38 protein-coding genes and 2 pseudogenes (1 of these 40 running past the window's edge) are annotated in these 57,671 nt (G+C 65.9%); 19 read left to right on the top strand and 21 right to left on the bottom strand.

Going from position 1 to position 57,671, the window contains the following annotated elements:
* Positions 1 to 1,330, bottom strand: the 5' portion of a protein-coding gene (locus tag EAH75_RS15940; protein ID WP_428993519.1) for an epoxide hydrolase family protein. The gene continues 35 nt to the left of window position 1, outside the view; 1,330 of the gene's 1,365 nt are visible here — the first part of the coding sequence; its start codon is at positions 1,328 to 1,330; its stop codon lies off the left edge, out of view.
* A gap of 231 nt (positions 1,331 to 1,561) precedes the next feature.
* Between EAH75_RS15940 and EAH75_RS15935 the strand changes: the two genes are divergently transcribed.
* The 3 genes from EAH75_RS15935 (at position 1,562) to EAH75_RS15925 (ending at position 5,584) form a co-directional block, all read left to right on the top strand.
* Positions 1,562 to 4,501 (top strand): PAS domain-containing protein, encoded by a 2,940-nt coding sequence (locus EAH75_RS15935; protein WP_205043240.1) that lies wholly within the window; start codon positions 1,562 to 1,564, stop codon positions 4,499 to 4,501.
* Complete coding sequence (locus tag EAH75_RS15930; protein ID WP_140653193.1) at positions 4,501 to 4,872, top strand: response regulator; 372 nt, start codon at positions 4,501 to 4,503, stop codon at positions 4,870 to 4,872. Before EAH75_RS15935 ends, EAH75_RS15930 begins: the two co-directional genes overlap by 1 nt.
* Positions 4,873 to 4,951: 79 nt before the next feature.
* Positions 4,952 to 5,584, top strand: coding sequence for a response regulator transcription factor (locus tag EAH75_RS15925; protein ID WP_140653191.1), 633 nt, complete (start codon positions 4,952 to 4,954; stop codon positions 5,582 to 5,584).
* Between the two features lie 24 nt (positions 5,585 to 5,608).
* Here the strand turns inward: EAH75_RS15925 and EAH75_RS15920 are convergent, their stop codons facing one another.
* From EAH75_RS15920 to EAH75_RS15900, 5 genes are all read right to left on the bottom strand, one after another.
* Positions 5,609 to 6,673, bottom strand: a complete 1,065-nt coding sequence (locus EAH75_RS15920) for a saccharopine dehydrogenase family protein (RefSeq protein ID WP_140806192.1) — start codon at positions 6,671 to 6,673, stop codon at positions 5,609 to 5,611.
* Positions 6,670 to 7,668 carry an alpha/beta fold hydrolase gene (locus EAH75_RS15915; protein WP_140806191.1) on the bottom strand — a complete coding sequence of 333 codons (999 nt, stop codon included), beginning with the start codon at positions 7,666 to 7,668 and terminating at the stop codon, positions 6,670 to 6,672. The genes EAH75_RS15920 and EAH75_RS15915 overlap by 4 nt, the downstream gene beginning before the upstream one ends.
* Before the next feature lie 220 nt (positions 7,669 to 7,888).
* A complete protein-coding gene (locus tag EAH75_RS15910) occupies positions 7,889 to 8,281 on the bottom strand; it encodes a DUF4440 domain-containing protein (RefSeq protein WP_140806190.1) in 393 nt (130 codons plus the stop codon).
* Between the two features lie 48 nt (positions 8,282 to 8,329).
* Positions 8,330 to 8,698 (bottom strand): VOC family protein, encoded by a 369-nt coding sequence (locus EAH75_RS15905; protein ID WP_140806188.1) that lies wholly within the window; start codon positions 8,696 to 8,698, stop codon positions 8,330 to 8,332.
* Between the two features lie 13 nt (positions 8,699 to 8,711).
* A complete protein-coding gene (locus EAH75_RS15900) occupies positions 8,712 to 10,670 on the bottom strand; it encodes an ATP-dependent DNA helicase (protein ID WP_140806187.1) in 1,959 nt (652 codons plus the stop codon).
* Positions 10,671 to 10,781: 111 nt separating this feature from the next.
* On the opposite strand from EAH75_RS15900, the gene EAH75_RS15895 reads away from it, so the two are divergent.
* Both EAH75_RS15895 and EAH75_RS15890 read left to right on the top strand, forming a co-directional pair.
* Complete coding sequence (locus EAH75_RS15895; RefSeq protein WP_140806186.1) at positions 10,782 to 11,330, top strand: redoxin domain-containing protein; 549 nt, start codon at positions 10,782 to 10,784, stop codon at positions 11,328 to 11,330.
* Between the two features lie 67 nt (positions 11,331 to 11,397).
* Positions 11,398 to 11,787, top strand: coding sequence for an MAPEG family protein (locus EAH75_RS15890; protein ID WP_140806184.1), 390 nt, complete (start codon positions 11,398 to 11,400; stop codon positions 11,785 to 11,787).
* A 130-nt stretch (positions 11,788 to 11,917) separates the two neighbouring features.
* On the opposite strand, the gene EAH75_RS15885 is transcribed toward EAH75_RS15890, so the two are convergent.
* The 6 genes from EAH75_RS15885 to hrpA all read right to left on the bottom strand — a co-directional run bounded on the left by EAH75_RS15885 (position 11,918) and on the right by hrpA (position 23,833).
* Positions 11,918 to 12,442 carry a tetratricopeptide repeat protein gene (locus EAH75_RS15885; protein ID WP_140806183.1) on the bottom strand — a complete coding sequence of 175 codons (525 nt, stop codon included), beginning with the start codon at positions 12,440 to 12,442 and terminating at the stop codon, positions 11,918 to 11,920.
* A gap of 2 nt (positions 12,443 to 12,444) precedes the next feature.
* Positions 12,445 to 14,787 carry a penicillin-binding protein 1B gene (mrcB, locus tag EAH75_RS15880; protein ID WP_140806181.1) on the bottom strand — a complete coding sequence of 781 codons (2,343 nt, stop codon included), beginning with the start codon at positions 14,785 to 14,787 and terminating at the stop codon, positions 12,445 to 12,447.
* 117 nt (positions 14,788 to 14,904) lie between these two features.
* Positions 14,905 to 15,744 carry an NAD(P)H-binding protein gene (locus tag EAH75_RS15875; protein WP_140806180.1) on the bottom strand — a complete coding sequence of 280 codons (840 nt, stop codon included), beginning with the start codon at positions 15,742 to 15,744 and terminating at the stop codon, positions 14,905 to 14,907.
* A 7-nt stretch (positions 15,745 to 15,751) separates the two neighbouring features.
* Positions 15,752 to 17,440: a tetratricopeptide repeat protein gene (locus tag EAH75_RS15870; RefSeq protein ID WP_140806179.1), complete on the bottom strand. Its 1,689-nt coding sequence runs from the start codon at positions 17,438 to 17,440 to the stop codon at positions 15,752 to 15,754.
* An 86-nt stretch (positions 17,441 to 17,526) separates the two neighbouring features.
* On the bottom strand, positions 17,527 to 19,644 hold the full coding sequence (locus EAH75_RS15865) for a RelA/SpoT family protein (protein WP_140806177.1): 2,118 nt from the start codon (positions 19,642 to 19,644) through the stop codon (positions 17,527 to 17,529).
* Between the two features lie 88 nt (positions 19,645 to 19,732).
* A complete protein-coding gene (gene hrpA, locus EAH75_RS15860; protein WP_241668968.1) occupies positions 19,733 to 23,833 on the bottom strand; it encodes an ATP-dependent RNA helicase HrpA in 4,101 nt (1,366 codons plus the stop codon).
* 157 nt (positions 23,834 to 23,990) lie between these two features.
* Between hrpA and EAH75_RS15855 the strand changes: the two genes are divergently transcribed.
* The 4 genes from EAH75_RS15855 to EAH75_RS15840 all read left to right on the top strand — a co-directional run bounded on the left by EAH75_RS15855 (position 23,991) and on the right by EAH75_RS15840 (position 33,051).
* Entirely contained in the window at positions 23,991 to 24,458 is a 468-nt protein-coding gene (locus EAH75_RS15855; RefSeq protein WP_140653163.1) for a Dps family protein, read from the top strand.
* A 241-nt stretch (positions 24,459 to 24,699) separates the two neighbouring features.
* Entirely contained in the window at positions 24,700 to 27,327 is a 2,628-nt protein-coding gene (locus EAH75_RS15850; protein ID WP_140806175.1) for a glycosyltransferase, read from the top strand.
* 143 nt (positions 27,328 to 27,470) lie between these two features.
* Complete coding sequence (locus EAH75_RS15845; protein ID WP_140806173.1) at positions 27,471 to 29,246, top strand: autotransporter assembly complex protein TamA; 1,776 nt, start codon at positions 27,471 to 27,473, stop codon at positions 29,244 to 29,246.
* A gap of 1 nt (position 29,247) precedes the next feature.
* Entirely contained in the window at positions 29,248 to 33,051 is a 3,804-nt protein-coding gene (locus EAH75_RS15840) for a translocation/assembly module TamB domain-containing protein (RefSeq protein ID WP_140806172.1), read from the top strand.
* Between the two features lie 6 nt (positions 33,052 to 33,057).
* Here the strand turns inward: EAH75_RS15840 and EAH75_RS15835 are convergent, their stop codons facing one another.
* From EAH75_RS15835 to EAH75_RS15825, 3 genes are all read right to left on the bottom strand, one after another.
* Entirely contained in the window at positions 33,058 to 33,756 is a 699-nt protein-coding gene (locus EAH75_RS15835) for an SDR family oxidoreductase (RefSeq protein ID WP_140653155.1), read from the bottom strand.
* Between the two features lie 40 nt (positions 33,757 to 33,796).
* A complete protein-coding gene (locus tag EAH75_RS15830; RefSeq protein ID WP_140653153.1) occupies positions 33,797 to 34,942 on the bottom strand; it encodes an HlyD family secretion protein in 1,146 nt (381 codons plus the stop codon).
* Positions 34,943 to 35,030: 88 nt separating this feature from the next.
* Complete coding sequence (locus EAH75_RS15825; RefSeq protein WP_140653151.1) at positions 35,031 to 35,618, bottom strand: TetR/AcrR family transcriptional regulator; 588 nt, start codon at positions 35,616 to 35,618, stop codon at positions 35,031 to 35,033.
* A 65-nt stretch (positions 35,619 to 35,683) separates the two neighbouring features.
* Between EAH75_RS15825 and EAH75_RS15820 the strand changes: the two genes are divergently transcribed.
* Together EAH75_RS15820 and EAH75_RS15815 are read left to right on the top strand one after the other, a co-directional pair.
* A complete protein-coding gene (locus EAH75_RS15820) occupies positions 35,684 to 37,282 on the top strand; it encodes a DHA2 family efflux MFS transporter permease subunit (protein ID WP_241668967.1) in 1,599 nt (532 codons plus the stop codon).
* A gap of 116 nt (positions 37,283 to 37,398) precedes the next feature.
* Complete coding sequence (locus EAH75_RS15815; RefSeq protein ID WP_140806169.1) at positions 37,399 to 39,471, top strand: M13 family metallopeptidase; 2,073 nt, start codon at positions 37,399 to 37,401, stop codon at positions 39,469 to 39,471.
* 65 nt (positions 39,472 to 39,536) lie between these two features.
* Here the strand turns inward: EAH75_RS15815 and murD are convergent, their stop codons facing one another.
* The 4 genes from murD to EAH75_RS15795 form a co-directional block, all read right to left on the bottom strand.
* The gene (gene murD / locus EAH75_RS15810; protein WP_140806168.1) at positions 39,537 to 40,895 is read right to left on the bottom strand and encodes a UDP-N-acetylmuramoyl-L-alanine--D-glutamate ligase; all 1,359 of its coding nucleotides are present in this window, start codon (positions 40,893 to 40,895) and stop codon (positions 39,537 to 39,539) included.
* Positions 40,895 to 42,265 (bottom strand): UDP-N-acetyl-alpha-D-muramoyl-L-alanyl-L-glutamate epimerase, encoded by a 1,371-nt coding sequence (murL, locus tag EAH75_RS15805; protein ID WP_140806167.1) that lies wholly within the window; start codon positions 42,263 to 42,265, stop codon positions 40,895 to 40,897. Before murL ends, murD begins: the two co-directional genes overlap by 1 nt.
* 153 nt (positions 42,266 to 42,418) lie before the next feature.
* Positions 42,419 to 45,034 carry a bifunctional aspartate kinase/diaminopimelate decarboxylase gene (locus EAH75_RS15800; RefSeq protein ID WP_277752548.1) on the bottom strand — a complete coding sequence of 872 codons (2,616 nt, stop codon included), beginning with the start codon at positions 45,032 to 45,034 and terminating at the stop codon, positions 42,419 to 42,421.
* Between the two features lie 191 nt (positions 45,035 to 45,225).
* Positions 45,226 to 46,740 (bottom strand): fumarate hydratase, encoded by a 1,515-nt coding sequence (locus EAH75_RS15795; protein ID WP_140653141.1) that lies wholly within the window; start codon positions 46,738 to 46,740, stop codon positions 45,226 to 45,228.
* 425 nt (positions 46,741 to 47,165) lie between these two features.
* On the opposite strand from EAH75_RS15795, the gene EAH75_RS15790 reads away from it, so the two are divergent.
* The 6 genes from EAH75_RS15790 to EAH75_RS19655 all read left to right on the top strand — a co-directional run bounded on the left by EAH75_RS15790 (position 47,166) and on the right by EAH75_RS19655 (position 54,675).
* Positions 47,166 to 49,073, top strand: a complete 1,908-nt coding sequence (locus tag EAH75_RS15790; RefSeq protein WP_140806165.1) for a S53 family peptidase — start codon at positions 47,166 to 47,168, stop codon at positions 49,071 to 49,073.
* Between the two features lie 179 nt (positions 49,074 to 49,252).
* The gene (locus tag EAH75_RS15785) at positions 49,253 to 50,146 is read left to right on the top strand and encodes a PhzF family phenazine biosynthesis protein (RefSeq protein ID WP_140806162.1); all 894 of its coding nucleotides are present in this window, start codon (positions 49,253 to 49,255) and stop codon (positions 50,144 to 50,146) included.
* A gap of 36 nt (positions 50,147 to 50,182) precedes the next feature.
* Complete coding sequence (locus tag EAH75_RS15780) at positions 50,183 to 51,535, top strand: APC family permease (protein WP_241668966.1); 1,353 nt, start codon at positions 50,183 to 50,185, stop codon at positions 51,533 to 51,535.
* Between the two features lie 51 nt (positions 51,536 to 51,586).
* Entirely contained in the window at positions 51,587 to 52,123 is a 537-nt protein-coding gene (locus EAH75_RS15775) for a (2Fe-2S)-binding protein (RefSeq protein ID WP_140653135.1), read from the top strand.
* Entirely contained in the window at positions 52,120 to 54,408 is a 2,289-nt protein-coding gene (locus EAH75_RS15770) for a xanthine dehydrogenase family protein molybdopterin-binding subunit (protein WP_140806159.1), read from the top strand. Before EAH75_RS15775 ends, EAH75_RS15770 begins: the two co-directional genes overlap by 4 nt.
* A gap of 21 nt (positions 54,409 to 54,429) precedes the next feature.
* Positions 54,430 to 54,675 (top strand): hypothetical protein, encoded by a 246-nt coding sequence (locus EAH75_RS19655; RefSeq protein ID WP_161596312.1) that lies wholly within the window; start codon positions 54,430 to 54,432, stop codon positions 54,673 to 54,675.
* Positions 54,676 to 55,596: 921 nt separating this feature from the next.
* On the opposite strand, the gene EAH75_RS15755 is transcribed toward EAH75_RS19655, so the two are convergent.
* Both EAH75_RS15755 and EAH75_RS20175 read right to left on the bottom strand, forming a co-directional pair.
* Entirely contained in the window at positions 55,597 to 56,151 is a 555-nt protein-coding gene (locus tag EAH75_RS15755; RefSeq protein ID WP_161596311.1) for a DUF1579 family protein, read from the bottom strand.
* Between the two features lie 124 nt (positions 56,152 to 56,275).
* A pseudogene (locus EAH75_RS20175) lies at positions 56,276 to 56,563 on the bottom strand (ribonuclease E inhibitor RraB); the annotation flags it as partial.
* Between the two features lie 64 nt (positions 56,564 to 56,627).
* Between EAH75_RS20175 and EAH75_RS19970 the strand changes: the two are divergent.
* Both EAH75_RS19970 and EAH75_RS15735 read left to right on the top strand, forming a co-directional pair.
* Positions 56,628 to 57,370 (top strand): annotated as a pseudogene (locus tag EAH75_RS19970) (IS3 family transposase); the annotation flags it as partial.
* A 56-nt stretch (positions 57,371 to 57,426) separates the two neighbouring features.
* A partial coding sequence (locus EAH75_RS15735) for a DUF1153 domain-containing protein (RefSeq protein ID WP_140651931.1) occupies positions 57,427 to 57,671 on the top strand: 245 nt, incomplete at its 3' end.

The following is a 57,671-nucleotide window of genomic DNA, read 5'->3' as shown; positions in this document are numbered from 1 at the left end:
GGAAAGCTTCACGCAGTTCTTCGCTGAACAGTTGCGGCTGTTCCCAGGCGGCGAAGTGGCCGCCCTTGCTGGCTTCATGGAAGTAATAGAGGCTGGGATACGCCTGCGCGGTCCAGCTCTTCGGTGCGCGATAGATCTCGCCGGGGAACACCGTCACCGCCACCGGCACCTTGATCGTGGCGGTCTTCTGCGCCGCGGCGCTGAAGTTGTTGTTGTTGTTTTCCCAGTAGAAGCGCGAGGACGATGCGCCGGTGTTGGTCACCCAGTACAGGGTGAGGTCGTCCAGGATCTGGTCGCGGCTGAGCACCCGCTCGGGGTGGCCATCGCTGTCGGTCCACTCGGCGATCTTCTCGTACGTCCACGCCGCCAGCCCGGCGGGGGAATCGGCGAGCGAGTAGCCGATGGTTTGCGGGCGGGTCACCATCATCGCGCCGTAGGCGGCGTTCCTGCCGAAGAAGGTGCGCAGCTGGTTGTACGCGCGCCGTTCGTCAGCCGACAGACTGGACGGCGCCGGATCACCGCTGTTGATGCCCTTCACCAGGTTCGCGGGAATCGTGGCCGGCATGTTGAGGTGGATGCCGAGCAGGCCCTTCGGTGCCCAGCGTGCCAGCGCATCGGAAATCACCGAGCCGTGGTCGCCACCCTGCGATACGTATTCGGTGCAACCCAGGCGCTTCATCAACACATCCCAGGCCTTCGCCACGCGGTCGGGATTCCAGCCCGGCTCGGTCGGCTTGCCCGAGAAGCCATAGCCGGGAATGGCCGGGATCACCACGTCGAAGGCATCTTCGGCGCGACCGCCGTAGGCGACCGGATCTGTCAGCGGCCCGATCGTCTTGATGAATTCCAGCGGCGAACCCGGCCAGCCGTGGGTGAGGATCAGCGGCATCGCGTTCGGCTCGCGCGAACGCACGTGGATGAACTGGATGTCCACGCCGTCGATGGTGGTGACGAACTCCGGCAGCGCGTTCAAGGTCTTTTCCACCTTGCGCCAGTCGTAGCCGTCGCCCCAGTACTTCACCAGCGACTGCAGGGTCACCAACTTCACGCCCTGCGACGTATCGGCAACGGGTTCCTTGTCCGGCCAGCGTGTGGCCGCGATGCGCTTTTGCAAATCCATCAGTTCCGCCTGCGGCACGTGGATGTGGAACGGACGAATGCTGGTGTCGTCCTTGGCGACTGCCTGATCTGCTCTTGCAGCAGGAGCCGCCTGGACGCGGCTGGTGAGTGCGAAGAGGGAAAGGCCGCAAGCCATCGCGATGGCGGCGATCGCCAGTGAGCGGTTTTGGGAAGCGGGAGAAGCTGAAGACATCATCGATCTCCTGGGAATGGGAACGCCGTGGTGCCGACGGATGCGGCACGCGGCGGGCAGGAGCGATCACACCAGAAGCATCGGTGCCGGACGATTGCACGATGGTGTCGGTCGATACCTTGGTATCAGGCGACGACTCAGGAGTTCACGAGCCACGTTGGAAATCGGTGCAGATGGTCGCGAAATCAAAGGCGCCCTCTCCCAGCCTCCCCCTGTCTTGAGGGGCAGGAGCCGCGCGCCGATTGCACGATGGTGTCGACCGTCCACACCCACAAACCGACACCAAAGTATGATGGGCTGGCGTGCATGAATAGCGCATTCTCGTCTGACGGCGACTGCCGAGAGAGGACCGGTATGGAGAATGAACTCAGCCGCGTCGTCGATGTGCTGCCCGGACTGGTCTGGACCGCACTTCCGGATGGGCGTGTCGACTTCGTCAACCGGGCATGGTGCGATTACACCGGTGGAAGCCTCGCTCAAGCCGGCGGCCAGGGATGGATGGCCGCCATCCATCCCGACGACCTTGCCGAACTGCTCGATCGCTGGCAGGCCATTCTGGCATCGCATCAACCGCAGGACATCGTCGCGCGCGTGCGCCGTTGCGATGGCACGTGGCGCTGGTTCTTGCTGCGAGTCCGGGCACTGACCGACGAAGCCGGCGTCATCCTTGGCTGGTGCGGCATGCTCGTGGACATCGAGGATCACCGGCAGGCGGATCGCGACAGCCACGGCATGGTCAGCGATTTTTCCGCGATTGCCGATGCGATTCCCGCCTCCGTGCTGCTGATGACGCCGGAGGGAGACATCGAATATTCCAATCGCCAGTCGCAAGAGTTCCGCGGCGCAACGCTGGAACAGCAGCGAGAATGGAAATCGGCAGACCTGATCCACCCTGATGAACTGCCCGCGGCAATCGCCGAGTGGGAGCGATGCGTCCGGACCGGCGAGCTCTTCGAGATGGAATTTCGCGCGCGCCGCGCCGATGGCGTCTACCGCTGGTTCCACGTGCGCAGCCGACCCATGAAGGATGCCGAAGGACGCATTGCGCGCTGGTGCACGCTGGACGTGGATATCGACGACCGCAAGCGCAGCGAGGCTTTGCTGGCCAGCACGCTGGCAGAACTGGCTGCCTCCGAAGATCGCCTGCGCGCCATCATCGATACCGTCCCGGGCTTCGTATGGCGTGCGGCGCCGGACGGCGGCGTGGAGTTCCTCAACCAGCGCTGGTGCGATTTCACCGGCATCAGCCTGGAGGATTCGCTGGGCATCGGCTGGACGTCAAGCATCCATCCCGACGATGCCGCGCCACTCGCAACGTACTGGCAGGCGCTGCTGGAAGCCGGCCAGCCGGGCAGCTTCGAAGCCAGGCTGCGCCGCTTCGACGGCACGTATCGCTGGTTCCTGATCCGCGCCGTGCCGCTGCTCGACGAAGCCGGCCGCGTGGTGAAGTGGTACGGACAGAACACCGACATCGACGATCGCAAGCGAGCCGAAATGCTGCTCGCCGGCGAAAAGTACCTGCTGGGACTGATCGCCGGTGGCTCGCCGCTCGCACAGGCACTCACCTCCCTCTGCGAACTGGTACAGGCCTCCATGGAAGGCGCACTGTGCGCCATCGTGCTGATCGATCCCCGGCACACGCGCTCACTGGAAGAAGTATCGCTGCGGCTGCGCCTGCAGCTGGGCGCCGCCCCGGACGTTCCGGACAACCTCCTGGAAGACACGAACGGACAACCACTGGAGCCGGAAGCCAGTCCCATCGCCTTGTCGGCAACAAGCGGCGAGCCGGTGATCTCGACCGACCTGATCGCCGAGGCCCGCTGGGATGCATGGCGCGCGGCCGCCCTCTCGCACGGCGTCCGTGCCTGCTGGTCGACACCGATCAGATCGGGCCGCGGCAACATGATGGGCATCTTTTCGCTCCTGCTGCGCGAGCCGAAGATACCCGAGCCGGCCCATCACAATCTGATCGCGCAATTCACCCATCTGGCCAGCATCGCGATTGAACGCGCGCGCAATGAGGCCGCGTTGACACAGAGTGAGGCCTTCCTGGCCAGGACCCAACGCCTGACCTTGACCGGCACGGTCGCCTGGCGGGTGAATACCGACGAGATCCTCTGGTCGGAAGAGCTGTACCGGATCTATGAGTTCGATTCCCCTGTGACGCTGACACACGATCTGATCAACACCCGGATCCACCCGGAAGATATCCCTGCACACGACGAAATGCTGCGGCGGCAACGCAGCGACGCCAGAGATTTCGAAAGCGAACACCGATTGCTGATGCCCGATGGGCGGGTGAAATTTCTGCACCTTGTCGCCCACGCGACGCGCGATGAAGAAGGGGGGCTGGAATACATCTCCGCCGTGCAGGACGTCACCCAGCACAGGCTCTCGGAAGAGGCGCTGGGCAAGGTCCGTTCGGAACTCACCCATGTCGCCAGAGTGGCCAGCCTGGGCACCTTGACCGCGTCAATCGCGCATGAAGTCAACCAGCCGCTGTCCGGCATCATCACCAACGCCAATACCTGCCTGCGGATGCTGGCCGCCAACCCGCCGAACGTCGACGGCGCGCGTGAGACCGCACGGCGCACGATCCGCGACGGCAACCGTGCATCGGATGTGATCAAGCGATTGCGCGCGCTGTTTGCCAAGAAGAAGGTCGCGACCGAACCGGTGGACTTGAACGAGGCCGCGCGGGAAGTGGTCGCGATGCTGCTGGGCGAACTCCAGCGCAATGGCGTGACTCTACATCCCGGATTCGCCGACGACCTCCCGCCAGTCATGGGTGATCGCGTGCAGCTGCAGCAGGTGATCCTCAACCTGATCCTGAATGCATCGGATGCGATGAGCGGCATCGGGGACCGCCCGCGACGCATGGCAATCAGGACTGGTCGCGATGAAAACAATCACGTCCGCCTGGACGTGCTGGATACCGGCGCGGGATTCGATCCCCAGGACGCGGATGCGCTCTTCAATGCGTTCTTCACCACCAAGAGCGATGGCATGGGCATCGGCCTGTCCGTCAGCCGCTCCATCATCGAAGGTCACGATGGCCGGTTGTGGGCGGCAGCGAACGATGGCCCGGGAGCCACGTTCTCGTTTTCCATCCCGTGTCTTCCTGAAGAGATCGCAGCTGCCGAAAGCGGCACGCTTGCCGATTCAAACCGCATCACGGAGAGTTCTTGATGGCCATGCCTTTGCTCGTGTCGGTAGTCGATGACGACGAGTCAGTACGCGAGTCGTTACCCGACTTGCTGAAAGAATTCGGCTTTGCGGTGCAGGCGTTCTCGTCGGCCAAGGAGTTCCTCGCCTCCGGTGACGTCGACTCGACCCGATGCCTGATTCTCGACATCGCCATGCCGGGCATGTCCGGCCCCGATCTCCAGCGGGAACTGGTGCAGCGCGGACAACCGATCCCGATCATTTTCATCACGGCCCATGGCGATGTCACCGATCGCCCGCGGCTGATCAGACTGGGCGCGGTGGAGTGTCTGTTCAAGCCATTCAGCGAGGCCGCGCTGCTGAAGGCATTGAACGCCGCGTTGCTGGGGCGCTGACCGAAATCCCACCCAACCCGGATGTCGTAGCATGTCGAGCCAAGCCGCCGTATCAGCCCACGAATCGAGGCCAGCCTCCATGTCGCAAACCACACCGATCGTGTTCGTGGTCGACGATGACGTGTCGGTGCGGGAGTCGCTGGAGTTGCTGCTCCGCTTCGCGGGCTGGCAGACGGAAATGTTCTCGTCCGCACAGGCGTTCCTCGACCACCCGGCCGCCATGGTTCCGAGCTGCCTGGTGCTCGACGTCAACCTTCCGGGCCTCAACGGCCTGGACCTGCAACAGCGCATCGCCGCCGACCGGACCCACATGCCGATCATCTTCATCACCGGCTTCGGCGATGTGCCGATCACGGTTCGCGCCATGAAAGCGGGTGCGGTCGAATTTCTGACCAAACCGTTCGATGACGAGGTACTGCTCCAGGCAATTGAAAGCGCACTCGTGCACAGTCGCGCCGCACTGGATCGCGAAGAAAACCTGCGACCACTGCTGGAGGCCTACCGTTCGCTCACCCCGCGCGAACGGCAGGTGCTGGCCATGGTCGTCGCCGGCCGGCTGAACAAGCAGATCGGCGCTGACCTGGGCATCAGCGAGATCACGGTCAAGGCTCACCGTGGCAAGGTCATGCGGAAGATGAAGGCCCGCTCTCTCGCCGACCTGGTGAAAACAGCCGAGCATCTCCCGCTGGCACCGGCAGCGCACGACGGCTGAAAGCGGCGCGGGAACGAATGGCGGTCACGAGATATCGACCGCCAGATGGTCGGGTGACAACGAGGCGAGGAAGTCGCGAGCGTCGAACAGCTCGCCCGGGGCCATGACGCCCGCCGCAATGACTGGTGCGTCGACAATCCGCGTCACGGCTTCAACCACAAGCGGTGCCGTGACCGCATAGATATCGCGGCCGCGCGCCACAGCGCGGCGTTCCTCGTCTCCCTTGCGCACAACCACGTCGGCCACGAATACCTGGGCGGAACGCCCGCTTTCATCGGCCGCTGTGGGCGGCCCGGTGGCAGGATCCCGCAGGTCTTTCAGCGGTTCGAGATTCATGTACGAATGAACCTCTGCCGTACGCAGGTGCCGCGATATCGTGATGATTTCGGACAGCGGCACGGCGACGACTTCCTGTGTTCCGAATGGCGCCGGAAATTGCCATGCAAGTGTGGGCGGCGGATCCGCCAGCGGCATCAACCCATGGTTCGCATACACCATCCGTTGAAACGTATTGCGCTGACCGGTCAGCCGGGTGCCGCGCGTCGGGCGCCAGCTGTCGAGTGCGATCGCGATCCGGACGTCGTCGGCGCTTGTCCAATCCCCCATCGCAGCCGTCGCCAGCAGGTCGGCCAATCCACCGTAGAAGGCCATGGCAGGGACAACCACCACCCCTGCTGCGCGCGCAGGCTCGGCGAAGTGTTCGAATGTGGCGAGAACCGGCGTCTGCTCGGCCGCCAGGTCGAGATAGTGGATACTGGCGCGCAGTGCGGCTTCGATGACCGGTGCCGCGGTATCGAGAAAAGGGCCGGCGCAGTTGATGACCGCCACCGCGCCCGCCAGCGCGCGATCCAGCGATGCGGGATCCTCGACCGATGCAACTCGGGTCTCGAGTTTGCCGTATCCGTCCCATCTGGCATTCAACGTGGTCGCGTCGCGACCGGAAAGGATGGGCGTCCATCCACGCTTGAGCAGTTCCTCCACCACGAATCGCGCTGTGTGTCCGCCGGCACCGAACACGGCGATGGTCCGCGGCTGTTTCGTGGTCGAACGCAAGCCTGCAGCGGCAGGGTTCTGGTGTGTCGATGTCATGTCGTTTCGCCTGCGTCGGGGTGAGCTGCCAGGCCCCACAGATGGCGTGCTTCGGCAGCGATCAGTTCGGGAAATTCCTCCGGGAAGAACAATTTCGCACCCGGTACGTAATGCACGCCACGCGAATTTCCCACGGTGCGGTCCAGATAGGCCGCATTGTCCGGCGAGAAGATCGTGTCCCCGGTGCCCCATGCGATCCGCACGGGAACCCTGCTGCGACCGATCGCCGCCTGCACACCTGCCAGCACGTTGGTCTCGAGCGCCAGGGCGTAGGCGTGCGTATGTGCGGGGTCACGCACCAGCGGCCCCAGATACATCTCGATCGAAGCGTCCGTGAGGTTTTCAGGGTGCGTGAACGTCATTCCGCCCAGTCCACCAGCTGATCGCGCCAGCTCCTTGTCGGCGAGCCAGGGCGCCAGCCACTGCTTCACGAACTGTCCGTCGTGCGCCAGCGCAATGACGGGTTTCATCGCCGCTGGCGGACAGTCGATCTCGGTATCGCAGTTGGTCAGCAACAGGCTGCGCACCCGTTGCGGATGGCGCGCAAGAAACAACTGGGCAACGGCTCCGCCGCTGTCGTTCGCAACCAGATCGACACGGTCGATGGACAACGCGTCCAGCAAGGCGGAAAGCATGTCGACCTGGTCCACCGGAGCGACACCCTGACCCTCGCGCACTTGCGTGTAGCCCAACCCGAGAAAGTCCGGAGCGATGCAACGACGGTATGCCGACAGCCGTTCCAGCGCGCCGCGCCACTGGAAGCCATTCAGGGGGAATCCGTGCAGGAACAAGGCGGCCTGGCCGGCACCGCGCTCGACCAGCGCGATGCGACCTAAGCGGGTCGGCACGAACCGTCGGGCGGCATTGAACGCCGCAGCGTCCAGCGACCTTCGAAGCGGATTCTTCGCCGCGAGAGCCGCAAAGGGCAGCGCGGAAAATGCTGCGCCCGCAACGCCCGCACCGGCAACCAAACCGAGAAACTGCCTGCGTTGCATGATCACCTCCGATGCGCACCCTGCGGTGCCATCAACCACTTCATCGGGATGGCGTCCGCATCGAGGGTGCAGGCGTGAGCTGCACGGGCTTTCTCAGACATGTCATGCATTCCACGGTCAGCCCGCGTTTCGGGCGAACTTCAGGAGACCACGTCACGTGCCCGGTCGCTGTCGAAATCTTTAGTCGTTTTCAGCGACGCCCGGTGGACTCAGGAACGTTCTAGGGTGTCGCCACCAGCGTCCCCTGATGAAACACGATCTGCCATCCGCCTCCATGGTGCCGCCAGATCGTGCTGCGTCGGCTCACACGCTCGCCCTGCTCCAGGGTGTAGGTGAGCAGGTACGTATCCGGCCCGAGTTCGCGGCAGTGGAAGTCGCGAGTGATCCAGGTGTGTTCGGCGGGGTCGGGGGTGCGGTGTTCCAGTACGTCGAGTACGTGGGCGCGACTATAGCGCTGGCCCGAAGCGCCGATTTCCCAGAAGTCGGCCGAGGCCATGCGCTCGTAGTCGGCACGGGTGCTGCCGAATTCGGGGCAATGGAAGATCGGCTCGCGGCGGCGCAGTTCGTCGAGTACGCCGAGCAGTTCAGGGGCCGTCGTGGGTTCGGGTTCCATCACGGCCCTCATCGCGTCCGGTGGCAAGGTCAGGAATCATGCATGCGTTCAAGTGGACGGCTGCCACAGTTCGATACGCGTGCCCTCGGGATCCGTGGCCCAGCCGAAACGGCCGAACTCGCTACTATCCACGCGCTCGTCCACTTCAATGCCGGCAGCGCGCAGTTGCACCAGCAGCGCGTCGAGATCGTCGACGCGGAAGTTGACCATGTACGGCTGGGGGCCTGCTCCGAAGTAGGTGGTGTCGGCGGCGAATGGAGACCACAGCGTGTAGCCGGCGCGCTCCTCGTCTTCGTTGAAGCGCACGCCACCCCAGTCATCGACGGCCAGTCCAAGATGTTTCGCGTACCACGCCGACAGTGCTGCGGGATCGCGCGATTTGAAGAAGATGCCGCCGAGTCCGGTTACTTTGGCCATCGTTCTGTCTCCTCTAATTGGCGACCATCGCCGTCCCATTCGCTACGTCAAAGAATGCCTGCACACCCGCCAGCTCGCGGGTGCGCGGCATCGGCGGCAGGCTGGCCAGGAACAGCTTGCCATAACCCTTGGTGGTCAGGCGGGGGTCGCACAGCACCAGCACGCCGCGGTCGTGCACGTCGCGGATCAGCCGGCCGGCACCCTGCTTCAGCGCGATCACCGCGCTGGGTACCTGCCAGCCCATGAACGGGTTGATGCCGGATTGTTCGAGTGCGGCGAGGCGCGCCGTCAGCACCGGATCGTCGGGGGCGGCAAACGGCAGCTTGTCGATCACCACCACGCTCAATGCTTCACCCGCGACGTCCACGCCTTCCCAGAAACTCGCCGCACCCAGCAGCACGCCATGGCCGCTGGCGCGAAATTCTTCCAGCAACCGTGGCCGCGGCGCGGTGCCCTGCACGAACAACGGCCACGGCACCTTGTCCTGCAGCAGCTCGGCCGCGCGGCGCAGCGCGCGATGCGAGGTGAACAGCAGGAACGCACGGCCGTTGGAGGCGTGCAGCACCGGCAGCACCGACTCGATCACCTGTTCGGTGTAGTCGCGCGCGTTCGGATCGGGCAGTCCTCGCGGCAGATAGCACAAGCCCTGCCGCGCGTAGTCGAACGGGCTGCCAAGGCTCAGCGTGCGTGGATCGTCAAGACCGAGCTGGCGCGCGAAGTGGTCGAAGTTGCCGGCCACCGACAACGTGGCCGAGGTGTGGATCCACGCCGCCTGGGTGCGTTCGCGCAGGCCGCGCATCGGCACCGCCAGATCCAGCGGCGTGGCGTACAACGCAAAGCCGCGCGGAAAGGTTTCGTACCAGCGCACGTCCTGATCGCCGTGTGACTCGACAATGCGATCCAGTCGCTCGGTGAACAGCTCGGCGCGCTCGTGCAGATTGGCGAAGCCGCGCGAGCGCTCGGCCTGCGAGGCAAGCAGCTCGGCCAGCGTGGCCAGCAGCTCACGCAGGTCGTGCAGCGACTCGCGCACATCGGCACGATCCTCCAGCTGCTGGAACGCGCCGCGCGAAGGCAACGCATCCATCGCCAGGCGCAGCTTGCGCAGTGCCTCCTGCAGCGCCTCCACCGGCTCCAGCAGCAGGCCGATCGCGCCCGTGATGCCGTTGCATTCGGCCAGCGCATCCTGCGCCAGCTCGGTCAGCTGGCGCGCGCTGATGCTCTGCGAGAAGAATTGCCCCGCCAATTCGGGAATCTGGTGTGCCTCATCGAGGATGAACGCCGCCGCGCCCGGCAGGATTTCGCCGAAGCCTTCCTGCTTCAGCGCGAGGTCGGCGAACAGCAGGTGATGGTTGACTACCACCACGTCCGCTTCCAGTGCCTCGCGGCGCGCCTTCACCACGTGGCAGTCGTCGAAGAACGGGCACTCCACGCCGAGGCAATTTTCCGGCGTCGAGGTGACGCGCGGCCACAGCGGCGATTCTTCCGGTACTTCGGCCAACTCCATGCGGTCGCCACGGCGGGTGCGTGCCGACCACGCGCGAATCGTCGCCAGCTGCGCGGCCTGCGTGCGTTCGTAGCTGGCGCCCTCGCGCACGGTCTGGTCGAGTCGATACAGGCACAGATAATTCGCGCGCCCTTTCAGCAACGCCGTCTTCAGGCGCGCGCCGAGCACCGAACGCACCTTCGGCAGGTCGCGGAAGTACAGCTGGTCCTGCAGCGTCTTGGTGCCGGTGGAGATGATCACCCGTTCGCCCGACAGCAACGCCGGCACCAGATACGCGAAGGTCTTGCCGGTGCCGGTGCCGGCCTCGGCGATCAGCGTGTCGCGCCCGGCAATCGCCTGCTGCACCGCCCGCGCCATCGCCTGCTGGGCAAGCCGTGGCGCGAAGTTGGGCAGCTCGCGCGCGAACGGGCCGTCGGCACCGAGCAGGGCGCCGATGTCGTCGGACTCGGTGTCATCAAGGTCAATCATCGATCAAGTATGGCGGAGCGGGCCGGTGCGACAAAGCCGCGATGGGAACCTGGGTCAGTTCCCGCGCGTCAACTTGGCAGCGTCACGCCCGCCCACCGAAGGAGAATCGACGTGAGACTGTTCGCACCCGAATCGGCACCTGCGCTCGACCTGGTCGACATCCATGGCCTGCCGATCATGATCAGCAGCCGTGGCCGCCTCACCCTGCTCTCGTTCTTCCGCGACGCGGCCTGTCCGTTCTGCAATTTCCGCATCTACGAGCTGACCAACAACCATGCGGAGCTGGCCGCACGCGGTCTGGACATCGTGGCCGTGTTCAGCGCCTCGCAGGCCGACGTGCTGCGCTTTGCCGGGCACCGGCCGCGCCCGTTCCCGCTCGCCGCCGACCCCACCTCGAGCGCGCACGAGATCTACGGCATCGAGCGCTCGCTGTGGCGCAAGCTGAAGGCGATCGCGACGCGCGTGCCGACCCTGCTCAGGGGCATGCGCCTGGTCGGCCTTGCCGGCCTCGACACCGGCAACCTGATGCCAGCCGATTTCCTGATCGACGAACGTGGCCGCATCGTCGAGGCGTACTACGGCAGCGACGCCGGCGACCGCATCCCGATGGAGCGGATCGAGCGGTTCCTGCCCTGCGCAAGAGTCAGGCACGCCGCCTGACGGCCCTCACTGGCAGCCACGCCGGCATTTGTTCACCATGCCGGCACCGCCACGGGGGAGACGCGTCATGACGACCGAACTGTGCATGCTGATGTGGAGCGTCGTGCTGGGACTGCTGCAGGTCGCGATTGCCGCGACCTGCTCGATCGGACAGCGCGGACTGGACTGGGCCGCAAGCGCGCGTGACGCGGTGAAGCCCCCGCTCAGCGGTATCGGCGGCCGGCTGGATCGCGCCCGCGCGAATTTCCTGGAAACCTTTCCGTTGTTCGTCGCCGTGGTGCTGCTCGCCCACCTGCTGCAGCGCCACGACAACCTGACCGTACTCGGCGCCCAGCTCTACTTCTGGGCCCGGCTGGCCTACGTGCCGGTATACGCCGCCGGCATTCCCTACCTGCGCACGCTGGTCTGGACGGTGAGCATCATCGGCATCGTGCTGTTGCTGGCGGCGTTGTTCTGAAGCCAGCCCACCGCATGCAGTGTCTTGTGCCTGCGTCGCGGCGGCCTGCGGGAATTGCCTCCGAACGGTGTCGTCGGCATACGGACTCCGACGCAGGACGAACAACCTGACGCGATACCACGCAACGCACTCAGTACCGCGACACGCCCGGCTTGTGACACTGCTGTACCCACTTTCGCGCGGTCTGCGCAGCAGTCACGTCACGCGCCTGCAGGCGCATCTCGACGACGGTCTGCCAGTTGCGCGCGCATAGCGGGCCGAGCTTGGGGCCCAGCGACCACGACTGATGGGCGAGCTTTTCGGCCGCGCCGAAATCGCGCAGGCGTACCGCGATCTCGGCGCGCTCCTGCAGCAGGTCGGGCGAATTCGGGCTGAGCCTGATTGCCTGATCGAGCTTGCTGGCAGCGTCGGCGTACTTGCCGGTCTGCTCGTCTTGCTGCGCGGCATCCTGCAGCGAAGTGACGCCCGGCTCGCGCAGCGGGTGGACGTCGATGACGGATTTTTCGCGATCGCCAGCGGCGCGGATGGCGGCGACCAGGTCGTAGGTCGGTGCGGTTGCGCGTGCAGGCGTCTGCGGAGTCGTCGCGAACATGCCGCACCCGGCCAGCAGGCTCAGCAGCAGCGGCAAGAACGTGAAACGTCGGTACATATGCATGATCAATTCCGGATGGGTGCGCCGGTGGCGGGCAACGGCACACTGCTGGCAGTGGGAGGATTGCCGCCGCCGAACAGGCTTTGCACGCCTTGCCAGAAGCAGCCTTCGGTATCGGCCGACAACGAGCCGGCGACCACGGGAAACTGGCGCGCGCCGGCGCATTGCGCTTCGGTGCGCTTGCCGCTGGCCGGATTGATCCAGGCCATTTCCAGCCCGTCGCCAGGTGCGGTGGACAAGGGCTGGGTGGGCAGCTTGGCGAACAGGTCGCGCCACGCGCGCAGTGCGCCGGTGGCGCCGAACAGGCCAGTCGACTTGTTGTCGTCGCGACCCATCCAGAACACCGCCAGATGCTCGCCGGTGAAGCCGGCGAACCAGCTGTCGCGGGTGTCGTTGCTGGTGCCGGTCTTGCCGGCCGCATGCAGCCACGCCAGCCCGGAATTGCCGATCGAGCTGGCGGTGCCGTACTCGGCGACCTGCTGCATGGCCCATGTGGTCAGGCGTACCGCTTCCTGGTATTCACCACTGCCACCTTGCACCTGATACCGCTTGATGGTGCGACCGCTGCCGTCGACCACGCCACTCACCGCCACCAGCGGGAGGGCGTGCCCGTCGGCAGCCAGATACTGATACAGCTGGGCCAGCTGCAGCGGCGCCAGATCGAGCGCACCGATCAGCAGCGACGGACTGGGATGCACGTCGGTGAGGCCGAACGATTGCAGGAACGACTGGATTCGCGGCAGCCCGACGGCGAGCCCGAGATGGATGGTGGCGAGGTTCCACGAATGCGCCAGCGCATCGACCATCGGCAGCTGGCCGTGACTCTGCTTGTCGTCGTTCTGCGGAGTCCACATGCTGCCGTCGGGCTGGCGCATGCTGATCGGGCTGTCGTCGAGCATGCTGGCAAGGTTCCAGCGATCGGGCTGGGTCAGCGCCACCAGATAGACGAACGGCTTGATCGTCGAGCCGATCGGGCGGCGCGCATCGAGCGCGCGATTGAAACCCTGGTCGCCGGGATCCTTGCTGCCGACCACGGCCAGCACGCTCCCGGTCTGCGCATTGGTTACCACGGCCGCCGCCTGCAGCGGATCGGCGCGCTTGCCCAGGCTTTTCATCGTGCTGGTGATCGCCTGCTCGGCATACAGCTGCGCCGCCGGATCGAGCGTGGTGAAGATCGACAGGTTGCCGTCGCGCAGTGCCTGTTCGTCGAAGTCGGCAATGATCTGCGTGCGCACCAGCTGCATGAAGGCGGGAAAACGGTTGTGCGGCAGCTGGCCGTTGCTGACGATGTCCAGCGGCGCGGCCTGCCCCGCATTGAGCTGCGCGGCGGTGAGCAAGCCGGTGCTGGCGAATTCCTGCAGCACCAGGTTGCGCCGGATCAGCGCACGCTCCGGCGAACGGCGCGGGTCGTAATAGCTCGGCCCTTTCACCATGCCGACCAGCAGCGCAATCTCCTGCGGACGCAGGTCCTCCAGCCGCCGCCCGAAGTAGAACTCCGACGCCGCCGCGAAACCGTGCACGGCCTGGTCGCCCTGCTGGCCGAGGAAGACGTCGTTGACGTAGGCCTCGAGAATGCGCCCCTTGCTGTAATGCGCCTCCAGCAGCAGCGACATCAGCGCTTCGTTGATCTTGCGCGTGAAGTTCTGGTCACGACTGAGGAACAGGTTGCGCACCAGCTGCTGGGTCAGCGTGGAGCCGCCCTGCACGGTATGGCCGGCGCGCAGGTTGGCGAACGCGGCGCGTGCGATGGCACTGAAGTCGATGCCGATGTGATGCTTGAAATCGCGATCCTCGACCGCCTGCAGCCCGCTCAGCAGCAGCGGCGGCACGTCGGCCAGATGCACGAAGCGGCGCTCCTCCTGGGTTGCGCCGTACAGCGTGGCGATGCGCGCCGGATCCAGGTGCGCCAACGGGATCTTCTTGCTGCTGGCCGCATCCTGCACGGACTGCACGGTACCCTTGCCGAAGGTGACGCGAATGCGTTTGGGCAACTCGCCACCGTCAGGGCCGGCGTAGCCGCGCGAAGTGATCGTGTAGCGCGTGCCCTGCTTCACCCAGCTGCCGGCGACCTGGCCGTGGCCGTCATTGCTGTAGCCGGCGAAGGTCAGTTCCAGCTCCAGCGCAGCCGGCGTCATCGGCATGTCGGCCGCCAGCGGCAGCGGTCGCGCATAGACTCGGGTGGGCACCGCGAACACCAAATCGTTGAAGCGATCCTGCACGCGCTTGTTCAGCACCAGCGTGTACGGCAGCACGAAGCCGAACAACAGACCCATGCCGATCCAGAACGGGATGCGCAGCCACGGCCAGCAGCGGCGCGCGAGCGAACGAAGACGATTCAAGAAGTCCAACGTGGGGGAATCCGGCAATCAGGTGGTTCGATCATAGGGCCTGCCACCCGGCGCGCATATGAACGCGGCGGCAGGTTTCGTGGCGAAACGCGGGCAATTCAATTCGTCCGGTTGCCGCTACAACGGTGACATCCACATCGAGGCTTCCGGGCGGAACGGCCGCGGATGGATCCCGAGCAGTCGCTGCAATTCGCCGTTGTCGGCGATCAGATCGCTGTCCAGCCGGCTCAGCGGTCCGCGCAGCGGCGGCAGCGTGCGTTGACCCAGCCGCAGCAGCCACGCCGGCAGCGGTAGCGGCACGGTCGCCTGCGGCAGACTGCGGCGCACGCGCGCAAACATCTCACCAGCCGGCAGGCGTTCGCCGCCACCGATCGGCAGGATCCGGCCGGATGCCGCCGGACAATCCAGCGCCGCCAGGACTGTCTGCGCAATATCATCCGCGTGTACCGGCTGGCGCAGGCCGCGGCCGGCCGGCAACGGAAACAGCCGCAGGCGCAGCGCGCGACGGACGATCGGAGTCAGACTCTTGTCCAGTCCGGCACCGTAGACCAGGGTCGGCCGCAGCACCGTCCATGCACAACCGTGGCGGGCACACGCCGCGGCCAGCGCAGCCTCACCCTGATGCAACTGGCGCGAGATCTCGCGCTCGGCCGGCACGCTGGAGTCGCGTTTGGTTTCGGCACTCATCGAGCTGACGGCGATCACCCGCGGCGCGTCGATCAAACGGGTCTGCGCCAGCCACTCGGCCAACTCCGGCAATGGGCCGAAACTGATGATCGCCGACAATGGCGGCAGCGTCGGTACGTCGGCGGGCAGTGCACCCCACAACCAGTTCACTCCAGCTTGCGCCGGCTGCGACTGCCGACTCAACGCCAGTACTGGCTCGCCACTGGCCAGCAGGCGCGGCAACAGGAAGTGGCCGATCTGGCTGCTGCCGCCGAACACCAGCACGGTCATGCAGCACTCACCGGCTGCCCTGCAATCGGGCCGTCAGATCGAGCACGCGCGGATGGTTCGGTGCCAGCTTGCGCGCATGATCCAGCGACTGGCCGGCATCGACATAATCACCGCGTCCGAGCTGCTGCTCGGCCTGATCGAGCCAGGCACTGGCCAGCCGGTCGCCCAACCTGCTCTGCCCGGCATCGCCAGGAGCCAGTTCGGCCAGATTCGCCAGCATGTCGTCGGCCTGCTTCAGCTTGCCGGCGGCGAGTGCCTGGCTGAACTGCTGTTCGACCTGGCCGGGCAAGGCCTGCAGTCCATGCAGCGCTGCGTCGTTGTTGCCGTCGATCGCCAGCGCGCTGCGATACAGGTCGTATGCGCTGTCACCGGGCGGCATCATGATGTCGCCGTTCTTCGTGGCCAGCTGCGCGCGCTGTACCAGTCGCGCCACTGCCGCGCTTTGCTGCGGCGAAAGCACCGCGGGAGCCAATGGTGCTTCGGCTTCGTCCGCGTTTGCGGCGGCAACCGGCGCCGACGCGACACTGCTCAGGCGCGCACGGGCAGCTGCAAGATCCGCCGATTTCGGCGCCAGCTGCGCCGCCTGATCGAGCAGCCTGTTCGCCTGTGTCGTGTCGCCGGCATCGATCGCCGCGCTCGCCTGCACCGTCATGGCCTGCGCCACCTTGCCGAGGCCAACCCTGGCCTGGGCATTGTCCGGGTCGAGCTTGAGTGCGGCCTGGAAATGAGCGAGTGCCGTATCGTCGCCGGCGCCGCCGATGCGACCGGCACGCAAGGCGTCATGTCCCTGACTGAGCGCCGCATCCAGTGCACTGTTGTCCTGCTTGCGCGTCTGCGCCTGCACCGCGCGCAATGCTGGCAGTGCGCCGTTGTTCGGCTGCAGCGCGGCGAGCTGTTCGATGCTGGCGTTGGCCGCGGCCGTGTCCTTCACATCGAATGCCTTGCGCGCCTGCGCCGCCAGCGCATAGCCGACCTGATCGAGTCCGTGTGCCGCCACCGCGTTGCCGGGATCGGCACGCAGCACGCGCTGGTACAACGCGCCCGCACCGGCAACGCCATCCAGCTTGCCCGTCGCCAATGCCTGCTGTGCCTGATCGACCAGGTCCACCGTCTGCACCTGCGACGCGCGGGCGCTGCTGATCGCATGATCCAGCCGGTCGATATCGCTGCCGCCACCGAGCAATTCGCGGGCGACTGCCGCCTGCTGCGTGGCCTGTGCAATCTGTCCCGCCTGCAAAGCGGCATCGGCCTGCGCCAACTCGGCCTGGCCGACCTGACGCAGGCCATCGCGCGCACGATCGTTGTCCGGCTCCAGCGCCGCGGCGGCCTGGAACAGCTCGCGTGCGCTGGTACCGTCCTGGCCGTCCAGACGGCCATCCTGCAGGGCCTGCTGCGCTTGCGTCAGCACCGTGTTGAAGTCGGTACGCGGCAACATGCCGCGCAAGCGGTTCTGGTTGAACCAGAGTGTGCCGGCCGCCACAACAACCAGCAACAGCAACAGCGGAACCAGCCAGCCCCGGCGACGGCGACGCACCGGCGCGCCCCGCCTGGCATGCGGGTGGCGCGGCTCGACGGACACCTCGGGCAAGCCGTCGCGGGACGGCGCACGCGGCGCGTCCAGGCGATCGAGATCACCCAGGGTGGGCTCGGTGCGCGTGGGTGGATGTGCGTCGTGCTGGTCTCGGCGTCCGCTCATGATCCGTGGCTGTTCAGGCTGTCGCTGCAGCTTAACATCGGGCTGCGGGCTGCCTTGCCCGTGCCAGACCGGCATTGCGGGGTCATTCAGCCGACGCCGACCCGGCGCACGTCGATCACGTTGGGCAACGCCAGCAATTTGCCGAGCAGGGTCGACAACTGCTCGAAATCGCGCACGCGCAGGGTGAAACGCATCTCCACCTCGCCGGTGTGCGCGAACAGGCGGCTGGACGAGGCAATGATGTGGGTGCCGGCATTGCTGATGACACTGGTGACGTCCTTCTGCAGACCCTTGCGATCGTAGCCGCGCAGTTCGATGTCGACCTCGTAGGCCTGGCTGGCGGCACTGCCCCAGCTCACCTCGATCACCCGATCCGGATCGCGCCGAACCAGCCGCGCCAGGCTGCCGCAATCGGCGCGATGCACCGACACACCGCGGCCCTTGGTGATGAAGCCGCGCACCGGATCGCCCGGCAGCGGCTGGCAGCAGCGCGCCAGCGTGGTCAGCAGATTGCCGATGCCTTCGATGCTGAGCGCGCTGTGGTCGAGCGTGACCGGTCGTGCGGTCACCGGTGGCGGCGGGGGTGCCGGCGGCTGCGCGGCTTCCTGCACCACGCGGGCGATCTGGCCGGGCGTGATCTCGCCCAGCGCCAGCGCGATCAGCAACTCGTCGTGGGTCTGCAGGTGGAAATGCGCAGGCAGCTTGCTCGCGTCCGCGCCCGACAGCGCCAGCCGCTTCAGCTCGCGCTCGAACATGCTGCGGCCGACCGCGAGATTCGCGTCATGGGCGATCCGGCGGAACCACGCGCGCACCTTGTCCTTCGCCCGCGAAGTGTTGAGATAACCATGGTGCGGCGACAGCCAGTCGCGGCTGGGCTCGCCCAGCTTGGTGGTGAGGATTTCCACCCGATCTCCACTCTGCGGCTGGAACGTCAGCGGCACGATGCGGCCGTTGACCTTGGCGCCGCGGCAGCGATGACCAACCTCGGTATGCACCAGGTAGGCGAAATCCAGCACGGTCGAACCGCGCGCCAGGTCGAACACCTCGCCCTTGGGGGTCAGCAGGTAGACGCGATCTTCCAGCAGCTCGGTATGCAGGTCAGCCGCCAGCCCGCTGTCATCACCGCGCGGTTCCAGCAGCTTGCGCATCCAGGCGATCTTCGCCTCGAACTCGGCATCGGCGCTGCCGCCTTCCTTGTAGCGCCAGTGTGCGGCCACACCCAGCTCGTTGGCCCGATGCATCTCGTGCGTGCGGATCTGCACCTCGAGCGTCTTGCCGGCCGGACCCAGCACGGCCGTGTGCAGCGATTGGTAGCCGTTCGCCTTGGGCCGCGCGATGTAGTCGTCGAACTCGCCCGGCAGATGTGGCCAGCGCGCGTGCACGACGCCGAGCGCGGCATAGCAATCGGTGACGTTGTCGACCAGCACGCGCACCGCGCGGATGTCGTACAGGTCGGAAAAATCCAGCGACTTGCGCTGCATCTTTTTCCAGATCGAATAGATGTGCTTGGGCCGCCCGGCCAGCTCCGCATGGATGCCGGCAGCAGCGAGCGCACCATGCAGCTCGTCCAGCGACTCGCGGATGAAACCCTCACGGTCGGCACGCCGCTCGTCGAGCAGCTTCGCGATGCGGCGGTAGGTTTCCGGCTGCAGGAAGCGGAACGCCAGATCTTCCAGCTCCCACTTCAACTGCCAGATGCCGAGCCGGTTCGCCAGCGGTGCATGGATGTCGCGGGTCAGCCGCGCCAGTGCGGCAGCCTGTTCCGCCGGCAGCAACGCGGCCGCACGCATCCGCGCCAGCTGCCGAGCGAGCAGCACGAACACCACGCGCAAATCGCGCACGATCGCCAGCAGCAGGCGACGCAGGCCCTCGGCCGCGCCCTCCGGCGCCCGTTGTGCATGCAAGGCCCACACCTGTTCGGCGGCCTGCTGACCGCCGACCAGTCGCTGCACTTCCGCCGGCAACTTTGCGCGCTGCGCGGCCCATAGCGCCGGATCCGCCCGCGCCAGCTCGAACCACAACGCCGCCGCCTGGGTCTGTGCATCGCAGCCGAGCATGCCCAGCAGATCCAGCACGTCGCAGCACTCGGCCTCGGGAACGGGATGGGTCATGCATGTCTGCAACGCCTCGTCCAGCACCGGCGGTAGCACGCCGGCGCGGTCGCGCCACGGCTGCAGGCTGGAAGATGTGATGGTCGGGGCCATGAGGCGGGATGTCCGGTACAGACATCCATAGTAACCGCAGTGCCGCCGCATTCCCCGGCAGTCGACCGGTCGCGCCGCTGGCCTCGGCTCAGGCCAGCGCTGCCAGCGCCTTCGCCAGCCGCTTGGCCGAGACCGGTTCGGCGGTCTTCAGTTCCTGTGCGAACAGCGACACGCGCCACTCCTCGATCAGCCAGCGCAGCTCGACGAGGTCGGCCGCATCGGCACCGGCGGCGCGGTGCTGCAGGTACGCGCGCCAGTACGGCATGACCTGCAGCATGCGTTGCTGGTCCTTCGTCGGATCCTGCCGCAGCCGCTCACCGCGCAGGCGCATCGCCTTCAGGTAACGCGGGTAATGCGCCAGCCGCGCCGCCGACAGCTCGCGCAGGAAGCCTGGCGTCAGCAAGGCGTCGAACTGTTCGCGCAGGTCGTCATAGCTGGCGCGGGCGAAGCCCATCAGCGGCGGCTGCAGCCACGGCTTCAGTTCGGCCTGCGCCTCGATGATCGGTTCGGCCAGCTTCAGCCGCTCGACGCCGGCACCGAACAGCTCGCGCGAAAACTGCGCGCGCAGCTTCTCGAACGCACCGGCCGTGCGCACGTCCAGATCATGTTGTTCAAGCAAGTCGCTGAAGCCGCCTTCAAGCAAGTCTTCGCGCAGGCCATCGACGCCACCAAGCGGCGCGTACTTCAACGCCAGCGCATTGCCGATCGGCAGGCGCCGACGCGCCTGTTTCGCATCACTGGCCAGCGAGTTGCGCAGCAGCCGCACCACGCCTTGCTGGTGCGCCGCGCGCGCCTCGTCGCTGCGCTCGAACACGCGCAACGCCACCGTCTCGCCCAAGTCGACCAGCGCCGGGAACGCGATCAGGCCGCCGTCCGAACGCACCTGTGCGGGGATCTCCTCGAAATCCCAGCTGGCGACGTCCTCGCGGGTCAGTTCGATATCGGTCTTGCGCGAGAACGCTTCGCGCGCCTGACCTTCCCACTGTCCACGCAGCACAGCGAGATCGCGGCCGCTGGCAAGTGTTTTTCCCGGCTTCGACGAAGTATCCCCGTCATGCAGGCGGTAACGCATGCGGAAATGGGCCGGCAGCTCGACGGCGACGAATTCGGCCGCAGCGATGTCGACACCGGTGGCGCGCTTCAGAAATGTCGCCAGTGCTTTCGCCAGCGGCTCGTCGCGCGGCGACTCGGCCTCGACGAACGCCCGCGCAAAATCCGGCGCGGGCACGAAATTGCGCCTTAGCGCCTTGGGCAGACCACGGATCAGCTCGGCCACTTTCTCGCCCAGCAGACCGGGCACCAGCCATTCGCAGCGGGCGGGCGGCAACGCGTTCAACATCGCCAGCGGCAGATGCAAGGTAACGCCGTCGGCTTCATCGCCGGGTACGAAGCGGTATTCGAGCTTGTAACGCTGCGGCCGCTCCTGCGCATCCGGCAATTGCTCCGTGCCTTGCTCTACCTCCGGCATCCCTGCCGTCGCCTGCGCTCGCGGCACTCGGCCATCCATGGCCAGCGGCGGGATTTCCAAGGTTGCGGGAAACGCCTTCGCATCCAGCCCCGCACCACCAACCATCACGTCGTCCAGCGACCAGCGCAGCGCCGCCTGCTCGGCCGGCCGCGCCTTGCGATACCACGCGTCCAGTGCGCGGCTGCTGGCGATCTCTTCAGGCAGCTTGCCCTCGAAGAACGCGACCAGATCGTCTTCATGGCGGATCAATCCTTCGCGGCGCTGCTTCGCCTCGATGCCAAGCGCGTCTTCCAGTACACGCTGGTTCGCACGCACAAAATCCGCACGACTGTCGATGTCGCCGCGGGTCAGAGCCTCGCGCAGGAAGATCGCGTGCGCCAGCGCCGGGTCCTGCTGCTGGAACGTGACCGGCCGCTTCTCTACCAGCACCAGCCCGAACAGGCTGACCTGCTCGTACGCGACCACGCAGCCGCGCTTCTTCGACCAGTGTGCATCGCGGCAGCTCGTGCGCAGCAGATGCGCTGCCTGCTGTTCGATCCACAGCGGTTCGACGCGCGCATTCGCCATGCCCCACACGCGCCCCCCCACGTCGAGGATCTGCGCGGAGAAGATCCAGTTCGGCGGCGCCTTGGACAAGGCCGAGCCTGGGAATACATGGAACTTGCGCTCGCGCGTACTCAGATACACGCCCTTCTCGTCCTTGCGGCCGACCTGGGTCGGCAGACCGGCGAGCAGGGAGCGGTGCACCGATTCGTAAAGGCGACTTGCATCTGTTTCGGCGAGCGCCACAACCTCAGGCTCGCGCGCAGCAACGCGCTCGGCCCCTCTCCCCCCAGCTCTCTTCCCGATCGCCTGCGATGGAGGAGCGAGAGTCTGTGCGTCCAGCTTCCAGCCAAGCTCTTGCACCACCAGCAGCAATTGCCGATGCAGCTCGCGCCACTCGCGCATGCGCATGAAGCTGAGAAAGTGCCGCGAGCACCAGTCGCGCAGCTTCGACTGGGTCAGTTCCTCGTGCGCGTCGTGATAGGCGCGCCACAGGTTCAGCACGCCGGCGAAGTCGGACTTCGGATCGGCGAACACGGCATGCGCGGCGTCGGCCTGCTGGCGTGCATCCGACGGACGCTCGCGCGGATCCTGGATACTGAGGAACGACACGATGGTGAGCAGCTCGCGCAGGCAATGCAGCTGCTCGCCTTCCACCAGCATGCGCGCGAGCTGCACGTCGATCGGCAATCGCGCGAGCGTGCGGCCGACCGCGGTGAGCTTGCGTGCATCGTCGATCGCCGAGATCTCGGCAAGGCGGCGATAGCCGTCCGCCACCACGCGAGGGTCGGGTGCTTCGAGGAACGGGAACTGCTCCACGTCGCCCAGCTGCAACGCCAGCATGCGCAGGATCACGTTGGCCAGCGACGAGCGCAGCAGTTCCGGGTCGGTGAACGCGGCACGGCTGGCGAAGTCGGCTTCGTCGTACAGGCGATAGCAGATACCCGGTCCGACGCGTCCGCAGCGCCCCTTGCGCTGGTCGGCCGCGGCCTGCGACACCGGCTCCACATGCAGTCGTTCGAGCTGGCTGCGCTGGCTGTAGCGCTTCACCCGTGCGGTGCCGGTGTCGATCACGTAGCGGATCCGCGGCACCGTCAGCGAGGTCTCGGCCACGTTGGTCGCCAGCACCACGCGGCGCTTGATGCCGGGCTTGAACACGCGGTCCTGGTCGCCGGCGGAGAGCCGCGCGTACAGCGGCATGATCTCGGTCTCGCGGTACTGCCGGCGCGACAGCAGCTGGTGCGCATCGCGGATCTCGCGCTCGCCGGGCAGGAAGATCAGCACGTCGCCACGCGGATCCTCCTGGCTGATTTCATCGAGCACGGCGGCGATGTGCTCGGCGCTGCCCTGCTGCATGTCCTTGCTGCGGCCCTGCCGCGCGGCGATCTCGTCCAGCGAGCGCCAGCGCAGCTCGACCGGATACGCGCGCCCCTCCACTTCCACTACAGGCGCACCATCGAAATGCTCGGCAAAACGGGCCGTGTCGATCGTCGCCGAAGTGACGATGATCTTCAGCTCGGGTCGCTTCTTGGCCAGCTGCTTCAGATAGCCGAGCAGGAAGTCGATGTTGAGGCTGCGCTCGTGCGCCTCGTCGATGATGATGGTGTCGTACGCGCTGAGCCATGGATCGCCCTGGGTCTCGGCGAGCAGGATGCCGTCGGTCATGAACTTGATCAGGCTGCGCTCGGAGACCTGGTCGTTGAAGCGCACCTGGAAACCGACGATGTCACCGACCTGGGTGCCAAGTTCCTCGGCCACGCGGCGGGCGACCGAGCGCGCGGCCAGCCGGCGCGGCTGGGTGCAGCCGATCATGCCCGCCTCGCCGCGACCGGCAGCCAGGCACAGCTTGGGCAGCTGGGTAGTCTTGCCCGAACCGGTTTCGCCAGCGATCACCACCACCTGATGCTCGCGGATCAGCTTGATGATGTCCTCGCCGCGAGCGCTGATCGGCAGCGATTCGTCCAGCCGAAGTTCCGGTTTGGCGGCAACCCGCGCACGTCGTCTGGCCGCGGAGCGCTCGATATCGGTGACCAGCGCCGCCAGCTTGCTGTCGTCCGGCCGGCGCGACAGGCCGCGCCAGCGGCCCAGCAGGCGGCCGAAGTCGCGGCTGGAGACCGTGTCCAGCTGTCGGCGCAGCGCGCGCAGGCCAGGATCAGCGGAGGGGTCGGATGCGGGCATGCGAATATCGTTCATCGGGCCGCAGATGATAGCCGCTGGCGGCTTGCCTACTTGATAGCCGCTGACTATCGAGGGCATCGGCAGGATTCATTTCCAAGCCGGCGGTCGAGCCATTACTGTCTGTCCATCGCACTCCCAACCCCGGAAGGAGCAACACATGGCCATTTCCATCGGTATCGCCAAGAAGGATCGTGAAGCCGTCGCCAAGCACCTGTCCAAGCTGCTGGCCGACACCTATTCGCTATACCTGAAAACACACAGCTTCCACTGGAACATCACCGGCCCGCAGTTCAACAGCCTGCACACCATGTTCGAGACCCAGTACAACGAACTTTGGCTGGCCGCCGACGAAGTGGCCGAGCGCATCCGCACGCTGGATGTGTTCGCGCCCGGCTCCTACAGCCAGTTCGGCAAGCTCACCTCGATCAAGGAGGAGGTCGGCGTGCCGGAGTGGAAGGAGATGGTGAACCAGCTGGTCGAAGGCCACGAGATTGCCGCCCATACCGCCCGCGGCACCATCAAGGCGGCCGATGTGGCCGGCGACGAAGGCACCGCCGACATGGTTACCGGGCGGTTGAAGGAGCACGAGAAAACCGCCTGGATGCTGCGCTCGCTGCTCAGATAAGCGCGCCGAAGAGCGGCTTGCAGGCTCGAAAACAGACGGCGCCATCACCCGATGGCGCCGTTTTCGTGTCGCCGGCGTGGCCGCCACAGGAAAATACAGGCAGCGCCGAACGCCGGAATCTGCCGCCGCCCCTGACCTTGCGCTGACCGCGGCCTACGATCTTTATTGAGCCCGATGCCATGGATTGGTTAAGCTCCGCAGGCTTTACCGCCTGTTGCGCAGGCTTCCGCCGGGGATTTTTTTGAGCGCCACCGCAACAAACCACAACAGTCGGTATCCGCTGCTCACGGCGATCGTGCTTGCCCTGGTCGTGGCCGCGATGAACATCGGGCTGTGGTGGTGGAGCAATCTGCCGCACGGCCCGGACGACTGGCACGGCAAGATCGGCGGCTTTGCGTTCTCCTCGTTCCAGCGCTACCAGGATCCGATCAAGCAGGACTATCCCAGCGACGACGAGGTCGATCGCGACCTCAAGCTGGTCGCGAAGTACTCCGACCGCATCCGTACTTATTCGATGCAGGTCAATCCGCAGACCTACCGGCTCGCCGCAAAAGATGGCCTGGACGTGATGGCCGGCGCCGAAATCAGCCGGCGCATGGAGAACAACGAGAAGGAGATCGACACGCTGATCGCGATGGCGCGTCGCTATCCCGACTCGATCAAGCGGGTGATCGTGGGCAACGAGGTGCTGTTCCGCAACGACCTCACTCCCGAACAGATGATGGTCTACCTCGACCGCGTGCGCGCCGCCGTACATCAGCCGGTATCGATCGCCGAGCCCGAATACATCTGGTTGAAGTATCCGGAGCTGGCCGACCATGTCGACTTCATCACTATCCATATCTTCCCGTTCTGGAATGGCATACCTGTAGTAGCGAGTGCCCTCGACCCGGCACAGCGCGCTCCCGCGCTGAATGCGGCACTGGGCTCGTACGAGGTAATACAGCAACGCTTCCCCTACAAGCACGTCGTGGTCGGCGAGATCGGCTGGCCGTCCAACGGCGACCGTCACGAGCACGCCGATCCGTCGGTATCGAACGAGGCGATCTTCATCCGCGAGTGGCTGCTCGCGGCGAAGCAGCGCAACATCGACTACTACCTGATGGAAGCGTTCGACCAGCCGTGGAAGGAGCAGCTGTCGGGCCGCACCGAGGCGTACTGGGGCATCTTCAACGCCGATCGTCAGCCGAAATTCCCGTTCACCGGCCCGGTGACCGAGGACATCGCCTGGCCGTGGAAGGCGATTGCCGCCAGCCTGCTGGCGCTGCTGCCGATGATCTTCTTCGCGCGCCGCTTCAGCCGCTTCAAGCTGATGGGGCGGTTGTTCTTCTGCATGCTGATCCAGCTGGCCTGCGGTCTGATCACCTGGTCGGCCACGCTGCCGTTCAACTTCTATCTCAGCTGGGTCGACTGGACCATGCTGGTGCTGTTGTTTCCGGCGCAGATCGCGATCCTGGCGATCCTGCTGATCAACGGCTTCGAGTTCACCGAAGTGCTGTGGCGGCGCGAGTGGATCCGTCACGCCGGCATGCTCACGCCCGACCCGCCTGAGAAACAGCCGTTCGTGTCGATCCACCTGGCCTGCTACAACGAGCCGCCGGAGATGGTGATCATCACGCTCGATTCGCTGGCCGCGCTCGACTACGCCAACTTCGAAGTGCTGGTGATCGACAACAACACCAAGGACCCGGCGGTGTGGGAGCCGGTGCAGGAGTACTGCGAAAAACTCGGCAAGCGCTTCCGCTTCTTCCATCTGGAACCGTGGCCAGGCTACAAGGCCGGCGCGTTGAATTTCGGCCTGAAGGAAACCGACCCGCAAGCCGACGTGGTGGCGGTGATCGATGCCGACTACGAAGTCCGCGCCGACTGGCTGGCCACCCTCACCGGCTACTTCCACGACCCAAAGGTGGCCGTGGTGCAGTGCCCGCAGGCGCACCGCGAGTTCGAGCACAACGCGTTCCGCCGGATGACCGCGTGGGAGTACGACGGCTTCTTCCGCATCGGCATGCACCATCGCAACGAGCGCAACGCGATCATCCAGCACGGCACCATGACGATGGTCCGGCGCACCGCGCTGGAAGGCACCGGTGGCTGGTCGGAGTGGACGATCTGCGAGGACGCCGAGCTGGGCCTGCGCCTGATGCACTCCGGCTACGAGCTGGTCTACGTCGACGAGCTGATGGGCAAGGGCCTGACCCCGGCCGACTTCAAGGCGTACAAGAGCCAGCGCTACCGCTGGGCGTTCGGCGCGATGCAGATCCTCAAGGGCCGCTGGAGCTGGATGACCCAGAAGGGTCCGCTCAGCGCCGGCCAGCGCTTCCATTTCCTCACCGGCTGGTTCAGCTGGTTCGCCGATGCGCTGCACCTGATCTTCACTCTGATGGCGCTGTTCTGGACCGCCGGCATGGTGGCCTATCCGCAGTACTTCAGCCTGCCGATGCAGCTGTTCCTGATCCCGGTAATCGGCTTCTTCTTCGCCAAGGCGATCTTCGGCATCGTGCTGTACCGCGCCCGCGTGCCGTGCAGCTGGTACGACACGCTGATGGCGTCGCTGGCCAGCATGGGCCTGTCGCATGCGATCGCACGCGGCATCCTGCACGGGCTGACCCGCGAGAAGACTTCGTTCGTCGTCACCGCGAAAAGCCGACGCCTGGGCGGCAGCAACTTCGCCGCCTTCGCGCCGGTGCGCGAGGAAGGACTGATGGCGATCGCGCTGATGCTGTGCATCGTGGGCATGGCCGAGGGCTACGGCACGCACTACATCGAAGGCACGTTGTGGATGTTCATCCTCGCCGCGCAATCGATTCCGTATGTCTCGGCAGTGATCGGTGCATGGATCGCGCACAAGGCGGGCGACAAGGCAGGTTGATATCGCCTCGGCGATATCAACAAATCAAGCATGACGCTCTGGCTCTGATACCGAGGTAACCAGCAGCGTTCATACCCAGCCAACACCGACTTGGGTAAGCTCCCCTCACTCGCGAAGACGCCATCGAGGACGGAACCCCACGCATGCGCCGAATCCCCCGACGCCTGAGTCTGCTGTTGCTGCCGCTGGTGCTGTTGTCGACACAGGCCCGCGCCGGCGTGCAGCTGACCGTGGATGGCGTCGCGGATCCCTTGAAAGGCGCGGTGATCTCGGGCGTCGAGCTGTCGCAATACGCCACGCGTGACGTCAGTGACGCGCAGGTGCGCCGCCTGTACGAGCGCGCGCCCGATCAGGTGAAGTCTTCGCTGGAACCCTACGGCTACTACGAAGCCACCGTCACCGGCGCCCTGCAGCAGGTCGGCAAGGACTGGCAGGTCACGCTGCATGTGCAACCCGGCGAGCCGGTGAAAGTCACCGCCGTCGACGTGCAACTGGACGAGACCGCTGCCGCCATCGCGCCGATCCGTCGCGCGCAGCGTGCGCTCGAACGCATGAAAGGCAAGACCCTCGATCACGGTGCCTACGACAGCGCACGCGACGCGCTGAGCGCACAGCTCACCGCCAACGGTTTCCTCGATGCCCGACTGCTCACCCATCGGGTCGAAGTGACCCGCGCCAATCGCAGCGCGACCATCAAGCTGGCCTGGCAGGCTGGCCCGCGCTACCGCTACGGCAGGGTGCATTTCGAGGGTTCGCAGTTCAACGACGGTTTCCTCGACCGCTACGTGCCGTTCAAGTCCGGCGACTACTTCGCGCAAGACCAGTTGCTGGAGCTGCAGCAGGCGTTGAACGGCGCGGACTATTTCGCCGTGGTCAACGTGCTGCCGGACGTGGACGAGGCAAGAAACGGCACGGTCGACGTCACCGTGCAACTGGCACCGGCCAAACGCACGATCTACACCGGCGGCCCGTTCATCGGCACCGACACCGGCTTCGGCCTGCGCGGCGGCATGGAGCGGCGCTGGGTCAACCGGCGCGGGCACAAATGGAAGAACGAGCTGGTCGTGGCGCAGCGACTGAAGACGCTGTCCACGCTGTACTCGATCCCGCTGCCGGGCACCAACCAGCGCAGCTTCAACTTCGGTGCGAACTTCCGCGACGCGAATACCGCCACCTCGCAATCGCGCACGCTCGAGCTGGTCGGCAACGAGGCCCGGCTGTGGCGTGGCTGGACACGTACGCTGGGCGTGCACGCGCTGTCCGGCACGTTCACCGTTGGCAAGCGCGGCAGCGAACCGGACAACACGCCAGGCATCGAGCATGGCCACAGCACGCTGGTGTTCGGCGAGGCCTCGCTGTCACGCAAGCGGACCGACAACCCGACGTTCGCGCGCCGCGGCTGGTCGCTCAACCTGAGCGCGCGGAGCACCGCCGGCACGCTGCTGTCCGACGCCAGCTTCAGCCAGCTCGCCGCCGACGCGAAATGGATCCGCGCGTTCGGCGCGAAGAAGCGCAACCGGCTGATCCTGCGCGGCAGCGCCGGCTATATCTGGACCAACGATTTCACCGCACTGCCGCCGCAACTGCGCTTCTTCGCCGGTGGCGACCGCTCGGTACGCGGCTACGGCTACCAGTCGATCGGTCCGCGCAACAGCGACGGGCGAGTGATCGGCGGCACCAGCCTGCTGGTCGCCAGCACCGAGGTCGAGCATTACTTCACACGCAACTGGGGCATGGCCGCGTTCGTCGATGCCGGCAATGCGTTCAGTGGCATCGACTATCGCCCGAAGATCGGTGCTGGCCTCGGCGTTCGCTGGTTGTCGCCGGTCGGCATGATCCGCGTCGACCTGGGCACGCCGATCCACGACTCGCGCAACCATGGCATCGAGTTGCACCTGGTGATCGGGCCGGATTTCTGAGATGACCACGACGACCGCCACCGTTGCCGTTCCCCGCCGCCGTCGCTGGTTGCGCTGGCTGGGCCTCGCCTTGCTGCTGGTCCTGCTGCTGCTCGCCATCACCGCTGGCTGGTTGCTCGGCACCGGTGCCGGCCTGCGCTTTGCGCTGGCGCGGGTGCAGGCCGCCACCGATGGCGCGCTGCGCGTGCAGCATGCACAGGGGCGCCTGATCGGTCCGCTGGATCTGGCTGGCGTGCGCTACGACGACGGCAAGGGCACCGTGGCGAACGTGGCGAAGGCGCACCTGGACCTGCGCTTCTGGCCGCTGCTGGCCAGGCGCGTGCATGTACTCGTGCTGGATGTCGATGGCGTCGTGCTGGCATTGCCCAAGCCGGCGCCGGAACAGATCCCCAACTCCGGCAGTTTCTCGCTGCAGCCACCGGTCGAGCTGATCCTCGATCGCGTCCACGTCGGCACGGTGAAGGTGACCCGGGACGGCCGGCCCCTGTTTGCCTCCAGCCGGCTCGACCTGGCCGGCAGCTGGACCCATGACGGCATCGAACTCCACCGCCTCGCCCTGCAGGCGCCGGACGGCCACGTCGATCTCGCCGGCACGCTGGCGATCGGCATGAACTACCAGGGCGGCGGCAAGGCCGGCTTCGCGTGGAAGGTCGGCGGTACCGGCTATGCCGGCAACCTCGTCGTGCACAGCGACAGCAGGCAAGCGCATCTCGATCTCAGACTCAGCGCACCGACCATTGCACAGCTGCAGCTGGATCTGAGCCAGAGCGGCGACTACGCCTGGACCGGCAAGCTCGATGTGCCGCGTTTCGATCCGAAGCCACTGCTCGGCAACAGCTCGCTGAAGGTGCTGGCAGTTGCCGTGCAGGGTCATGGCGACCGCTACGGCGGCGCGCTCGATGGTCGGCTCGACCTCAACGACTACCAGCTGTTGCTGCGGCCGTTGCGCGCGCAGTTCAGCCACGACTTCAACACGCTGACCCTGCAGCAGCTCGACCTCGGCTCGCCGCAGATCAAAGGCAGCGTCGCCGCCAGCGGCGTGGTGCAGCTCGATGCGAAACCGCTCAGCGCCCAGCTCGACATCCAGTGGAACGATCTGCTGCTGCCGCAGGAGCTGGTTGGCCAGGTGCTGACCAGCCACGGCGTGCTCAAGGCCAGTGGCACCGTCGACAAGTACCACGCCGAGGGCGATGTCGAGATCGGGCCGCCCGGCAAACTGGCGAAGCTGGCGCTGAACCTCGACGGCAGCGCGCAGCGGATCACCCTGCGCACGCTGGCATTGAGACAAGCGCAAGGCAACGTGCAGGCCAGCGGCACGCTGACCCTGCAACCGAGCTTCGCATGGCAGGCCGAGGCCAGCGCCAGCCGATTCGATCCCGGCCAGCTGTTTGCCGGCTGGAACGGCGCACTGGATTTCGACATCGCCAGCAGCGGCACGCTGCCGAAGGACGGTCCCGATGCCACACTGGAAATCCGCAAGCTGGTCGGGAAGCTGCGTGATCGTGCGGTCAGCGGCAAGGGCAAGCTGCACCTGTCATCGAACGAGGTGATCGACGGCCAACTCAACCTCGCCTCGGGCGGCAGCACGGTGAAGCTGGATGCCAGGCCCGGCGCTGAAAACAATGCCGACCTGCAACTGGCGATCGCCTCGCTGGGCGACTGGCTGCCGAATGCCGGCGGCCGTCTGGACGGCCATTTCACTATCCGCGGCAAACAGCCGAAACTCAGCATCAATGGCCAGCTGCATGGCCAGTCGCTGGCCTGGCAGCAACAGAAGGCGGACACGCTGCAGCTGATCGTCGGTCTGCCCGACATCAGTCGCCTCGCTGGCAAGCTGGATCTGCAGACCAGCAACGTGTACCTGCAGGGGCTGACGTTCCAGCACATCAACCTGCTCGCCGAAGGCAGCCAAGGCGACCATCGGTTAAATGTGGACGCGCGCGGCACCCAGCTCTCCGGCAAGCTGGTCCTGCACGGCGCACGGAAGGGTTCGGCATGGAATGGCACGCTCGCCACGCTCGACCTGGAACCGCAGGGGATGCCTGGCTGGCGCCTGCAGCAGCCGTCGCAACTGAGCTACAACGACGGCGCGATGAGCCTGTCCGAACTGTGCCTCAGCGCTGGCGATCCGCAGCTGTGTGTGGCGGCGAAACAGGACAAGCCCGGCAATCTCGACGCCAGCTACCGGTTGCATGCGCTGCCGCTGGCGCTGCTGCTGAACGCGGCCGGCGACGCCGAGCTGCCGATGCGCGCCGACGGCATCCTGGAAGGCAGCGGAAGAATTCGCCGCAGCGCCGCCGGCGCGCTCAGCGGCAACGCCTCGATCAGCTCGACGCACGGCAGCATCACCTATACCGATCATGCGGATGCGCCACTGCTTCGTTATGACCAGTTGCGCCTGAATGCCGAACTGACGCCGGCCAGCCAGCGCATCGATGTACACAGCGGGCTCGACGATGGCGGCCGTCTGGATGGCCAGATCACCATCAGTGGCGCGCAGCAGACGCTGGGCGGCCAGCTCGATCTGCGCCTGAACAACCTCGCCTTCATCGAGCTGTTCAGCAGCGAAGTGGCCAACGTCAAAGGCGGCGTCGACGGCAGCTTCCGCTTCGCCGGCACGTTGAAGCAACCAGCGATCACCGGCCACGCCGACGTCCGCGAGTTCGCTGCCGAAGCGCCTTCGGCCGGACTCAAGCTGACCCAGGGCCGCCTCAGCGTCAGCACCGTCGACGCCCGCCAGTTCCTCGTCAACGGCAGCGTGCAGTCGGGCAAGGGCTCGCTGGCGATCCATGGCACCGCCGGCCTCGGCGCAGACGGTACCGGTCAGGGCAGCCAGACCGCGATCACACTCAAGGGCAGCCAGTTCACCGCCGCCGACATTCCCGCGGCGAAAGTGGTGATCTCGCCCGACCTGACCGTGAAGCAGGACGCCAAGGGCATCGACATCGGCGGCGGCCTCACGATCGACAGTGCCGACGTGAATGCCGACAAGCTGCCCGGCGCCGGCGCCACCCAGGCTTCCCCCGATGTGGTGGTGGTCGATCAGAAACAACAGGAACAGGCCGCCAGCAAGCTGCCGATCAGCGCGCTGGTCAAGGTCGATCTTGGCCGCAAGACACATATCGTCGGCATGGGTCTGGACGGCCGCGTGACCGGCTTGCTGACGGTCAGCGAACGTCCCGGCCGTGCCACCACCGGCCAGGGCCAGCTCGCGGTGGCCGGCACCTATCGCGCCTACGGCCAGAACCTGCAGATCCAGCGCGGCCAGCTGCTGTTCGCCAGCACGCCGATCGACAATCCGGGGCTGAACATCCGCGCCGTGCGCAAGCTCAACCCGAACGCCACCATCGACGAAGGACAGGAAGTCGGCCTGCTGGTGAGTGGCACGGCGCAACGGCCGATCCTCACCGTGTTTTCCAATCCGGTGATGGAACAGTCCGATGCGCTGTCCTACCTGATCACCGGCAAGCCGCTGTCCGAGGTGAAGGGTGGCGAGGGCAGCATGGTCAGCGCCGCCGCGCAGGCGCTGGGCTCGGCCGGCGGCGATCTGCTGGCCAAGCGCATCGGCTCCAAGCTCGGCGTCGATGACATCGGCGTGTCCAGCAACGAGGCGCTGGGCGGCAGCTCGGCATTCACCGTCGGCAAGTACCTGTCGCCGCGGCTCTACCTCAGCTACGGCGTCGGCCTGTTCGAGCCGGGCGAAGTGATCACCCTGCGCTACCGCTTCGGCAAGCGCTGGAACTTCGAGGCCCAACAGGCCACCGATTTCAGCCGCGCCAGCTTCAACTACCGCTACGAAAAGTGACCTGGCTCAACCCAGGTACAACGATGGTGTCGCGCTGAATCCGGCCTTGACGTGCCTGGCGGTGTCGTCGGCCAGCACCTCGGAGTCGCCCGCCTCTATACCGGCAAGCACGGCCTGTGCAATGTCCTCCGGCCGCGATTTCGGACTGTCGACGCCCTTCACCATGTCGGTATCGATATAGCCGGCGTGCACGCCGACCACCTGCGTGCCCTGCCCGCGCAGCTCGTTGCGCAGGCCGTTGGTGAGTGCCCAGGCCGCCGCCTTCGACACCGAGTAGGCCCCGGTGCCCGGCAGGCTCGCCCAGCTCAGCGCGGACAACATGTTGACCAGCGCGCCGCCGCCGTTGGCGCGAAGCACCGGCGCGAATGCGCGACTCATCGCCAGCACGCCGTAGAGGTTGGTGTCGAGCACGTTGTGCAATGCCTCCACACCGTTCTCGCCGAGCAACGGCTCGTCGCCGATGATGCCGGCGTTGTTGATCAGCAGATCGACGTCGCCGCACTGCGCGGCAGCGGCGGCGATGTCATCGATCTTGTTCACGTCGAGCCGGACCGGCACCAGGCCTTCGAGCACGGGCACGCTGGATGGATCGCGCGCACCGGCGTAGACCTTGCGCGCACCGGCGGCGAGGAGCGCCTTGGCGTAGGCGAGCCCGAGTCCACGATTGGCACCGGTGACGAAGGCAATGCTGTTGTTGATTTTCATGGATCGATACCTTGGCAAGGAGAGAGGGAATGCCGCGTGCTCAGCGCGAGGCTTGTGCGGCAGGGGATGCATTCAGTTGCACGGTGACCGTGCTGGAAAGTCCGGGACGCAGCCGTGTCAGCGCAGCTTGCCCGGCCTCGAAACGGATGCGCACCGGCACGCGCTGCACGATCTTGGTGAAGTTGCCGGTACCCGGCTCGAACGGCAGCAGCGAGAACTGCGAACCGGAGCCGGGCGCAAAACTTTCCACGCGACCTTTCAATGTCCGGCCGGGCAAGGCGTCCACCTCGACGCTGGCGGTCTGGCCGACCACCATGCGCGCGGTCTGGGTTTCCTTGAAGTTGGCGATCACGTACAGCGCGTCCAGCGGCACCACGGTCAGCAGGCGCGTGCCGGGCTGCACGTAGTCGCCGGGTTCGACCTGGCGGTCACCGACCACCCCGTCGATCGGCGCACGTACCAGCGTGTTGGTCTGGTCCTGCCGCGCCAAATCGAGCGCGGCTTTCGCGCTCGCTACTGCCGCTTCCGCCTGCGCCAGGGTGGCCTGCAGGGTCAGCCGCTTGGCATGCGTCAACGTCGCCTGATCACGGCTCACCGCGAATTCCGCCCGGCTGTGGTCCGCGTTCGCCTGGGCGGTGACGGCGGCGGCGTGGAACTGCTCCACGTCGCGTCGCGCCACCGCGCCACTGACGACCAGGGCGTCGTAGCGCCGGCTGTCGGCCTCGGCCAGCGCCTGCTGCGCATCGAAGGAACGGATCGACGTCTGCGCCGCACGCACGTTGGAACCGGCAAGCTGCTCTTCCGCATCCAGCGCCACCAGTGCGGCGTCTGCCGCCGCAACGCCGGATAGCGCGTTCCGCAGTTCGGCGCTCGCCGACGCCACCTTTGCGTTGAACTCCTCTGCATCGATGCGCACCAGCGGATCGCCCCGATGCACGTGCTGGTCGTGCCGCACCAGTACCTCGGCCACCAGCCCGCGCACCTTCGGGGCCACGACCGAACTGTCGGCCTGCAGGTAGGCATTGTCGGTGGATACGCTGCGCTTGGGCGCGACGATCCAGAGCGCGCCCACGACCGCGATGACCAGCGCCACGACGGCGACGAGCAATGGTTTGCGCGACCATGGCGTGCGCGGCGTTGCCGGCTGTTCGACGACTGGCGTGCGTGGTGTGGCGTCGGCGCTCATCGTTTCGTCACTCGAAAGGTGGAGGTGGCCGAGGCATGCAGCCGGCCGACTGCACCGACGGGGCGGACATCGACTTCGCCGGGCATGTTCATGACGGCAGCCCGAAGCGCTGCTTCAACTGCGCGCGCGAGGCGGCAAGGATCGCATCCGAGCGCTTCGCATCCGTCTCGATCCGCGCCAGCGACAGGGCGCCGATCAGCTCGGCCATCATCGAACGCGCCTCGGCCTCGGCCGCCGCATGTCCCAACCCGGCCAGCTTCTCGCCGAGCCGGATGGTGGACTGCCGCACGCCAGTGACGAACTGCTCGCGCGCCGGGTCCGCCAGCCGCGGCACGTCCGAAGCCAGTGCCGCCATCGGGCATCCGAAGCTGCGCGCGTCACGGTGCTTCTTCGAGAGATAGAAGTCGATATAGGCCGCCAGGCCTTCGGCCGGACTCCGTCCTGCCGTGTCGTGCTCCAGCCGCGCGCGCGCGTCCTCGAACATCTGGCCGATCGCGGCGGCGACCAGTTCGTCCTTGGACTTGAAATGGGCGTAGAAGCCGCCGTGGGTCAATCCCGCCTCGGCCATCACGCCGGCCACGCCGACACGATCCGGGCCGTCGGCGCGGATCGCCTTCGCCGCGGCCTGCAACACGGTGGCGCGGGTCTTCTGCTTGTGTTCGGTGTCGTAGCGCATGACCGCCTCGCTTTTTTACATGATCAGTATCATACTATGATTTCCCGACAATGCAAGTGCTGCCCGTGAACACCTCCGCGACCCTTTCCCGATCGACACCCATCGCGCCCGCCGAGCTGCCGCTGGCGCGCAAGTTCCTCATCTTCGGGGTGATGGCGTTCGGCATGTTCATGGCGCTGATCGACATCCAGATCGTGGCCGCCTCGCTCAACGACGTGCAGGCGGGCCTGTCGGCCGGGCCGGATGAAATCAGCTGGGTGCAGACCGGCTACCTGATGGCCGAGCTGGTGATGATTCCGTTCGCCGCCTTCCTCGCGCAGGCGCTGTCCACGCGCTGGCTGTTCGCGCTGTCGGCCGGCAGCTTCACGCTGGCCAGCGCGCTGTGCGGGATGGCCTGGGACATCCAGTCGATGACGGTGTTCCGGGTGATCCAGGGCTTCGTCGGCGGCGCCATGGTGCCGACAGTGTTCGCCACCGGCTTCGCCCTGTTTACCGGCAAGCAGCGCGCGCTGATCCCGGCGATCCTCGGCATGGTCTCGGTGCTGGCGCCGACGCTCGGGCCGACGGTGGGCGGCTGGCTCACCGAGGCGGTCGGCTGGCGCTCGATCTTCTACGTCAACATCGTGCCGGGCATCCTGGTGACTGTGTTGTCGGCGCTGCTGGTCAAGGTGGACCGGCCCAATCTGGCGATGCTGAAGAAGATCGACTACGTGCACCTGGCCGCCATGGCGTTCTTCCTCGGCGGGCTCGAATACGTGCTGGAGGAAGGCCCGCGCCACGAATGGCTGGGCGACCCGACCATCGCCACCGCAGCGTGGCTGTCGCTGGTCGGCTTCGTGCTGTTCCTGGAGCGCTCGTTCCGCTCGTCCGATCCGATCGTGCGGCTGTCGCCGTTCCGCCAGCGCAACTTCGTGTTCGCCTGCCTGTTCAGCCTGGTGATCGGCTTCGGACTGTATGCGGCGACTTATCTGGTCCCGGTGTTCCTCGGCCGCGTGCGCGGCTACAACAGCCTGCAGATCGGCACCACGGTGTTCGTCACCGGCGTCGCGCAGATCGCCAGCACGGTGGTGGCGGCGCGACTGTCGCAGCGGGTCGATGCGCGCTGGACGATCAGCGCCGGGCTGTTGCTGTTCGCCGCCAGCCTGTGGCTGTTCTCGGCGATGACGCCCGACTGGGGCTTCGCCGCGCTGTTCTGGCCGCAGGTTCTGCGCGGCTTCGCGATCATGCTGTGCATCGTGCCGAGCGTGAACATGGCACTGAACGGTTTCGCGATGGCCGAGCTGCGCTACGCCTCGGGCCTGTTCAACCTGATGCGCAACCTCGGCGGCGCGATCGGCATAGCGGTGGTCAACACCTGGCTGCAGGGCCAGACCCGCATCCACGCGGCCCGCTTCGGCGAGAGCCTGGGCGAAAGCGGCCGCAACGCACCCGAGGTGATTGCACAACTGGCCGGCCGGATCGGTCAGGTCACCACCGATTCCGCGCACGCCGTGCTGATGGCGCAGGGCGAACTCGGAAGGCTGGTGTCCCGCTCGGCCACGACGCTGGCGTTCGACGACGCGTTCCGGCTGATGGCGTGGATGTTCGTAGTAGCGCTGCTGTTGGTGCCGCTATGCCGAACGCCGGCCGAAGCCAGTCCCGCGGCGGCCGAAAGCGCGCATTGACCTGGCTTGCCGTCGGTCCGGCGCGGGCAGCCTCCGATCGCTAGCCCATCAGTCATGCCCACAACGGCAAGGTGGCGGACTATCGTGGGCATTCCATCCTGCCGGGACATCAAACCATGCAACGCATTCGTTGGATTCTGACCGCCGCCGTCCTCCTGTGCGGATCGAACGCATGGGCGGCCACGCCCGCGCCGGCACAGCACGCTGCCGACCATCCTGCCGGCGTGGATCGGGCCGGCATCGACCACAGCGTGAAACCGGGCGACGACTTCGACAGCTATGCCAACGGCAACTGGCGCAAAACGGCGGTGATCCCGGCCGATCGCGCCAGCACCGGCATCTTCCTGCAGGTGTTCCAGAAAGCCGAACAGCGCAACGCCGAACTGATCAAGGCCGCCGCCGCGTCGAATGCGCCCGCCGGCTCCAACGAGCGCAAGATCGCCGATTACTACGCCGCATTCATGGATCAGGCCGGCATCGCCAAGCATGGCCTGAGTCCGCTCAAGCCTGAACTCACCAAGATCGACGCGATCAAGACGCCTGCCGATCTCGCCGGTGTTCTGGGCAGCCAGCTGCGCGCCGACGTCGATCCAGTCAACGCGACCAACTTCAGCACCGAGCATCTGTTCGGCCTGTTCGTCACGCAGGGGCTGGCAGATTCCGCGCACAACGTGGCCTACCTGCTGCAGGGTGGCCTCGGCATGCCCAATCGCGACTACTACCTCGCCACCGACAAGGACATGGCCGGCATCCGCGCCAAGTACCAGGCCTACATTGCCGCCCAGCTGAAGAACGCCGGCATCGCCGACGCGGACGCCAAGGCGAAGGCCGTGTTCGAGCTGGAAATGAAGATCGCCAAGGTGCAGGAAAGCCTGGTCGACAGCGAGGACGTGCACAAGGCCAACAACCCCTGGAACACCGGAGACTTCGCCAGCAAGGCACCGGGCCTGGACTGGGCTGCGTACCTGCATGCTGCCGGCCTCGACACGCAGAAGCAGATCACCGTGTGGCAGCCGAGCGCGATCCGCGGAATTTCCGCGCTGGTTGGCAGCGAACCGCTGGACACCTGGAAAGCCTTCCTCACCTTTCACACCATCAACCACAGCGCCGGGCTGCTGCCGCCTGCATTCGCCGACGCGGGTTTCGAGTTCTACGGCCACACGCTGCAGGGCACGCCGAAGCAACGCGATCGCTGGAAGCGTGCGATCGGCGCGCTCAACAATGACCTGGGCGATGCGGTCGGCCAGATCTACGTGAAGAAATACTTCCCGGCCTCATCCAAGGCGCAGGTGAAGCAGATGGTCGACAACATCCTCGCCGCGTTCACCGATCGCGTCGATCAACTTGACTGGATGACGCCGGCCACCAAGCAGAAGGCCAAGGCAAAGATCGCTACAGTCCGCGTCGGCGTCGGCTACCCGGAAACCTGGCGCGACTACGCCGATCTGACGATCAGCCGCGACGACCCGGTCGGCAATCACCTGCGCGCCGAACAGCATGAATACAAGCATCAGCTGGCCAAGCTCGGCCAGAGCGTCGACAAAGGCGAGTGGTGGATGACGCCGCAGACCGTCAACGCGGTGAACCTGCCGCTGCAGAATGCACTGAACTTCCCCGCCGCGATCCTCGAGGCGCCGTTCTTCGATCCGAAGGCCGATGCGGCGTCGAACTATGGTTCGATCGGTGCGGTGATCGGCCACGAGATCAGCCACAGCTTCGACAACACCGGCGCCGAGTTCGACGCGCAGGGTCGACTGGCGAACTGGTGGACGCCGGAAGACCAGGCCCACTTCAAGGCCACCGGCCAGAAACTGGTCGAACAGTACAACGCCTATGAGCCGCTGCCCGGCCTGCACATCAACGGCCAGCAGACACTGGGCGAGAACATCGCCGACGTGTCCGGCCTCACCATCGCCTGGATCGCATATCACAAGTCGCTCGGCGGCAAGCCTGCGCCGGTGATCGACGGCCTCACCGGCGACCAGCGCTTCTTCCTCGCCTTCGCGCAGTCCTGGCGCACCAAGACTCGCCCCGCCGCGCTGCGCGCCCAGGTGATCGGCGATGGCCACGCCCCCGGCAGCTTCCGCGCACAGACCGTGCGCAACATCGACGCCTGGTACGACGCGTTCTCGCCCAAGCCCGGCGGGAAGCTCTTCCTGGCGCCGAAGGACCGGGTGAAGATCTGGTAATTGCCGCCAGATGAGGAAACAAAAGGGCCGTGATTCCAGCGAATCACGGCCCTTTTTGTTTCATATCAACCGATGCCCAGGCCGTCGATCCCAGTGATCGTTGCCGCATCGAATCCGGCCAGTGCCGCGAAGCGGCGACCGCGCTCGGCATAGTCCTTGAACTGATCGAAACTGGGTGCACCGGGTGACAACAGGATCACGCCGTCCCGTGGCGTGCGTGTTCTTGCCCCGGTGACGGCGCTTGCAAGATCGTCGACCCGCACCATCGGGCAACGCACTTCAATCGCGCGCAATGCGGCTTCGATGCGCGCGCCGTTGCTGCCCATGCAGATGATCGCGTTCGGCGGCGCGCTGCGCATGGCATCCACGAACGGCGTCCAGTCCAGCCCGCGGTCGTGGCCGCCGACCAGAACGGTGACGGCGCGGCCATGCAGGCTTTCCAGCGCGGCCAGTGTGGCCAGCGGCGTAGTGCTGATCGAGTCGTTGACCCAGTCGAAGCCTTCACGCTCGCCCAGCGGCTGCAGGCGATGCGGCAGCGGGCGGAAGCGGGCCAGCGAAGGTGCAGCAGCCAGCGCATCCATGTCGATGGCTTCCAGCGCAGCGAGCGCAGCGCAGGCATTGAGTGCGTTGTGCAGGCCCGGTGCAGCCAGTTGCCCGATCGGGAAAACTGCCTGCGCACCGCGGCAGATGAAGCCGTCACTGACATGCCAGCCCTTCGGCTGGCCGAACAGCAGCCGCTGCGGATGATCCTGCGTGCGTTCCAGCAATGCCGGCTGCAGCGCATTGACGAGCAACCGTCTCGAAACATCAGCCAGGCGCAGCTTGTCGCTGACGTATCGCTCGCGCGAACCATGCCAGTCCAGATGTTCCTCGTACAGGCTGGTGATCACGCCGAGTTCCAGCGGACCGGCTTCGCCGGTCTGGAAGCTGGACAGCTCGATCACCCACAGTTCGGCACGCTGGTCGAGCAGTTCCAGCAGCGGCAGGCCGATATTGCCGGCCAGCGCCGTACGCACGCCGAGGGCGCGCGCCAGATGCGCAATGAGGGCGCTGGTGGTGCTCTTGCCCTTGGTGCCGGTGACCGCGATCACGCGAGCGTCAGGATTCTCGCCAAACCACAGCGCCGTGCCCGACGTGAAACGGGTGCCCTGCGCTGCTGCGGCCAGCAAGGCCGGCTTGTACGCCGAGATGCCCGGCGATTTCACCACGACATCGACCTGGCCCAGCGTGGCGGCGTCCGGTTCGCCGGCAACGACATCAAGCGTCGCATCGAACGCGCGAGCAGCATCGACTTCGACCGCACTGCAGAACAAAGTGAAGCGCTGATCCGCGCAACGCTGACGTAGTGCGCGGATCGCAGCACGACCCTCGCGACCGAAGCCCCAGACCGCGACGCGACGATCGCGCAAATCGGCAATGTGCATCAGCCGATCGTCTTCAACGCGGGTTGCAATCGGACCGGCACGCGCTGCTCGGGTGATGGCTCCAGCCACGGCTCCAGCGCCAGCAACGATGCATCCAGCTGCGGCAGGATCTCGCTGCGGAAGCGTGCGACCAGCGCGTCCTCCTGCCACTCCGGCCGCTGGCTCAAGGCGTACATCGCGGCGCGCGCTTCGGCACCCTCGCCCACGCATTCGAACGGTTTGTGGTCCTGATATTCCAGCAGTGCGTCGAAACCGGCGGCCTGACTCTCGTCGTCCAGCAGGTTGCGGCCGAAGATCGACAGGAGCCGCGGCTTGGGCAGGAACGGCGCCAGCGCGAGAAACACGAAGTGGCATTTCGGGCATTGTCCGCACCAGCGATCGGCCGGCTTCGGGCCGAGCAACCTGAAGTTGCGGTTGCAGCTGGAGAACACGTCGAAGTACGACGTCAGCTTCGCGAACGCGCGGGTGATCGACAGCTCCGAGTAAGGCCGCAGCAGCGAGCAGTAATCCAGGTCACTGGCGACATGCGTGTGCAGCCAGTTGCCGAGCAGCTGCTCGAACGCGTAGCTCTTGCTCCACTGGTGGTTCACCTGCTGGCCGTCGTACTCCAGCGTCGCGGCCGAGGCGGAGCGTTCGTTGGCGAACGCGATGGAGTCGTAGCCATACAGGACCGCGGCCACGGCGAGGATCGCCGAGTTCACCGCGGTCACCGGGATGTGTCCATTCCACGCACCCAGTCGGTTCAACTCGAACAGACCCGGCGCCAGCTCGCGCTGGATGTTCAACATGGGCAGGCCGGTGCGCTCGGCGCAGGCCGCGATCAGCGCGGAATTGCCAACCCACACCGCGGTCGCCTCGCCGCCGATTGCCTTGATCGCCTCCACCGCGACCAGCGAATCCTTGCCGCCGCCGATCGGCACCAGCGTGCGCTTGCGCAGGTTCAACATGCCCACCGCGGGCGCCGCAGCATCACGCGAGCTTGTCGTCGTTTCCGCATCATGGCGCGGAAAGGCAATCCGCCCACGCAGATCCAATCCGTTGCGATAGGCGAACTCGGCCAGTCCGTGCAGGTACAGCGCATCGAGCAGCTCGGCGGTCGCGTCGTCCAGCGGGCCGTCGGCCACCTCGATCTGCGGTGGCACACCGGCCTTGTAGTAGCTGATGCCGGCGATCAGGTGCAGCAGTTTCAGCGCGGCGTCGAAGGCCGCCACGCGCGCGACCGGCACTGCCGGCGCATTCGGAAAGCGGATCCGCTCGATCAGCTCGTCATCATCGTCGAAGGCATACACCAGCTCGGCCACGCCGTCGGTGTAGTTGCAACGCACGAATCGGAATACCTGGGTCAGGCGGGGTTGGATCGTGTTGCTCACATCTTTCTCCATCGCCCGCTTCATCGGGAGCGAACAGGCTGATTCTAGCTTCGAGCGGTGCCGGTTCGATGGCTTTCTGCGGCCAAATGGCGGGTCAGACGACGATCCCGTGATTTTCACCGCGCCCGCACCCTTGAACAGGCGAGCTCCGGATCAGGCGTCGATCACCACTTCGTCGGCCTCGTCGCGCAGGTTGTAATGCGACGACATCACCTTGCCGTAGGCACCTGCCTGCGCGATCAGGATCACGTCGCCCTCCTGCGCCTCGGGCAGACGGCGGTCGGTACCCAGCACATCGCCACTCTCGCAGATCGGGCCGACCACCTGATACAGCGCGGTGGCTGGTTCGTCCAGCCGGCTCAGGTTGACGATCTCGTGCCAGGCGTCGTACAGCGCGGGACGGATCAGGCTGTTCATGCCGGTGTCGATGCCGAGATAGCTGAACGCGCCCTTGTCTTTCTGCTGGGTCGCGCGCGCCAGCAACACGCCGGCGTCGGCGACCAGGTAACGACCCGGCTCCATCCACAACTGATATTGCGGATAGGCGGCCTTGACCTCGCGCAGCACCCGGTCGAGTTCGACCATGTCCAGCGGCGCCTCGCCCGGATGCGACGGCACGCCGAGGCCACCGCCGATATTGAGGAACGCCACGCTTCCGATGCGTTCGGCCAGGCTGGCCAGTTGCACATATACCTCGCCCCAATGGCTGGCATCGAGCACGCCCGAACCCAGATGGGCATGCAGGCCGCGCACCGTGGCGCCATGCGCATCGGCCAGTTGCAGGAATGCGGCCAGCTGGTCCAGTGGCAGGCCGAACTTGCTGCCGCTACCGCCCGTGCGCACCTTTTCGTGATGGCCCAGGCCACGGCCCAGATCCATCCGCAGCACGATCTCGCGACCGCGGAACAGCTCGCCCCAGTGCTTCAACGGGTGCAGCGCGTCGAGCGTGATGGTGGCGCGGGTGCCCAGCGCGTAAACGTAGTCTTCGCGCGGCGCGAAGTTCGGCGTGAACAGCAATGGCGTAGCTTCCGGCACGATCGCACCAACCGCTTTCAGCTCGCCCGGCGAGACGCATTCGAACGCGAAGCCTTCTGCCGCCAGTACGTGCAGGATCGCCGGATGGGTATTCGCCTTCACCGCGTAGTGCAGCCGATCCACCGCAGCCAGCGACTTCAGCGCGCGCGCCTGCTGGCGTACCGTGGGCAGGTGGTAGACGTAGCGCGGCGTGGTCTCGGCCGCCAGCTCCAGCAGCTGTTGCCGCTGCGCGTCGCGCCACCACGCGGCGACCGCACCAGGCGCTTCGCCCGTGCCGTACAGCGTCTGCCAGCTCGGACCGAACAACGCGCTGTCGTCAGTGCGTAACGCACCGGCGGCGATCAGCAAATCATGCAGGTGCGGCAGCAGCGCATCGACCACTTCCTCGTCCACCACGAAGGTGAGGTTCAAGTTGTTCGACGATTGCGAAATCATGTGCACGCGCAACTGGCCGAACTCGGCCAGCACGCCGGACAGCGTGTGCAGCAGCGAGCGCATGCCGCGGCCGACCAGGGTGATCGCCGCGCACGGCGCGATCACCTTGACCCGGCACACCTTCGCAAGATCGGTGGCCAGCGCGGCGATCGCGTCGGAGTCGAGCAGGTTCTCGGTGGGGTCGAGCGACACCGTGACGTTGGTCTCGGCCGAGCCGATCAGATCCACGGATAGCCCGTGCTGTTTGAAATGCGCGAACACATCGGCGAGGAAACCGACCTGCTGCCACATGCCGACCGACTCCATCGACACCAGGGTGATGCCCTTGCGCGCGCTGATCGCCTTGACGCTGGGCGCGTGCGCGCGAATCTCGGGACCGATCACGGTGCCATCGAGTTCCGGCCGGTTGGTGTCCTTGATCAGCAGCGGCACGCGCGGTTCACGCAACGGCGACAGGCAACGCGGATGCAGCACCTTGGCGCCGGTGGAGGCGATTTCCTGCGCCTCCTCGTAGTCCAGCCGCTGCAGCAGGCGCGCGCCGGGCACCTGGCGCGGGTTGGCGGTGAACATGCCGGCCACGTCGGTCCAGATCTCCACCCGCTGCGCCTTCAACAGCGCGCCGAAATACGCGGCCGAGGTATCGGAGCCGCCGCGGCCCAGCAGCACCGTGCGGCCTTTGCTTTCGCGGGCGATGAACCCTTGCGTGATGAATACCTCGCCGAGCGCGGCGAGTCGTGCGTTCAAGGCGGGGTCGGGTTTCGCCTCGACCATGGCCGACAGCAGCCGGGTGCGTTCGTTCTGGTTCGGCAGCGCGACCGCAGCCAGGCACTCGCGCGCATCCAGCCAGTGCGTGGGCAGCCCGCTGTGGCTGAGGAATGCCGCACCCAGCGCGCTGGACATCAGCTCGCCGTGCGCTTGCACCTGCGCCTGCCATGCCAGTTCGCCCAGCGCCGTGGCACCATCGTCGGCCAGCCTGGACAGATCTCCGAGCCGATCGTTCAGCGTGTCCGGCAGCGCCAGCTGCATGTGCTCGAGCAGCTCGTAGTGCCGCTGCACGATGGCCTTGGCCGCTTCCACACGCTGGCCGTGATCGCCATGTCTGCACAGCTGCTTGAGCGCGTCGGTGATACCGGACAGCGCGGAGACCACCACCAGCACGCGGGCACCTTCGGCGCGGCGGCTGGCCACCAGCTCCAGGATGTTCTGCCAGCGCGGCAGCGTAGCCACGCTGGTGCCGCCGAACTTCATTACGATCCAGGGGGCGTCTTCGGACAACGGTGCGAGGGTCGGCGGGTTCACGGGTATTCGCTATGGATGGCTGGGAAAAACGTCGCACCAGTGTTGCGCTGCGGCAAAACAATTGCAATGGTCTTGCCGGATTTCATGTTTGGACGTTTAGACTTCTAAAACATTTCTCGCAAGCACCGCACCCTCACCTCACTCCTCTCCCAGGGGGAGAGGAGGCAATGGCGTGCGCTTCGCGCATATCGTTATTGAACAAAGACGGGGATCTTTCCGATCCTTGCCTGCCATTCGCGTGGACCGGTCTGATGCACCGAGCTGCCCAGCGAATCGACGGCCACGGTCACCGGCATGTCCTGCACGGTGAACTCGTAGATCGCCTCCATGCCCAGATCGGCAAAGCCGACCACGCGCGACGCCTTGATCGCCTTGGCCACCAGGTACGCCGCGCCGCCGACCGCCATCAGATAAACCGAACGGTGTTTCTTGATCGCCTCGATCGCGGCCGGACCGCGCTCGGCCTTGCCGACCATGCCGAGCAGGCCGGTTTCGGCAAGCACCTGTTCGGTGAACTTGTCCATCCGCGTGGCGGTGGTGGGGCCGGCCGGGCCGACCACCTCGTCACGCACCGGATCGACCGGGCCGACGTAGTAGATGAAGCGTCCCCTGAAATCGACCGGCAGCGGCTCGCCCTTGTTCAACATCTCGACCATGCGCTTGTGCGCGGCGTCGCGACCGGTCAGCAACTTGCCGTTGAGCAGCAGCGTCTCGCCCGGCTTCCAGCTGGCCACGTCGCCCTTGGTCACGGTATCGAGATTCACCCGACGGCCTTTCGAGGCGTCGTAGGTGAGCTTGGGCCAGTCTTCCAGCGACGGTGGATCGAGCATCACCGGGCCGCTGCCGTCCAGGGTGAAATGTGCGTGGCGCGTGGCCGCGCAATTGGGGATCAGCGCCACCGGCAGGTTGGCCGCGTGGGTCGGGTAATCCTTGATCTTGATGTCGAGCACGGTGGTGAGTCCGCCCAGGCCCTGCGCGCCGATGCCCAGCGCGTTGACCTTGTCAAACAGTTCGATGCGCAGTTCCTCGGCGCGATTGGCGGGGCCGCGCGCGATCAGCTCCTGGATGTCGATCGGCTCCATCAGCGCTTCCTTCGCCATCAGCATCGCCTTTTCGGCGGTGCCGCCGATGCCGATGCCGAGCATGCCCGGCGGACACCAGCCGGCGCCCATCGTGGGCACGGTCTTCAATACCCAGTCCACGATCGAATCGGACGGGTTGAGCATGGCGAATTTCGATTTCGCCTCCGAACCGCCACCCTTGGCCGCCACGATCACGTCGAGCTTGTCGCCCGGCACGATCGAGACGTTGATGATCGCCGGCGTGTTGTCTTTCGTGTTGACGCGCTTGCCGGCCGGGTCGGCCAGGATGCTGGCGCGCAGCTTGTTGTCCGGATCGTTGTAGGCACGGCGCACGCCCTCGTTGACCATGTCCTCCAGCGACATCGTGGCATCCCACTGCACGCCCATGCCGACCTTGAGGAACACGGTGACGATGCCGGTGTCCTGGCACAGCGGCCGGTGGCCTTCGGCGGCCATCCGCGAGTTGATCAGGATTTGCGCCATCGCATCTTTCGCGGCGGCGCTTTCCTCGCGCTCGTAGGCGGCGGCGAGGCCCTTGATGTAATCGACCGGGTGGTAATAGCTGATGTATTGCAACGCGTCGGCAACGGACTGGATCAGGTCGGCTTGCTTGATGATGGTCATGGGGTCTGGAGAGGCGGCTTCGATTCGGGGGATTCAGGCGCCAGCGAACGGCTGTCCACGACGCACAACCCTTTTATTGTGCCGCAAATCGGGCCGCCACCCGAAAGCTGATTCGTGCGGCCCCATGCCGCGGGCATCGTGATCCGGCGGCGCGCCCTGGCCAGCGATGCCATGGTTGCCCGCCAGTGCCCCTGGCGTCGGTGTGCCGGGTGGGTGTTGCCACATAATTTCGTTCGATCCAGTACTTCCAAGATCGCGCATACAGGTCTAGGCTTGCCCGACCAGCGCGGAGTGTCTTCAGGGGCCGTGACTGGGTGTTGGGGATCGACTCGATTCATGGCCCGTGGTTTGCCACGAGACGAGGCATCACGTCGTGATGCCGGTGTCCGCAAGTGGCGACCGCTTCTATCCTTGGAGAAACAGACATGCTCAAGAACTTGCATCGCAAGTCGCTCGCGACTTCCCTGGCACTGCTGCTTTGCGGCTACGCCACGGTCGGCTTCGCTGCCGATGGTTCGGCCCCGGCCGATCTTGGCGCAAGCAATCCAGGCCAGACGGTGAACGTCACGCTGGTACTCGGGCTGCACAATCAGGACGCGCTCGAACGATATATCTACAGCACGGTCACCCGCGGCAATCCCGCGTTCCACCGTTTTCTCACCACCGCGGAATTTGCCGACCGCTACGGCGCCACCGCTGGCGAGATCGCCAGGGTCCAGGCATTCCTGAAGCAGCAGGGGCTCTCTCAGGCCGAGCTTCTGCCGAACCATCTGGCCATCAAGGTCAGCGGCACGATCGGACAATTCAACGCAGCCTTCCATACCTCGATCCATGATTACCGGAACAGCGATGGAACGACCTTCCATCAACCGAATGCCACGCCCACCGTTCCTGCGGCGCTTTCCGGCACCCTGGTGGTGGCCTCGGGCCTGAGCAGCGAGGCGCGTTATCACTCGCACCACGTCAAGGCGATCCTGCCGCCGCAGCAGGGGCCCAGCGCCAATGCCCTGGCCAAGGGCGCAGCACCTGCCACACCGGCGTGCACCGGCAACCCCACCGCGACCTGCACACCCGGCGAGTTCACCGTGGGTGACGTGGCCAATCGCTACAACATCAACCCGCTGTACCGGGTCGGCGTGAACGGCAAGGGTTCGACCATCGGCATCGCCACCCTGGCGAACTTCATTCCCGCCGATGCATACGCCTACTGGAGCGCGATCGGCCTGCCCGTGAAACCCAACCGGATCACCCAGGTACACGTGGACGGCGGCGGACCGCTCAGCGGTCCGGCTGGCTCGGGCGAGACGTCGCTTGATGTCGAGCAGTCCGGCGGCGTGGCGCCGTGGGCGAACATCATCGTGTATGACGCACCGAATACCGATGCCGGTTTCTTCGACGTGTTTAACCAGGCCGTGTCCGACAACCAGGTCGACAGCCTGTCGGTAAGCTGGGGCTCACCGGAGATCTTCTACTTCCCGCAGCTCAACGGCGGCGTCGATTTCACCGACGAACTGCGCGCGTTCCACCAGGTCTTCCTGGAGGCGGCCGCGCAGGGCATCTCGATGTTCGCGACCTCGGGTGATTCGGGCGCCTACGACACGGTGCGCTCACTCGGCGGCTTGCTCACCGACCCCGTGCCGCCACCGCTCACCGCCGACGCCCCGGGATCCGATCCGTTCATCACCACCGCGGGCGGCACCACCGTGCCGTTCTCCTACAGCTTCAGCGGTGGCCCGACGGCGTCGCTCACCAAGGAAGGCGTCTGGGGCTGGGATTACATCTCCAACTATTTCCAGACCAATTTCGGCGTGGATATCACCGATCAGGTGTTCTCGGTCGGCGGCGGCGGCGGCGTGAGCGTGTTCTGGCCGGTGCCGCGCTATCAGAAATTCACCGGCGGCATCCGCAAGAGCGAGAAGAATCAGACCCTGCTTTTCCCGCAGTTCGGCATCAACTACACGCTGCCGGCGAACTACCGCGGCCGCAACGAACCGGACGTTTCGCTGAATGCCGATCCGGAAACCGGCTACAGCCTCGTCTCGTCGCTGGATGGGCCGGGCCTGCTGACATTCTCCGGTGGCACCAGTTTCGTCGCGCCGCAACTCAACGGCATCAGCGCCCTGCTGAGGCAGTCGACCCACGGCCGCGTGGGCTTCTGGAATCCACAGGTCTACGCGTTGCAGAACATCTTCGGCTATGGCCCGTTCTCGGCCTTCAGTGACATCCGCTCGGGCGACAACTGGTTCTACGCCGGCAAGTACGGATACGAGCCGGGCGCCGGCATCGGCACGCTCAACGTGAGCAATCTGGCCGTGTTCCTCAGCGTGTTCTGACCGCCCTTGCGGGCGCGCTGCACGGGAAGCCGACGCCGCAAGGCGTCGGCTTCCTGCTTGCTGGTGCCTCGAAACCTCCGCTTGCGGCAACCCACCGTGCGCGCGCGGGCCGGGCGCACCCCACTTGTGACGGGCGCTTGCGGGTGGCATCGTCAGGCGATTGCCCAGCCGGAATTGCCATGTCCCGCACCCGCCGTTTCATGCAGCTCGATGTATTCTCCCGCCTGCCGCTGCTCGGCAACGCGCTGGCCGTGGTGATCGACGGCGACGGCCTGGACGACGCCACGATGCAGGCATTCGCGCGCTGGACCAACCTGTCCGAAACCACCTTCCTGCTGCCGCCGACCCGCACCGACGCGGACTACCGCGTACGCATCTTCACCCCGCGTCAGGAGCTGCCATTCGCCGGCCACCCCAGCGTGGGCAGCGCGTATGCCGCGATTGAATCCGCGCTGGTGCCGCCCGGCAAGTTCGACCTGGTGCAGGAGTGCGCTGCCGGGCTGTTGCCCGTGCGCGTCGAGGGTCGCGGCAGCGAACGGATCATCCATGTGCAGGCGCCACCCGCCCGCCTGCAGACTGTCGACGCACACGAAGGTGCCCAGTTGGCCGAGGCCCTGCACCTCGATCTCGCGCAAGCCCGGATGCGGCTGGTCGACAACGGGCCGCTCTGGCTCGTCTGCGACCTGCACAGCGCCGCGGACGTGCGCCAGTTGCAGCCTGATCTGGCACTGATCGCCGCGCTCAGCCAGGCCACCGGCGCGGTCGGCATCAGTGTGTTCGGCCGCGAGTCCACAAGCGATGCGAGGGGCGATGCGGCGATGGCCGTGCGCGCATTCTGTCCGGCCGATGGCATTCCCGAAGATCCCGTCACCGGCAGTGCGAATGCCGCGATCATGGCCTTCCTGGCTGAGGCCGGCGATCCCTCCGGTTACGGCCTGCGCTATCGCGCGAGCCAGGGACGCGAGGTGGGTCGCGACGGCTACGTCGAGGTGCTGCGCGATGCGACGACCGGCGCCATCAGCATCGGCGGCGCCTGCGCCATGGGTATCCGCGGCGAGTTTCGCCTGGGCTGAAGCACGACAGGCTTGCCCGCACGCACGACGCCCGCCATGCTGCGCCTCCCGCCCTTGGTGACCCACCGCATGAACGACAACCAGCCAGGCTATGTGCGCAGCCTGCGCCCCTGGGATGCCGCCCTGGTAGTGGTCGGCGGCATCATTGGCGGCGGTATCTTCCTCAACCCGGGCATCGCCGCGCAGCGCACCGAATCGGGGCTGGTGCTGCTGCTGATGTGGGTCGGCGCCGGTGTGCTCACCTTGATCGGCGCGCTGTGTTACGCCGAGCTCGGTGCACGTCGGCCGCGTGCCGGCGGCACGTATGTGTATCTGCGCGAGGCATTCGGGCCACTGGCCGGGTTCCTGTTCGGCTGGACCATGTTGCTGGTGATCTATTCCGGTTCCAGCGCTGCGGTGGCCACTATCTTCGCCAGCTATGCGTCGGCGATGTTCAGCCTGCCGCCGTCGATGGCGCTGCCGTTGACGGTCGGTGCATTGGTGTTCGTCAGCGGCATCAACCTGTTCGGCCTGCGGCTCGGCGCGCAGATCCAGAACCTGTTCGCCCTGCTCAAGCTGCTGGCGGTGGCGGCGCTGGTGGTGTGCGGACTGTTCTTAGCCGGTGCCGGCCACGGCCAGGTGCTGGCTGTCGATCCGACGCGCAGCGGGGTCGGTTTCATCGGTGCGGCGTTGCCGGTGCTGTTCGCGTATTCCGGCTTCACCTATCTCAACAACCTGGCCGGTGAGGTGCGCGATCCGCAACGCACACTGCCACGCGCGCTGGCGCTCGGCATGCTGCTGGTGATCGTCGCCTACGCGCTGGTCAACGTGGCCTATCTGGCCGTGCTCGGCCATGCCGGCCTCGCCGCCAGCCACGCACCGGCAGCCGACGTGATGCAGCAGGTGTTCGGCCCGCTCGGCGCCAAAGTGATCGCGCTGGGTGTCGCAATTTCCACGCTGGGCTTCTGCAATATCACCCTGGTCGCCGGCGCGCGAGTGCTGCAGGTGATGGGCGAGGACGGGCTGTTCTTCCGCGCAGTGGCACGGTTGCATCCGCGCTATCGCACGCCGAATACCGCGTTGCTGTTGCTGTCCGGCTGGGCGATCGTACTGGCGCTGTTGGTCGATTACGGACAATTGCTGGATTACGCCACGTTCGGCGACTGGCTGGCCTGCGCGGTCGGCGTCGCCACACTGTTCTGGTATCGCCGCCGCGATGGCGCCACGGCGAGCTTCAAGGTGCCCGGCTACCCGTGGCTGCCGGTGCTGTTTATCGGCAGCGTGGCATGGGTGGTGGTGATGACGGCGCGCGACAACCCGCGCAATGCCGGCATCGTTACGCTGATCATGGCCGCGGGCGTGCCGGTGTACGTGGTCTGGCGGCGCCTGTTCAATCGCGCACGCCCCTAAGCCGGCGCCAGCAATGCCACAATGTGCGGACAGAACTCGAGGAGATGATGGATGGCGCCCGTGCAAGCCCAGGCCCTGCCGACCAACCCGGACAGCGGCATCGTGCCGGAGAAGGTACGCGATGGCATCGACCTGCAGATCAATGGCGAGCACTACCGCCACACCGGTGATCCGCAGATGCCGCTGCTGTGGTACCTGCGAGATGTGCTCCGGCTGACCGGCACCAAGTACGGCGGCGAGCACGGCGACAATGGCGCCGATCTGGTGCTGCTCGATGGCAAGGCGGTTTCCGCGATCGCCCAGCCGCTCGCCAGGCTGGCTGGCGCGCAGGTCGTCACGGTGGAAGGTCTGGCCGGCAACGACGGCACGCTGCATCCGGTGCAGCAGGCCTTCATCGACGAGGATGCCATCGGCTGCGGCTACTGCACGCCCGGCTGGCTGATTGCCGCGGTCGAACTGCTCCGGCGCAAGCCGCATCCCGGCGACGACGATATCGACCGGCTGCCCAATCTATGTCGCTGCGGCTGCCAGACCCGCGTGCGCCGCGCGATCAAGCGCGTGGCCGCCGGCAAGGCGGGCAAGGCATGAGCAACGATCTCGTCACGCCTGACGATAGCTGCGGCAACAGCATCCGGCTTTCGCGCCGTCGCTTCCTGCAGGTCATGGCCGGCACCGCCGGCGCGCTGGTGGTCGGCATCCGCATGGCTGACGCCGCCGATGCGCCGCTGCCGCCGGCCCTGCTCGGCGACAACTTCCACGACCTCGGCGCGTACGTGCGCATCAATGCCGAGGGCAACGTGCTGATCGGCGCGCGCGATCCGGACACCGGCACCGGCGTGGCCACGGCGCTGCCGCGGATCATTGCCGACGAACTCGATGCCGACTGGACGCGCGTCAGCGTGGTACCGCTCGGCCTCGGCGTGACCAGCAACAACGGCCAGCCGCGCTGGACGTACGGGCGCCAGATCGGCGGCATCGGCGGCTCGATTCCCGCGGCCTGGAACGACCTGCGCCAGGTCGGTGCGGTGGCACGCTGGCTGCTGTTGCAGGCAGCGGCACGACGCCTCGGCGTGCCGGGCGACCAACTGCGTTGCGATGCAGGCATGGTGATCGCGCGGGACGGCCGCCGCTTTACCTATGGCGAGCTGGCGGCGGACGCCAGCAAGATCGCCCTGCCCACCAGCGTGCCGCCGCTGAAGAAGCCTGCGGACTATCACCTGATCGGCAAGCCGGTGGGCGATATCGACGCGCGCAGCATCGTGACCGGCCTCACCCGGTACGCCACCGACGAGCACTACGCGGATGCCCTGGTCGCCGTGCTGGTGCACTGCCCATGGGCAGACGGCACGCTGGCGCATATCGACAGCACGGCCACGCTCGCAGTCAAGGGCGTGGTGAAGGTGGTGCAGCTGAAACCCGAACCAGGCCAGGCCTGGGGCAATACGGTGATCGCGCCGGCCGTGGCCGTACTCGCCGAGGACACCTGGTCGGCACTGCAAGGCCGCCAGAAGCTCAAGCTCGAATGGAAACCCGGTGCCAGCGGCAGCGAGAGCAGCTACGCACTGGAGCAGCAGGCCAGCGCCCTGCTCGCTGGCAAGACCGACCCGACCACCCGCGTGCGCAACGACGGCGACGTCGACGCCGCAGGCAAGAAGGCCGCGCGCCGGCTGGATGCCACATACTTCCAGCCATGGCTGGCCCACGCCACCGCCGAGCCGATGAATTGCCTGGTGCGGCTGGACAAGGATCACGCCAGCCTCGTCGTGCCGACCCAGGCACCACAAAAAGCCTGGGCCGTGGTGCAACGCCTGACCGGCCTCACCCCCGCCCAGATCGACATCAAGGTACCCCGCATCGGCGGCGGTTATGGCCGCCGGCTCGATCACGATTACGTGGCCGAAGCCGTGATGCTGGCCCAGGCCGTCGACAAGCCGGTGCGCCTGCTGTGGACGCGCGAGCAGGATCTTGGCCACGACTACTACCGCTCCGGCAGCGTGCATCAGCTCAGCGTGACCATCGACCGCAAACGCCAACTGCTCGGCTGGAAGCAACGCACGGCCAGCGCCTCGGCACTGGCGCATCGCAACGTGCCCGATAACCGGTTGTGGACGTCCGAGCTGCAGGCCGACCAGTTGCCCGCCGCGCTGGTGCCAAACTATCGCAGCGATTGGTACGCGCTGGATTCGGCGACGCCGCGTGGCCCTGCCCGCGGCATGCCGCACCTGAGCAACGCATTTGCGGTGGAAAGCTTCATCGACGAGATCGCGCACAGCATGAAGGAGGACCCGCTGGTCACCCACCTGCGCGTACTCGGCGACCCGCGCGAAGTGCCGCTGAGCAGCGGCGGCACGATGGATACCGGCCGGCTGGCCAACGTGCTCAAGCTGGTTGCCGACCGGATCGACTGGAAGAACTGGTTGCGCACCGTCAACGGCCTGGGCATCGCCTGCTGGCACGTCGAAGGGGCCTATGTGGCGCACGCGATCGAGGTGGCGATGCAGGGCGAGAAGCTGATCATCCAGCGCGTCGTCTGCGCCGTCGATGTAGGTCGTGTGATCAATCCGCTGGGCCTGGAAGGCCAGCTCGCCGGCGCTACGCTCGATGCGCTATCCACTGCACTGAATCTCGCCATCACCTTCAAGGACGGCCAGATCCAGCAGCACGGCTACAAGGATTACCCGCTGGCCAGCATGGCGCAGCTGCCGAACGCGGTCGAAGTCATCATCGTGCCCGACGACGACCGCCCACCCGCCGGCGCCAGCTTCCTCGCCATGCCGACCGCCGCCCCCGCGCTGGCCAATGCGGTATTCCGCGCCAGTGCCGTGCGCGTGCGCCGACTGCCGCTGATGAAGGAATTGCTGCGCATGCTGTAACGCCGGGCGGCTGCCGCAGACGTGCCCTCGTCACGCACCCGCCATCAGCCGCAGCCGCAGAAATATGGGCTCGCCAGCACGATGGCGTCCAGCACGGCGTTGAAGCCGCCGCGCCCATTGCCACGCACCTTGATCGAGCAGGTCGAGTCGCTACCGTTCGACGGCAACGATGTGCGCTTGAATCTTGCCGTCGACTGGACCCGTGCCGAACCTGCTGACGATGGCCGCCTCTGCAATCTCGGTTGCTCGGTAATCCCCGCAGGTTAGCTGACGCCAGAAGTGGAATTCTCTCTCGCAGTCTTTCCCGAGGAGGCTCCATGAAAAGTCCCGATTCACCGACAGCCAGATCCTGGCCGTGCTCAAGCAAGCCGAAGCCGGCACACCCGTACCGAACACTGACGACACCGCTGGATGAATGAGGTCTTCCGGCGCGGTTATACCCTGGTCCGCACCAGCAGCATCGGTGCCACAAGACCGTTTACGGAAATGCAGTCTGGCAATCGTTGCATCCCGCGCAGCACTGACAAAGCAGCACGAAACAAGAGGACAACATGATGACCAGCAGTGGCCCGAAAGCTGAGGGCAAGAGCATCATGCGCGCGGTGTTGACGGAAAGTCTCTTACGGAATTGTTAGGCGGAACCTGTGAACTTCCGAGCGCCTGATGCGAAAGGCGGAAAGTGCTCAATCTAGGAATTTCCAAGTGTCTGCCCCATCGAAGCGCCTAATGACAACTGACTCCAAGAGCGCGGGTTCAAAATTCCGCAGGTTCACTCCGTGGCGAGCGGAGGGTGCGGGTTCAAATGGCTCCCAATGGGTGACGATACCGCAGTTCTTGCACCGAACATTCCTCATGGTTCGATCGCCCCACACGTAGCTTTCCGTATTCTCGGGATGGCCTTGGATAGAGACCGAGCCAAGTTCGTAATAGGCCCATATTCCTCCTGTGCGCCGACATAGTGAACAGCTGCAACTGGTCGCCGTGTCGGGGGCTGCCGGCAGCGTGAGGCGCACTAAGCCGCAATGGCAGGAACCATGCAGCGATGGTGGATGCTGTTCTTGGCTCATCGGAGTGCGCCGCTGGTTGCTGTGCCGCCTAACGCCCGAAATCAGCGGCACGAACCCGCGCAGCGGGTTTGCGTCCGCTGGATTGAGTTGTTATGCACCGCTCTGGACTCGATGCCAAACGTCATGCCTTGCGGCAGGTTTCCTCATACGCCTTGATCCACTTGCCTTGCTTGTCCCGTAACCAGGCGGTATATCCCGACAGGCCTGAATCCCCGGTCGCGAACGTTTCCCGCGAATGATGAGATTTGCCGCGCGCCCACTCCACCTCGTCGAACGTGATGGAGTTGCCCTTCCACCCCGAGCTGAAACCGGTGCTGTGGACGCCAGCGCCATTGCCGACCATGACCGTGATGTAGCGCTTGCTCGCGGGGTCGTAGCCGAAGTACTGCACGACTTCGAATGGATTCGGATTGCCTGCGGTTTGGTCTTGCCTGTAGTGGACTACAATCCAATGACCATCGAGCGCTTTCTCGGCGTGATACTTGCCTGTGTCGGCGTGGGCAGGGGCCTTGTCCATCGCCCTGAACTTGCCGGCGCAGATCGCATCGCCGACGAAAGTCTCGATTTGGCTGGATGGCGACGGGCCATCTGCGTTTTGTGTCTGCGTCCGCCCGATGGCGAATGGCGCCGGCATACATGTCAGTGCTGCGAGGATCGTAAGGCTTGTGCGATTCATGGGCGTGTCTCCGTTTGAATGAAAGCGATCGGCCTTGTCGCTCGCCCTGTGCTCCGTGCGGGGCCTAACGCTGGAATTGAGCGGCGGCGAAGCCGTCCGCCTCGAATGAGATGTTAGGCTGCCGTCACTTGACGATCGGAGCTTCCCAACCATCGTAGTCGCCATGTTCGCGCAAGGCGATACCGGTGAGATCGCGCCGAAGATTAGCGAGTGCGGCGGAAGTGGGAACGAACTTTTTGGTGGCGAGAGCAAGCCACTCCGAACCAGTTGCAGCGTGCTCGACTTTGACTGTGAACCCCTGATGGGAAAGGACACCCGCAATGCGCTCGGCAGACTCTTGGGTCGGCGCGTAGAGATAGAAGTCTATTGGATGCGGCTTAGAGAGGTTTGAGCCCGCGAGGCGCAACTGCTCGAGGGTTCTACCCCGTTAACGCGGACACTTCCAAGAAGACCGATCATGGTCAAAAAGGAGTGTCATGTCCAAGCGAAGAAAGTTCAGCGACGAGTTCAAGCGTGAGGCCGTTGGCCTGACCCGCCAGCCGGGTGCCAACGTGAGTCAGATAGCCCGCGACATTGGCGTGGGCGCCGGGGTTCTGGGCCGTTGGCGACGCGAGCTGGAGACAGCCAAGACGAAGGCCTTCACTGGCTCGGGCGTGCCTCGTGATCAAGAGATGGCCACGCTCAAGCGCGAACTGGCCCGGGTGAAGAAGGAGAGAGATTTTTTGCGCGATGCGGCAGCGTTCTTCGCCAAGGAATCGAGCTGAAGTATCAGACGATCCAACGCTGTCGCGGTCTCTATCCTGTCCAACTGATGTGTCGATGCTTGCAGGTATCGACCAGTGGCTTCCACGCCTGGAGCAAACGGCCCACCAGCCTCCGCGAGGCCGACAACCAGCGCTTGCTGGTACGGATTCGCGAGTACCACGAGGCCAGCGGTGGCGTCATGGGTATGCCGCGCATGCATGAGGAACTGGGCTACGACGGCGAGACGGCCAGCCCTAACCGAGTGGCACGACTGATGGCCCGGCATGGATTGTTTGGCGTGCCGCAGCGTCGGCCGTTCCGTAGCAAGCGAACGGGCGTCAGGCCCGATCATGTGAGGAATCACCTTGAGCGAGACTTCGTGGCGCTGGAACCGAATACCAAATGGGTCACCGACATTACCTGCATCCACACGGGCGAAGGTTGGCTGTATCTCTGCACGGTGCTCGATCTCTACAGTTGTAATGACCCAGTGAATTCCTGCTCAGGTGTTACCTTTCCGAGGAGACACAGATGAGCGCAGTAATGGACGAAGAGATCAAACGCTGGACAGCGCGACGGAAGTCGGCGCTGGTGCTGGAAATTATCCAGGGCAAGACCACGCTATCGGAGGCGAGTCGTCAGTTCGACCTGCCGCCGTCGGAGATCGAGAGCTGGGTCGAGGATGGCAAGCGGGGCATGGAAAACGCCCTTCGTGCCAAGCCCGAGGACGTGCGCGAGCAGTACGAGCGGCAGCTGAAGGATCTGCAAGAAGCCTA

Origin of the sequence: Rhodanobacter glycinis (genome assembly GCF_006438785.1) — a bacterium.
Taxonomy (GTDB): Bacteria; Pseudomonadota; Gammaproteobacteria; order Xanthomonadales; family Rhodanobacteraceae; genus Rhodanobacter; species Rhodanobacter glycinis_A.
The sequence above is the reverse complement of the archived record's forward strand: the minus strand, read 5'-3'. Positions and strand labels throughout refer to the sequence as shown.

Excerpts from the sequence above, each read along its gene's own strand:
- EAH75_RS15835 (WP_140653155.1), bottom strand. The coding sequence starts at position 33,756 with ATGAAAATCAACAACAGCATTGCCTTCGTCACCGGTGCCAATCGTGGA.
- EAH75_RS15775 (WP_140653135.1), top strand. The coding sequence starts at position 51,587 with ATGGCGCCCGTGCAAGCCCAGGCCCTGCCGACCAACCCGGACAGCGGC.
- EAH75_RS15900 (WP_140806187.1), bottom strand. The coding sequence starts at position 10,670 with ATGATTGACCTTGATGACACCGAGTCCGACGACATCGGCGCCCTGCTC.
- EAH75_RS15890 (WP_140806184.1), top strand. The coding sequence starts at position 11,398 with ATGACGACCGAACTGTGCATGCTGATGTGGAGCGTCGTGCTGGGACTG.
- EAH75_RS15935 (WP_205043240.1), top strand. The coding sequence starts at position 1,562 with ATGGTGTCGACCGTCCACACCCACAAACCGACACCAAAGTATGATGGG.
- hrpA (WP_241668968.1), bottom strand. The coding sequence starts at position 23,833 with ATGCCCGCATCCGACCCCTCCGCTGATCCTGGCCTGCGCGCGCTGCGC.
- EAH75_RS15905 (WP_140806188.1), bottom strand. The coding sequence starts at position 8,698 with ATGGCCAAAGTAACCGGACTCGGCGGCATCTTCTTCAAATCGCGCGAT.
- EAH75_RS15830 (WP_140653153.1), bottom strand. The coding sequence starts at position 34,942 with ATGAGCGCCGACGCCACACCACGCACGCCAGTCGTCGAACAGCCGGCA.
- EAH75_RS15815 (WP_140806169.1), top strand. The coding sequence starts at position 37,399 with ATGCAACGCATTCGTTGGATTCTGACCGCCGCCGTCCTCCTGTGCGGA.
- EAH75_RS15920 (WP_140806192.1), bottom strand. The coding sequence starts at position 6,673 with ATGACATCGACACACCAGAACCCTGCCGCTGCAGGCTTGCGTTCGACC.
- EAH75_RS15910 (WP_140806190.1), bottom strand. The coding sequence starts at position 8,281 with ATGGAACCCGAACCCACGACGGCCCCTGAACTGCTCGGCGTACTCGAC.
- EAH75_RS15770 (WP_140806159.1), top strand. The coding sequence starts at position 52,120 with ATGAGCAACGATCTCGTCACGCCTGACGATAGCTGCGGCAACAGCATC.
- EAH75_RS15875 (WP_140806180.1), bottom strand. The coding sequence starts at position 15,744 with ATGACCGTGCTGGTGTTCGGCGGCAGCAGCCAGATCGGCCACTTCCTG.
- EAH75_RS15825 (WP_140653151.1), bottom strand. The coding sequence starts at position 35,618 with ATGCGCTACGACACCGAACACAAGCAGAAGACCCGCGCCACCGTGTTG.
- EAH75_RS15845 (WP_140806173.1), top strand. The coding sequence starts at position 27,471 with ATGCGCCGAATCCCCCGACGCCTGAGTCTGCTGTTGCTGCCGCTGGTG.
- EAH75_RS15925 (WP_140653191.1), top strand. The coding sequence starts at position 4,952 with ATGTCGCAAACCACACCGATCGTGTTCGTGGTCGACGATGACGTGTCG.
- EAH75_RS15855 (WP_140653163.1), top strand. The coding sequence starts at position 23,991 with ATGGCCATTTCCATCGGTATCGCCAAGAAGGATCGTGAAGCCGTCGCC.
- EAH75_RS15865 (WP_140806177.1), bottom strand. The coding sequence starts at position 19,644 with ATGGCCCCGACCATCACATCTTCCAGCCTGCAGCCGTGGCGCGACCGC.
- EAH75_RS15930 (WP_140653193.1), top strand. The coding sequence starts at position 4,501 with ATGGCCATGCCTTTGCTCGTGTCGGTAGTCGATGACGACGAGTCAGTA.
- murD (WP_140806168.1), bottom strand. The coding sequence starts at position 40,895 with ATGCACATTGCCGATTTGCGCGATCGTCGCGTCGCGGTCTGGGGCTTC.
- EAH75_RS15840 (WP_140806172.1), top strand. The coding sequence starts at position 29,248 with ATGACCACGACGACCGCCACCGTTGCCGTTCCCCGCCGCCGTCGCTGG.
- EAH75_RS15870 (WP_140806179.1), bottom strand. The coding sequence starts at position 17,440 with ATGAGCGGACGCCGAGACCAGCACGACGCACATCCACCCACGCGCACC.
- EAH75_RS15915 (WP_140806191.1), bottom strand. The coding sequence starts at position 7,668 with ATGCAACGCAGGCAGTTTCTCGGTTTGGTTGCCGGTGCGGGCGTTGCG.
- EAH75_RS15755 (WP_161596311.1), bottom strand. The coding sequence starts at position 56,151 with ATGAATCGCACAAGCCTTACGATCCTCGCAGCACTGACATGTATGCCG.
- EAH75_RS15790 (WP_140806165.1), top strand. The coding sequence starts at position 47,166 with ATGCTCAAGAACTTGCATCGCAAGTCGCTCGCGACTTCCCTGGCACTG.
- EAH75_RS15780 (WP_241668966.1), top strand. The coding sequence starts at position 50,183 with ATGCTGCGCCTCCCGCCCTTGGTGACCCACCGCATGAACGACAACCAG.
- EAH75_RS15795 (WP_140653141.1), bottom strand. The coding sequence starts at position 46,740 with ATGACCATCATCAAGCAAGCCGACCTGATCCAGTCCGTTGCCGACGCG.
- EAH75_RS15785 (WP_140806162.1), top strand. The coding sequence starts at position 49,253 with ATGTCCCGCACCCGCCGTTTCATGCAGCTCGATGTATTCTCCCGCCTG.
- EAH75_RS15885 (WP_140806183.1), bottom strand. The coding sequence starts at position 12,442 with ATGCATATGTACCGACGTTTCACGTTCTTGCCGCTGCTGCTGAGCCTG.